Source organism: Alteromonas sp. KUL106, from assembly GCF_009811415.1.
Lineage (GTDB): Bacteria > Pseudomonadota > Gammaproteobacteria > Enterobacterales > Alteromonadaceae > Alteromonas.
In genome coordinates this window covers 1-57,671 of sequence record NZ_BLIG01000047.1, presented here as the reverse complement: position 1 = coordinate 57,671, position 57,671 = coordinate 1, and the positions used below count along the sequence as shown (strand labels likewise).

Annotated in this window: 57 protein-coding genes (1 of these 57 running past the window's edge); 19 read left to right on the top strand and 38 right to left on the bottom strand. The window is 43.9% G+C overall.

The genetic code is table 11. The features are described 5' to 3' along the window. From GVO63_RS16245 to rpmH, 24 genes are all read right to left on the bottom strand, one after another. Window positions 1-356, bottom strand: partial view of a glutathione S-transferase family protein gene (locus GVO63_RS16245; protein ID WP_159581294.1) — the 5' portion only. 244 nt of this gene lie to the left of the window's left edge; only the first 356 of its 600 coding nucleotides appear in the window; the start codon lies at window positions 354-356; the stop codon falls past the left edge of the window. Window positions 357-449: 93 nt separating this feature from the next. Further along, the gene (locus GVO63_RS16240) at window positions 450-1,436 is read right to left on the bottom strand and encodes a hypothetical protein (protein ID WP_159581292.1); all 987 of its coding nucleotides are present in this window, start codon (window positions 1,434-1,436) and stop codon (window positions 450-452) included. Window positions 1,437-1,630: 194 nt separating this feature from the next. Next, window positions 1,631-2,044, bottom strand: a complete 414-nt coding sequence (locus GVO63_RS16235; RefSeq protein ID WP_159491834.1) for a F0F1 ATP synthase subunit epsilon — start codon at window positions 2,042-2,044, stop codon at window positions 1,631-1,633. Window positions 2,045-2,104: 60 nt separating this feature from the next. After that, window positions 2,105-3,490, bottom strand: a complete 1,386-nt coding sequence (atpD, locus tag GVO63_RS16230) for a F0F1 ATP synthase subunit beta (RefSeq protein ID WP_159581290.1) — start codon at window positions 3,488-3,490, stop codon at window positions 2,105-2,107. 33 nt (window positions 3,491-3,523) lie between these two features. Further along, window positions 3,524-4,384 carry a F0F1 ATP synthase subunit gamma gene (gene atpG / locus GVO63_RS16225; RefSeq protein WP_012520217.1) on the bottom strand — a complete coding sequence of 287 codons (861 nt, stop codon included), beginning with the start codon at window positions 4,382-4,384 and terminating at the stop codon, window positions 3,524-3,526. Between the two features lie 58 nt (window positions 4,385-4,442). Beyond that, window positions 4,443-5,984, bottom strand: coding sequence for a F0F1 ATP synthase subunit alpha (gene atpA, locus GVO63_RS16220; RefSeq protein WP_159491838.1), 1,542 nt, complete (start codon window positions 5,982-5,984; stop codon window positions 4,443-4,445). 13 nt (window positions 5,985-5,997) lie between these two features. Further along, entirely contained in the window at window positions 5,998-6,531 is a 534-nt protein-coding gene (gene atpH / locus GVO63_RS16215) for a F0F1 ATP synthase subunit delta (RefSeq protein WP_159581288.1), read from the bottom strand. Between the two features lie 14 nt (window positions 6,532-6,545). After that, on the bottom strand, window positions 6,546-7,016 hold the full coding sequence (atpF, locus tag GVO63_RS16210) for a F0F1 ATP synthase subunit B (RefSeq protein ID WP_159491842.1): 471 nt from the start codon (window positions 7,014-7,016) through the stop codon (window positions 6,546-6,548). A gap of 45 nt (window positions 7,017-7,061) precedes the next feature. Then, entirely contained in the window at window positions 7,062-7,283 is a 222-nt protein-coding gene (gene atpE, locus GVO63_RS16205; RefSeq protein ID WP_012520222.1) for a F0F1 ATP synthase subunit C, read from the bottom strand. 100 nt (window positions 7,284-7,383) lie between these two features. Then, window positions 7,384-8,217, bottom strand: coding sequence for a F0F1 ATP synthase subunit A (atpB, locus tag GVO63_RS16200; protein ID WP_159491844.1), 834 nt, complete (start codon window positions 8,215-8,217; stop codon window positions 7,384-7,386). Between the two features lie 100 nt (window positions 8,218-8,317). Then, entirely contained in the window at window positions 8,318-8,704 is a 387-nt protein-coding gene (locus GVO63_RS16195; RefSeq protein WP_159491846.1) for an ATP synthase subunit I, read from the bottom strand. 206 nt (window positions 8,705-8,910) lie between these two features. Further along, complete coding sequence (locus GVO63_RS16190) at window positions 8,911-9,789, bottom strand: ParB/RepB/Spo0J family partition protein (RefSeq protein ID WP_159491848.1); 879 nt, start codon at window positions 9,787-9,789, stop codon at window positions 8,911-8,913. Between the two features lie 45 nt (window positions 9,790-9,834). Further along, complete coding sequence (locus tag GVO63_RS16185) at window positions 9,835-10,629, bottom strand: ParA family protein (protein ID WP_159491850.1); 795 nt, start codon at window positions 10,627-10,629, stop codon at window positions 9,835-9,837. 35 nt (window positions 10,630-10,664) lie between these two features. Continuing rightward, on the bottom strand, window positions 10,665-11,300 hold the full coding sequence (gene rsmG, locus GVO63_RS16180) for a 16S rRNA (guanine(527)-N(7))-methyltransferase RsmG (protein WP_159581286.1): 636 nt from the start codon (window positions 11,298-11,300) through the stop codon (window positions 10,665-10,667). A gap of 285 nt (window positions 11,301-11,585) precedes the next feature. Further along, a complete protein-coding gene (gene mnmG, locus GVO63_RS16175; RefSeq protein ID WP_159581284.1) occupies window positions 11,586-13,487 on the bottom strand; it encodes a tRNA uridine-5-carboxymethylaminomethyl(34) synthesis enzyme MnmG in 1,902 nt (633 codons plus the stop codon). A gap of 929 nt (window positions 13,488-14,416) precedes the next feature. Continuing rightward, window positions 14,417-15,244 (bottom strand): ATP-binding protein, encoded by an 828-nt coding sequence (locus GVO63_RS16170; RefSeq protein WP_159491856.1) that lies wholly within the window; start codon window positions 15,242-15,244, stop codon window positions 14,417-14,419. A 6-nt stretch (window positions 15,245-15,250) separates the two neighbouring features. Next, window positions 15,251-15,919, bottom strand: a complete 669-nt coding sequence (locus GVO63_RS16165; protein ID WP_159491858.1) for a DnaT-like ssDNA-binding domain-containing protein — start codon at window positions 15,917-15,919, stop codon at window positions 15,251-15,253. 27 nt (window positions 15,920-15,946) lie between these two features. Further along, on the bottom strand, window positions 15,947-16,384 hold the full coding sequence (gene mioC, locus GVO63_RS16160) for an FMN-binding protein MioC (protein WP_159581282.1): 438 nt from the start codon (window positions 16,382-16,384) through the stop codon (window positions 15,947-15,949). A gap of 54 nt (window positions 16,385-16,438) precedes the next feature. Beyond that, window positions 16,439-17,827 carry a tRNA uridine-5-carboxymethylaminomethyl(34) synthesis GTPase MnmE gene (gene mnmE, locus GVO63_RS16155; RefSeq protein ID WP_159491861.1) on the bottom strand — a complete coding sequence of 463 codons (1,389 nt, stop codon included), beginning with the start codon at window positions 17,825-17,827 and terminating at the stop codon, window positions 16,439-16,441. Window positions 17,828-17,829: 2 nt separating this feature from the next. Then, the gene (locus GVO63_RS16150; protein WP_159491863.1) at window positions 17,830-18,312 is read right to left on the bottom strand and encodes a YajQ family cyclic di-GMP-binding protein; all 483 of its coding nucleotides are present in this window, start codon (window positions 18,310-18,312) and stop codon (window positions 17,830-17,832) included. 64 nt (window positions 18,313-18,376) lie between these two features. Beyond that, entirely contained in the window at window positions 18,377-20,035 is a 1,659-nt protein-coding gene (yidC, locus tag GVO63_RS16145) for a membrane protein insertase YidC (protein WP_159491865.1), read from the bottom strand. Window positions 20,036-20,045: 10 nt separating this feature from the next. Continuing rightward, entirely contained in the window at window positions 20,046-20,294 is a 249-nt protein-coding gene (yidD, locus tag GVO63_RS16140) for a membrane protein insertion efficiency factor YidD (protein ID WP_159491903.1), read from the bottom strand. Then, window positions 20,279-20,638 carry a ribonuclease P protein component gene (gene rnpA / locus GVO63_RS16135; protein WP_159581280.1) on the bottom strand — a complete coding sequence of 120 codons (360 nt, stop codon included), beginning with the start codon at window positions 20,636-20,638 and terminating at the stop codon, window positions 20,279-20,281. Before rnpA ends, yidD begins: the two co-directional genes overlap by 16 nt. A gap of 15 nt (window positions 20,639-20,653) precedes the next feature. Further along, window positions 20,654-20,788 (bottom strand): 50S ribosomal protein L34, encoded by a 135-nt coding sequence (rpmH, locus tag GVO63_RS16130; protein ID WP_014290886.1) that lies wholly within the window; start codon window positions 20,786-20,788, stop codon window positions 20,654-20,656. A 616-nt stretch (window positions 20,789-21,404) separates the two neighbouring features. Between rpmH and dnaA the strand changes: the two genes are divergently transcribed. The 6 genes from dnaA (at window position 21,405) to GVO63_RS16100 (ending at window position 30,065) form a co-directional block, all read left to right on the top strand. Continuing rightward, the gene (dnaA, locus tag GVO63_RS16125) at window positions 21,405-23,063 is read left to right on the top strand and encodes a chromosomal replication initiator protein DnaA (protein WP_159581278.1); all 1,659 of its coding nucleotides are present in this window, start codon (window positions 21,405-21,407) and stop codon (window positions 23,061-23,063) included. Between the two features lie 32 nt (window positions 23,064-23,095). After that, window positions 23,096-24,196, top strand: a complete 1,101-nt coding sequence (dnaN, locus tag GVO63_RS16120; protein WP_159491871.1) for a DNA polymerase III subunit beta — start codon at window positions 23,096-23,098, stop codon at window positions 24,194-24,196. A 119-nt stretch (window positions 24,197-24,315) separates the two neighbouring features. After that, complete coding sequence (recF, locus tag GVO63_RS16115) at window positions 24,316-25,404, top strand: DNA replication/repair protein RecF (protein WP_159491873.1); 1,089 nt, start codon at window positions 24,316-24,318, stop codon at window positions 25,402-25,404. Between the two features lie 8 nt (window positions 25,405-25,412). Then, window positions 25,413-27,833: a DNA topoisomerase (ATP-hydrolyzing) subunit B gene (gene gyrB / locus GVO63_RS16110; RefSeq protein ID WP_159581276.1), complete on the top strand. Its 2,421-nt coding sequence runs from the start codon at window positions 25,413-25,415 to the stop codon at window positions 27,831-27,833. Window positions 27,834-28,251: 418 nt separating this feature from the next. Continuing rightward, entirely contained in the window at window positions 28,252-28,911 is a 660-nt protein-coding gene (locus GVO63_RS16105; RefSeq protein WP_159581274.1) for a hypothetical protein, read from the top strand. A gap of 14 nt (window positions 28,912-28,925) precedes the next feature. Next, window positions 28,926-30,065 carry a hypothetical protein gene (locus GVO63_RS16100; RefSeq protein ID WP_159581272.1) on the top strand — a complete coding sequence of 380 codons (1,140 nt, stop codon included), beginning with the start codon at window positions 28,926-28,928 and terminating at the stop codon, window positions 30,063-30,065. 114 nt (window positions 30,066-30,179) lie between these two features. Here the strand turns inward: GVO63_RS16100 and GVO63_RS16095 are convergent, their stop codons facing one another. From GVO63_RS16095 to glyQ, 3 genes are all read right to left on the bottom strand, one after another. Next, window positions 30,180-30,623 (bottom strand): hypothetical protein, encoded by a 444-nt coding sequence (locus tag GVO63_RS16095; RefSeq protein WP_159491909.1) that lies wholly within the window; start codon window positions 30,621-30,623, stop codon window positions 30,180-30,182. 86 nt (window positions 30,624-30,709) lie between these two features. Next, a complete protein-coding gene (glyS, locus tag GVO63_RS16090; protein ID WP_159581270.1) occupies window positions 30,710-32,788 on the bottom strand; it encodes a glycine--tRNA ligase subunit beta in 2,079 nt (692 codons plus the stop codon). 2 nt (window positions 32,789-32,790) lie between these two features. Further along, window positions 32,791-33,696 (bottom strand): glycine--tRNA ligase subunit alpha, encoded by a 906-nt coding sequence (glyQ, locus tag GVO63_RS16085; protein WP_071816534.1) that lies wholly within the window; start codon window positions 33,694-33,696, stop codon window positions 32,791-32,793. A gap of 146 nt (window positions 33,697-33,842) precedes the next feature. Between glyQ and GVO63_RS16080 the strand changes: the two genes are divergently transcribed. Further along, window positions 33,843-34,451 carry a DNA-3-methyladenine glycosylase I gene (locus GVO63_RS16080; protein ID WP_159581268.1) on the top strand — a complete coding sequence of 203 codons (609 nt, stop codon included), beginning with the start codon at window positions 33,843-33,845 and terminating at the stop codon, window positions 34,449-34,451. 102 nt (window positions 34,452-34,553) lie between these two features. Here GVO63_RS16080 and GVO63_RS16075 read toward each other — a convergent pair whose 3' ends face one another. The 4 genes from GVO63_RS16075 to GVO63_RS16060 form a co-directional block, all read right to left on the bottom strand. Continuing rightward, the gene (locus GVO63_RS16075; protein WP_159491915.1) at window positions 34,554-35,015 is read right to left on the bottom strand and encodes a DUF2489 domain-containing protein; all 462 of its coding nucleotides are present in this window, start codon (window positions 35,013-35,015) and stop codon (window positions 34,554-34,556) included. Window positions 35,016-35,033: 18 nt separating this feature from the next. After that, on the bottom strand, window positions 35,034-35,537 hold the full coding sequence (gene yihI / locus GVO63_RS16070) for a Der GTPase-activating protein YihI (protein ID WP_159491917.1): 504 nt from the start codon (window positions 35,535-35,537) through the stop codon (window positions 35,034-35,036). Between the two features lie 127 nt (window positions 35,538-35,664). Beyond that, on the bottom strand, window positions 35,665-36,189 hold the full coding sequence (locus tag GVO63_RS16065) for a class I SAM-dependent methyltransferase (RefSeq protein ID WP_236552182.1): 525 nt from the start codon (window positions 36,187-36,189) through the stop codon (window positions 35,665-35,667). Between the two features lie 477 nt (window positions 36,190-36,666). Continuing rightward, window positions 36,667-37,290 (bottom strand): cytochrome c, encoded by a 624-nt coding sequence (locus GVO63_RS16060; protein ID WP_159581266.1) that lies wholly within the window; start codon window positions 37,288-37,290, stop codon window positions 36,667-36,669. 174 nt (window positions 37,291-37,464) lie between these two features. Here GVO63_RS16060 and yihA point away from each other — a divergent pair, with 174 nt between their 5' ends. Then, window positions 37,465-38,100, top strand: a complete 636-nt coding sequence (gene yihA, locus GVO63_RS16055; protein WP_159491923.1) for a ribosome biogenesis GTP-binding protein YihA/YsxC — start codon at window positions 37,465-37,467, stop codon at window positions 38,098-38,100. A gap of 386 nt (window positions 38,101-38,486) precedes the next feature. Here the strand turns inward: yihA and polA are convergent, their stop codons facing one another. Next, window positions 38,487-41,279: a DNA polymerase I gene (polA, locus tag GVO63_RS16050; RefSeq protein WP_159581264.1), complete on the bottom strand. Its 2,793-nt coding sequence runs from the start codon at window positions 41,277-41,279 to the stop codon at window positions 38,487-38,489. Window positions 41,280-41,700: 421 nt separating this feature from the next. Between polA and elbB the strand changes: the two genes are divergently transcribed. Then, complete coding sequence (elbB, locus tag GVO63_RS16045) at window positions 41,701-42,354, top strand: isoprenoid biosynthesis glyoxalase ElbB (RefSeq protein WP_159491927.1); 654 nt, start codon at window positions 41,701-41,703, stop codon at window positions 42,352-42,354. A gap of 298 nt (window positions 42,355-42,652) precedes the next feature. Then, entirely contained in the window at window positions 42,653-44,104 is a 1,452-nt protein-coding gene (locus GVO63_RS16040; RefSeq protein ID WP_159491929.1) for a TrkH family potassium uptake protein, read from the top strand. 146 nt (window positions 44,105-44,250) lie between these two features. Here the strand turns inward: GVO63_RS16040 and trkA are convergent, their stop codons facing one another. The 4 genes from trkA to def all read right to left on the bottom strand — a co-directional run bounded on the left by trkA (window position 44,251) and on the right by def (window position 48,487). After that, window positions 44,251-45,630, bottom strand: coding sequence for a Trk system potassium transporter TrkA (trkA, locus tag GVO63_RS16035; protein WP_159491931.1), 1,380 nt, complete (start codon window positions 45,628-45,630; stop codon window positions 44,251-44,253). 66 nt (window positions 45,631-45,696) lie between these two features. Beyond that, window positions 45,697-47,016: a 16S rRNA (cytosine(967)-C(5))-methyltransferase RsmB gene (rsmB, locus tag GVO63_RS16030; protein ID WP_159581262.1), complete on the bottom strand. Its 1,320-nt coding sequence runs from the start codon at window positions 47,014-47,016 to the stop codon at window positions 45,697-45,699. A 2-nt stretch (window positions 47,017-47,018) separates the two neighbouring features. Then, window positions 47,019-47,969 (bottom strand): methionyl-tRNA formyltransferase, encoded by a 951-nt coding sequence (fmt, locus tag GVO63_RS16025; RefSeq protein ID WP_159491935.1) that lies wholly within the window; start codon window positions 47,967-47,969, stop codon window positions 47,019-47,021. A gap of 8 nt (window positions 47,970-47,977) precedes the next feature. Beyond that, window positions 47,978-48,487: a peptide deformylase gene (gene def, locus GVO63_RS16020; protein WP_159491937.1), complete on the bottom strand. Its 510-nt coding sequence runs from the start codon at window positions 48,485-48,487 to the stop codon at window positions 47,978-47,980. A 215-nt stretch (window positions 48,488-48,702) separates the two neighbouring features. On the opposite strand from def, the gene GVO63_RS16015 reads away from it, so the two are divergent. The 7 genes from GVO63_RS16015 (at window position 48,703) to GVO63_RS15985 (ending at window position 54,485) form a co-directional block, all read left to right on the top strand. After that, window positions 48,703-49,776 carry a LysM peptidoglycan-binding domain-containing protein gene (locus GVO63_RS16015; protein WP_159491939.1) on the top strand — a complete coding sequence of 358 codons (1,074 nt, stop codon included), beginning with the start codon at window positions 48,703-48,705 and terminating at the stop codon, window positions 49,774-49,776. Between the two features lie 39 nt (window positions 49,777-49,815). Continuing rightward, window positions 49,816-50,925, top strand: a complete 1,110-nt coding sequence (dprA, locus tag GVO63_RS16010; RefSeq protein WP_159581260.1) for a DNA-processing protein DprA — start codon at window positions 49,816-49,818, stop codon at window positions 50,923-50,925. A 1-nt stretch (window position 50,926) separates the two neighbouring features. Beyond that, window positions 50,927-51,403 (top strand): DUF494 family protein, encoded by a 477-nt coding sequence (locus tag GVO63_RS16005; protein ID WP_025257120.1) that lies wholly within the window; start codon window positions 50,927-50,929, stop codon window positions 51,401-51,403. Window positions 51,404-51,482: 79 nt separating this feature from the next. Then, on the top strand, window positions 51,483-52,028 hold the full coding sequence (locus GVO63_RS16000; RefSeq protein ID WP_159581258.1) for a type I DNA topoisomerase: 546 nt from the start codon (window positions 51,483-51,485) through the stop codon (window positions 52,026-52,028). An 18-nt stretch (window positions 52,029-52,046) separates the two neighbouring features. Next, window positions 52,047-52,652 carry a Sua5/YciO/YrdC/YwlC family protein gene (locus GVO63_RS15995; protein WP_159581256.1) on the top strand — a complete coding sequence of 202 codons (606 nt, stop codon included), beginning with the start codon at window positions 52,047-52,049 and terminating at the stop codon, window positions 52,650-52,652. Continuing rightward, on the top strand, window positions 52,649-53,581 hold the full coding sequence (gene hemF / locus GVO63_RS15990; protein ID WP_159581254.1) for an oxygen-dependent coproporphyrinogen oxidase: 933 nt from the start codon (window positions 52,649-52,651) through the stop codon (window positions 53,579-53,581). Before GVO63_RS15995 ends, hemF begins: the two co-directional genes overlap by 4 nt. A 229-nt stretch (window positions 53,582-53,810) precedes the next feature. After that, on the top strand, window positions 53,811-54,485 hold the full coding sequence (locus GVO63_RS15985; protein WP_159581252.1) for an OmpW family outer membrane protein: 675 nt from the start codon (window positions 53,811-53,813) through the stop codon (window positions 54,483-54,485). 131 nt (window positions 54,486-54,616) lie between these two features. On the opposite strand, the gene GVO63_RS15980 is transcribed toward GVO63_RS15985, so the two are convergent. After that, window positions 54,617-55,048, bottom strand: a complete 432-nt coding sequence (locus GVO63_RS15980) for a group II truncated hemoglobin (protein ID WP_159491951.1) — start codon at window positions 55,046-55,048, stop codon at window positions 54,617-54,619. Between GVO63_RS15980 and aroE the strand changes: the two genes are divergently transcribed. Beyond that, a complete protein-coding gene (gene aroE, locus GVO63_RS15975; RefSeq protein ID WP_159581250.1) occupies window positions 55,047-55,886 on the top strand; it encodes a shikimate dehydrogenase in 840 nt (279 codons plus the stop codon). The genes GVO63_RS15980 and aroE overlap by 2 nt on opposite strands. On the opposite strand, the gene GVO63_RS15970 is transcribed toward aroE, so the two are convergent. Beyond that, a complete protein-coding gene (locus tag GVO63_RS15970) occupies window positions 55,883-56,425 on the bottom strand; it encodes a gamma carbonic anhydrase family protein (protein ID WP_159491955.1) in 543 nt (180 codons plus the stop codon). The genes aroE and GVO63_RS15970 overlap by 4 nt on opposite strands. 172 nt (window positions 56,426-56,597) lie before the next feature. On the opposite strand from GVO63_RS15970, the gene GVO63_RS15965 reads away from it, so the two are divergent. Continuing rightward, window positions 56,598-57,638 carry a UDP-N-acetylglucosamine 2-epimerase gene (locus GVO63_RS15965; RefSeq protein ID WP_159581248.1) on the top strand — a complete coding sequence of 347 codons (1,041 nt, stop codon included), beginning with the start codon at window positions 56,598-56,600 and terminating at the stop codon, window positions 57,636-57,638. Window positions 57,639-57,671: the final 33 nt, after the last annotated feature.

The following is a 57,671-nucleotide window of genomic DNA, read 5'->3' as shown; positions in this document are numbered from 1 at the left end:
TCAGGAAGCCCTAAGTAGACATTGATATAACGCGCTACAGCGATATAGGGCTCATGGCTATATTGCTCGAAGAACTGCCATTGTAATAGCTGTGCAAACTGATAAGGCGATGAGGGTATAAACGGGGTATTTGAAGCAATGTAATGCATAATTGCATTTGACTCTGATAGCACTCTGCCATCATCTAATTCAAGCAAGGGAATTTTGCCATTAGGCGTTTTCTCGAGAAAGGAAGGTGATCTTGTTTCCCCTTTCATGATATCCACGTTAACCCACTCACAGGTCTTACCTAATAAAGATAAAAGCAACTGCAGCTTATAGCAGTTCCCAGAACGCGTATCACCGTATATTCGCACAAAGTCATTCCTGTCAGCTTAGGTACATTTAACATAGCAATGCCGGCTGCTAGTGACAATCATTATTGAGGCTTCTTTGTCTTAAGTACAACATCAACGATAGTGTGGTAGTCGCGTTATCCACTCTACGATAAAGAGCAATACCCACGAAAAAGGAACCAGCGCAATACAAGCGAAGACTCTTGCCTTGTCTCTTGGTGCAAAAATGCGCGACCCCATTTTGTTTACACGTTCTTTTTCACTTTCCAAGTCTTCTATGGAAACCGCCGTAGCGGGTAACTGACCCGTGGCACAGCGCTTGATGCCTTTCTCTATCTCTCTATCAAGCTCTATAAGCACTGCTTTTTGCTCTTTTCCTAGCATATTTATGAGCTTAATGACTGGCCAAAATAGATAAAACGCCACTACGCCAGTAAAAAAAGTTACGCCCATGACATCGATAGAAGGAATATCTTTTTTCAGCCAGAATATGGGAAATATAGCGAGCGCGCCCATTGCAAATATACTGTTAGCCGTACCTAACTTTAAAACGATTATTATTGATTTGAGTCGGTCTATATGGTCATTAGCTTGAGGTAATACATTGTTTATAAGGTATTTTATGTTTGAAGATATTTGAAATAGAAACAGTATTGCTAAGAACCAAAAAGGCACTGCCGTAGCAGTAAGAAATAAAACGTGAATTTCCTGCTTAACGGTTATGAGCCCTTCAAAAATGCAATATAAGACTGTGATCATGATAGATATAATTATTGCATTGAATAAATGAAGTTTAAATTCGGCGGCTAATTCTCTTCTATGAGCTGAGAATTGGCTTAATTGATTGGTTTTCACCAGCAAGGATATAAGCGTGCTGGCTACATTCTGATGCATAAGACGCAGAGCAAACCAAAAATATCCTGTAATAAACGACATACCAATTGCAGAATTGAAATCTCGCTGCGCCCGGACATTTCCAGCTTCAGGCCAGTCTAAAGCTCCAGTGAAGTAATGCACTGATAGTAAAATCAATGTCGTGAGAAGAGGAAAAAAGCCAATAGATGCACCTTTGTACATATTGGTGTAGGGGTTGAGTTTCATTTACTTTATTCAGTGCTTACATAGAGAGAAATTTTTAATCGTAATACGTTTTATTTTCACTGGGCCAGCAAAGTAACGATAAGCTTTGTGTGGTGTGATAGCAATAGAAATAAACGTAAGAGAATGTGAACGTCTACTTTTCGTTCCGCAATAAAAAACCCGCCATTTGGCGGGTTTTTTCAAAGCTGTGCTTTTTACTTGCGTAACTTCTGAATAAGGCGAAGTTGTGCAATTGCTTCTGCAAGCTGATTGGCTGCTTCTGCATAATTAAAGTCAGCGCCTGGATTGGCGATGTGCTCTTCTGCACGTCGTTTGGCTTCTTGTGCCGCCTGCTCGTCAAGATCTTCAGCTCGAACTGCAGTGTCAGCAAGTACGGTGACGTTGCCGGGCTGTACTTCTAGTACACCACCAGCAACATAAATTACTTCTTCTTCACCGTGCTGTTTAACCAAACGCACCATACCAGGTTTAATAGCAGAGATAAGTGGCGCGTGACCTGGGTGGATACCCAACTCACCTTCGCTACCTGTCACCTGAATCGTTTCCACGCGTCCTGAGAAAATCGCTTTCTCTGCGCTTACTACGTCCAAATGTACTGTCATTGCCATGTGAACCTCCTGATTAGGTACGCGAGCATGATGCTTGGCCAGCCTAAGCTAGCCTAACACTTATGCTTTCTTGGCTTTCTCTAACGCTTCGTCAATAGAGCCAACCATGTAGAAGGCCTGCTCTGGAAGGTGATCGTACTCACCATCTAGAATGCCTTTAAAGCCACTGATTGTATCTTTAAGTGCAACGTATTTGCCTGGCGCACCAGTAAATACTTCTGCAACGAAGAACGGCTGAGAAAGGAAACGCTGAATCTTACGAGCACGTGATACCACTTGCTTGTCTTCTTCAGATAGTTCGTCCATACCTAAGATCGCGATGATATCTTTCAGCTCTTTATAGCGCTGAAGAACAGTCTGTACGCCACGTGCTACGTCGTAGTGCTCTTGACCGATTACTAGTGGGTCTAACTGACGAGACGTTGAATCTAGTGGGTCTACCGCAGGGTAGATACCAAGAGACGCGATATCACGAGAAAGTACTACCGTTGCGTCTAAGTGAGCAAAGGTTGTCGCTGGCGATGGGTCAGTCAAGTCATCCGCAGGTACGTATACCGCTTGGATTGACGTGATTGAACCTGTCTTCGTTGACGTAATACGTTCCTGAAGTACACCCATCTCTTCCGCTAGAGTAGGCTGGTAACCTACCGCAGATGGCATACGACCTAGAAGTGCTGATACTTCAGTACCTGCTAGGGTATAACGATAGATGTTATCTACGAAGAATAGAACGTCACGGCCTTCGTCACGGAACTTCTCAGCCATTGTTAGACCGGTAAGTGCAACACGCAGACGGTTACCCGGTGGCTCGTTCATCTGACCGTATACAAGCGATACTTTATCAAGTACGTTTGAATCGTTCATTTCGTGATAGAAGTCGTTACCCTCACGCGTACGCTCACCAACACCAGCGAATACTGAGAAACCACTGTGCTCGATTGCGATGTTACGGATAAGTTCCATCATGTTTACGGTTTTACCTACACCCGCACCACCGAATAGACCAACTTTACCACCCTTAGCGAATGGGCAAACCAAGTCGATTACCTTGATACCAGTTTCTAGTAGTTCTACCGAGCTAGACTGTTCTTCGTAGCTAGGCGCTTCACGGTGAATAGACATACGCTCTTCTTCACCAATTGGACCTGCTTCGTCGATTGGGTTACCCAATACGTCCATGATACGACCTAGTGTCTTCGTACCCACTGGAACCATGATTGGGTTGCCGGTATTTGCTACTGCTAGACCACGTTTTAGTCCGTCAGTAGTACCTAGTGCGATGCCACGAACAACACCGCCACCTAATTGCTGTTGCACTTCCAGGGTTAGACCTGACAAGTCACCTTCGGTAACTTGTAGTGCGTCATAAACTCTTGGTACCGCATCTTGTGGAAATTCAATATCCACAACGGCGCCAATGATTTGGACGACCTTACCTTGACTCATAATTTGTCCTCGTTATCTCTTTTAAACCTTTGCCTACACCGCTGCGGCACCGCTCACAATCTCACTGATTTCTTGTGTGATTGCAGCCTGACGCGCTTTGTTATATACCAGTTGTAACTCATCAATGAGGTTACCGGCGTTGTCGGTTGCTGCCTTCATGGCAACCATTCGCGCAGCTTGTTCTGACGCCGCGTTTTCTACAACACCCTGATACACCTGAGACTCAATGTAGCGAACCATTAGTGCTTCCAAAATCTCTTTTGGATCTGGCTCGTAGATGTAGTCCCAACGATGTTGATATTCTTCGTCTTCTGACTTTGGCAAAGGCAATAACTGATTGATCACAGGTTTCTGTGTCATGGTGTTAACGAAGTCATTGAATACCAAGAATACTCGGTCAATTTGTCCTTCGTCGTACGCTTTAAGCATAACGCGTACAACACCCACTACATCGCTCACCGACGGCTTGTCACCTAAACCAGATTCAGCAGCAAGCAACTTGCCACCAAAACGGTTGAAGAAACTGCACGCTTTAGAACCTAATGCAGCGAAATCCACTTCTACACCCTGTTCACGCCATTTTTTGACGTCTTGAGTGACGAGCTTAAATTCATTGGTGTTCAAGCCACCACATAAGCCTCGGTCAGTGGAAATCACAATGTAACCGACGCGCTTGACTTCACGCTCTTCCAAATAAGGATGGCGATATTCAAGGTTACCGTTTGCAATGTGACCAATCACTTTAAGCATATTTTGTGCATATGGACGGCCAGAAGCCATGCGTTCCTGCGCCTTTTTCATTTTAGACGCAGCAACCATTTCCATCGCACTGGTAATCTTCTGAGTATTTTTAATACTCCCAATCTTACCTTTTATTTCTTTACCGCTGGCCATGACTATCTCTCCGATTACTCAACGTATTGCGCTGGTGGTTAAACACCAGCACCATTGATTACCAAGTTTGTGTCGCTTTAAAGTTTGTTAAAGCGTCGTTCAACTTAGAGGCAATCTCGTCGTTGTAGTTACCTGATTCGTTGATAGTCTTCATAAGGTCAGCGTGTTCGCTGTTCATGTAAGAATGAAGAGCAGATTCAAAATCTAGGATTTTGTTAAGCTCGATACCCTTAAGGAAACCTTTTTCTACCGCGAACAGAGATACACCCATATCAGCAATTGAAAGTGGTGCGTACTGCTTCTGCTTCATTAGCTCAGTTACGCGCTCACCGTGCTCAAGTTGCTCACGAGTTGCGTCATCAAGGTCAGATGCAAACTGCGAGAACGCCGCAAGTTCACGATACTGTGCTAGGGCTAGACGGATACCGCCACCCAATTTCTTGATGATTTTAGTCTGTGCAGCACCACCAACACGAGATACCGAGATACCAGCGTTAACCGCTGGACGGATACCTGCGTTAAACAAGTCAGTTTCTAGGAAGATCTGACCGTCGGTAATTGAGATTACGTTAGTTGGTACGAATGCAGATACGTCACCAGCTTGCGTTTCGATAATTGGAAGCGCAGTCAATGAACCTGTCTTACCTTTCACTTCGCCGTTTGTGTAACGCTCAACGTATTGCTCGTTTACACGTGCAGCACGTTCTAGTAGACGTGAGTGAAGGTAGAATACGTCACCTGGGTATGCTTCACGGCCTGGTGGACGCTTAAGTAGTAGTGAGATTTGACGGTAAGCAACAGCTTGCTTAGACAAATCATCATATACGATTAGCGCGTCTTCACCGCGGTCGCGGAAGAATTCACCCATAGTACAACCAGAGTAAGGCGCTAGGTATTGAAGCGCTGCAGACTCAGATGCAGATGCGGCAACCACGATAGTGTGGTCTAGGGCACCGTGCTCTTCTAGTTTACGTACTACGTTAGCGATAGTAGACGCTTTCTGACCAACCGCTACGTACACACACTTAATGCCTGTGCCTTTTTGGTTGATGATAGCGTCAACAGCCATTGCTGTTTTACCACACTGACGGTCACCGATGATAAGCTCACGCTGACCACGACCAACTGGGATCATAGCATCAACTGACTTATAACCAGTTTGTACTGGCTGGTCTACCGATTGACGTTCGATTACGCCAGGTGCAATTTTTTCAACAGGCTCGAAACCCGCTGCGTCGATTGCGCCTTTACCATCGATAGGCTCACCAAGTGTGTTTACAACACGACCTAGTAGTGCATTACCTACTGGTACTTCAAGAATACGGCCAGTAGATTGTACTTTATCGCCTTCTTTCAGGTCCGCATAAGGACCCATTACAACTGCACCTACAGAGTCTCGCTCAAGGTTTAGTGCAATTGCGTAACGGCTTCCAGGAAGCTCAATCATTTCACCTTGCATTACATCTGCAAGGCCATGAATGCGGATAATACCGTCAGTTACTGCGACGATAGTACCTTCATTACGTGCTTCACTGCTTACATTGAACTGTTCAATTCTTTTCTTGATCAGTTCAGCAATTTCAGTGGAATTAAGTTGCATGCTCTTATCCCCGTTATGCTTGCAACGCGTCTGCTAGACGGTTCAATTTCGACTTTACGGAACCATCAATAACTGTATCACCGGCATTTATTACCATTCCAGCGATCAGGGCAGGGTCCACGTTACAATTAAGCTTCACTTTACGTGCCAAACGTTTTTCCAAAGATGCAATCAACTCATTAAGTTGTGCATCGGTCAGCGTAGATGCTGAGGTTACGTCCACTTCTATTTCTTTGTCATAGTCAGCTTTAAATGCGTCAAACAAAGCAGAAATTTCAGGCAACGCGGCTAAACGTTTATTCTCAGCCAAAACCTTAACTAGGTTTTGGCCGTGTTCGTCGAGTTGCTCACCACAAACATTGTTAAAAATGTCGGCTAGCGTGTCTGCTGACACCGCACCAGTCAATAACTGATGCATATCTTCGTTGTCAGCAACTGCGCTAGCGAAAGCGAGCATTTCTTGCCATTTAACAACGGCATCTTTCTCGACTGCAAAATCGAAAGCAGCTTTAGCATAAGGACGAGCAACGGTTGTCAATTCAGACATGGCTCATCTCCCTCTTAAAGCTCAGCGACAAGTTTTTCAACAATGTCGTTTTGTGCGTTAGCATCGATTTCACGTTGTAAGATTTGCTGTGCGCCAGCCACTGCAAGAGCAGCAACCTGCTTACGCAAATCTTCTTTGGCACGATTGCGTTCAGCTTCAATCTCGGCATAACCAGAAGCGATAATTTTCTCGCGTTCCGCATGGCCTTTTTGCGTTTCTTCGTCAACCAATTGGTTGGCACGCTTTTTAGCCTGCTCGATAATTTCAGCTGCTTGCGCTTTCGCATCTTTCAATTGCTCAGTAGCTTTCGCTTGAGCAAGCTCTAGGTCTTTCTCTGCACGTTCAGAAGCTTCAAGCCCATCGGCGATTTTCTTCTGACGTTCTTCAATCGCTGCCATCAGTGGAGGCCATACATATTTCATGCAGAACACCACGAACACAGCGAAGGCGATTAATTGACCGATAAAAGTGGCGTTAAAATTCACAATCGCCCCTCCTCTTAAAGTTCGCTAAAAAAGTGTTTAGTAATATTAGGCACCAACAGCGAACAATAGGTATAGAGCGATACCAACACCGATCATCGCGATGGCGTCGATAAGACCCGCTACGATGAACATCTTAACTTGTAGTTGAGGTGCTAGTTCTGGTTGACGAGCAGCAGATTCAAGGAATTTACCACCTAGTAGACCGAAACCAATAGCGGTACCAAGGGCGCCAAGACCAATCAGTAGTGCAACAGCGATGTATAACATTTACGTCTCCGATTTAAGTTAAATTTAAAGTTAATGTTTAAAAGTCAAACTCTGTAAAAAACGGTGCCGGATTTTCCAGGTGACCGACACCCGTTAATGCTTAGTGTTCTTCACACGCCAGGCTTAAGTACACAATGGTTAACATCATGAATATAAACGCCTGAAGTGGTAGTACAAGAATATGGAATACAGCCCACATAAAGTGCAGTGGAAGCTGGAAGTAACCAATTGTAGCAATCAAAATGAAGATTAGCTCACTGGCGTACAAGTTACCGAACAAACGCAATGCGAGTGAAAGCGGGCGAGCAAGCAGTGTAACCGTCTCAAGAATGAAGTTCACCGGAATAAAGATAGGGTGACCGAAAGGCTGCATCGTGAGCTCTTTCGCAAAACCGCCAATGCCTTTCATTTTGATTGAATAGAAAAGAATTAGAATGAATACGCCTGAAGCCAGTGCAAACGTTAAGTTAAGGTCAGTAGTCGGTACTGCCTTGTTGTAAACGTCGTGCGGATCCATACCAAAAGCCGCCTGACCAATCAGACCAGAAACCCATGGAATTAAATCAACCGGCACCAAGTCCATAAGGTTCATTAACAAGACCCATACAAAGATAGTCAGTGCTAATGGTGCAATAAGCGCACTCTTACCATGGAACGTGCTCTTCACGTTATCGTCAACAAACTCAACGACAAGCTCAACAAACGCCTGCATTTTGCCAGGTACGCCTGTTGTTGCTTTTGAAGCAACGCTTCTAAAAATAATTAAGAAAAGAAGACCAAGACCGATTGACCATGCCAGTGTATCAACATGCCATGCCCAAAAACCAGCTTCAGAACACGCTTTGTTGAACGCGATTCCGTTGTCAGTTGAGCACATGGTGGCATTGGTCAAGTGGTGCTTGATGTATTCTGAGGTAGTGTATTCAGATGCCATTGTTTAACCCAAGTTGTAAAGTGTAAAAATTTGGTGACTGGTTCTTGTGTTTCAGTCGGTCGAATAAGGCATTTTCGTTATCGCAACGCACAGGTTGTCTTTATTCTTTCGTACCGTAATGAAACATGGCAAGCCCGTGGCTCGCCGTTGTAATCACAAATGCCATGAAAATTTCCAATGGCGCGGCGTTTAAGCCTCTAAATGCAATTACAAATAAAATGATTGTCAGTGCCAGCTTCAATTTTGAACCTTGGCTAAAACTCCGTGCTACAAGCTCGTTTTTACTTGCGCCTACATAGCGAAACGCGAAGACAGCAAACACGATATTTGGCAAGATACTTATCGAAGCACCTGCCGCTACCGAGATGGCGGAATGACTTCCCCCAGCAGCGCTTGCTAAAACGACAATGAATAAGGCTGTGATTGCCTGAAAAAGTAGCCCTTTCTTGGCGAGGTCTAACCCGCGTTTTGCTAACTTGTTCGTCACTTTTTCTCGCAGCTTGTTCACGTCTTACAAAAAGCGTCAGAAGTATACTGTTTTACCGACAATTTTCAACAGTACATCGCTTTTTGAAAGTTATTCTGAAAATATTCTATTGCTATAACCGGAAAGGAGAGTGTCCGTTGCTTGTATCAGACAGCGTATCGATTGCGGGTAGGCAAGGGTAGTTATCTCTTTTTTATAATTATAAATTATTGAATTTTAGATATAATTCCATCTAATTGTTCAAGATCACTAAAACTAATCGTCAGTTTACCTTTGCCTTTCGCATTATGGTCAATGCTCACGGGCGTGCCCAAATTTTCTGAAAGTCGGGTCATAAGGTTTTGCACATCTGGATCAATTTTCTTCTCAGGCTTAGGTTGAGCGGGTTCTAAAAGCTTTTTAACGAGTTTTTCGGTGTCGCGAACTGTAAGACCTTTGCCCGAAACCACTTGTGCCGTTTCAGATTGGGTTTCACCTTCTAGCGCTAATAGCGCACGCGCATGCCCCATCTCAATATCACCGTGCTCAACTAATAACTTTACGTCGTCATTCAAGTTGTTAAGGCGAAGCAAATTTGTCACTGTGGTACGTGATTTACCCACCGCTTCAGCCACTTCTTGGTGAGTAAGCGCGAATTCGTTCATTAGACGATCAAGGGCTTGTGCCTCTTCCATCGCGTTTAAGTCTTCACGCTGTATGTTTTCAATAAGTGCAATGGCAACGGCGGCCTCATCCGGCACATTTTTGACGATACATGGTATTTCATCTAACTGAGCGAGTTGTGCTGCTCGCCAGCGACGCTCACCCGCGATAATTTCATAACGATGATCGTCGACTCTTCTCACAACGATAGGCTGAATAATACCTTGGGCGCGGATTGAAGATGCTAACTCTTCTAAAGCCTCTGGTGACATGTCTTTACGAGGCTGATATTTCCCCGGCACTAAATATTCAATAGGGAGCTTTTTTAACTCACCATTTGTTGAACTGACCTCGGCTGCATCCTGTTCTCTTTGAGAAGATGATTGGCTGGTTGCGAGTAATGCATCTAAACCGCGGCCAAGGCCTCTTTTACGTGCTGACATAGTATCCTCTATGACATGTGCTGATCATATTCAGCGTATTGTCGTTTAACTTGCTTTTGCCTGGGTAGGCGATGTTTTATCCCTACGGCGCAGTATTTCACCCGCCAATGCCAAATAAGCTTTTGCACCCGTCGATGACTTATCATAGTACATCGCAGGTGTCCCGAAACTTGGCGCTTCGGCAAGACGAACATTGCGTGGTATCACTGTGCGATAAACCTGCTCACCAAAGTGGCGCTTAAGCTGTTCTGAAACATCGTTAGCTAGGCGGTTTCGCGGGTCGTACATAGTACGCAATACGCCTTCAATCTTCAATTCAGGATTTACCACTGACGCTAATTTTTGAATGGTGTCCATCAACGCTGTCAACCCTTCTAGCGCGTAGTATTCACACTGCATAGGTACCATGACAGAATCGGCCGCAGCAAGGGCATTTACCGTAAGCTGATTGAGAGATGGAGGGCAGTCAATAAATATAAAATCGTAATAATCCATCACTGGCTTCAGAGCATTGCGAAGCCGTACTTCACGGGCAAACATTTCCATCAGTTTAATTTCAGCCGCAGTAACGTCACCATTGGCTGCAATCAAATCGTACTTTCCTGCTGTGCTTTTCACTACAACGTCGTTAATAGGCTTTTCTTCAATCAACAATTCAAATGCCGTGGATTCAACGTCGTACTTATCAACGCCGCTTCCCATGGTGGCATTACCCTGTGGGTCGAGATCGATAAGCAATACTTTGCGTTTAGTTGCAGCCATTGAGGCCGCCACATTCACCGCGGTAGTTGTTTTACCAACACCACCTTTTTGATTCGCGATCGCGATTACCTTAGCCACGTTTGATCCTGTTATCGTCTATTTCTATTTTTTAGCTATTTCTTTTTTAGCCAAACCAGATGTCGTTCGCCTACCAAATTTGGCACAGTGAGATTTTCCGTTCTGCTCACATGAAAGTGATCACTCACTTCGTCTATCTCATCTTGTGGAAACTGACCTTTCAGCGCCAAAAATTGACCTTCTGAATCTACCAGATGTTGACACCAGTGCAACATATCTTTTAGCGAAGCGAAAGCGCGACTTAACACAATATCATAAGGAAATTCACCATTGTGCTCTTCCACGCGACTCTGAACGGGGGTTGCGTTGGTCAAGCCAAGTGTATGTACAGATTGCTTCATAAAGCGTACACGCTTGCCTAAAGAATCGAGCAACGTAAACGACTTTTCTGGGAAAGCTATCGCTAGCGGCATTCCTGGAAGCCCCGGACCTGTTCCCACATCAATGATATTGTCGCCTTCGAGAAACGGCACGATTGCTAACGAGTCTAAGATATGTTTGACCATCATCTGCTTCGGGTCGCGTACAGAAGTGAGGTTATAGGCCTTATTCCATTTGTCCATCAGCAACACATAATCAACGAGTTGTTGCTGTTGCTTATCACTTAAACGTAATGAAAGAGCGTCGAGCCCAGAAACCAAAATGGTGTGCAATTCTTGCTGTATAGTCATCGAAAAGTCTGTTTATTCGCGTTGAAATATTGTGCTTTACGCAGTTCCACATTGCTAAACACGTCATGTGTTAATCGTTACTGCATTATGTCCAGTCACGCTTATTTTCAATCCTTTCGCGTTTTTGAGCAAACGCGATATCAAAAGGTGTGACCACTGCAGTCGGAACGGGCAATAGGTTTGTGTGAAAAGCGCCGAGTTATACTTTCTCTTATTTTCACCATGATACGCGAATACGTGAGAAAAACTAAGCGCTACGAGTTGTATTATGAATGAAAGCGCGATTTACGCGCTCATCTTTTCGTGCTTGCGCAACATACCGTGTTTTTTTAGGTAAACCAGCAAAAGAGAAATTGCCGCTGGTGTAATACCAGAGATACGCGACGCTTTACCTATTGTTTCCGGTCTCGCTTCAGTGAGTTTCGCAACAACTTCATTTGATAAGCCTGAAATCTTACTGAAGTCCATATCAACAGGCAGTAACGTGTTTTCGTGGCGCTGTGTCTTTGCTATCTCATCCATTTGACGGGCGATGTAACCCGCATATTTAATTTGAATTTCCACTTGCTCTGATGCAATAGGATCGTCAAGGCCAGGACCAACGCTCTCAATTTCCATTAGCTGGCTGTAGGTCATTTCAGGTCGTCGGATCAACTCTTCAAGGGAATGCTCACGACTTACCGGGTTTTTAAGCATCGTATTCAACTGAGGCGCTGCTGCGTGTTCAGGATGGATCCACTGTCCTCTTAAACGCTGTAACTCACGTTCTACCGCTTCCATTTTCTGATTGAACTTCGCCCAACGCGCTTCATCAACAAGACCAATCTCTCGTCCCATGGCCGTTAAACGACTGTCAGCATTGTCTTCACGAAGAAGCAAACGATACTCAGCACGACTAGTAAACATGCGATAGGGTTCTTTCGTTCCCATCGTTGCCAAGTCATCGATCAATACGCCCATGTAAGCTTGGTCTCTGCGTAACACGAGTGGATCTTTTTGCTGCACTTGTAACGCTGCGTTCGCACCAGCCACTAACCCTTGTGCTCCTGCTTCTTCGTAACCCGTTGTGCCGTTTATTTGACCAGCAAAGAACAAACCGTTAATAAACTTAGTCTCAAGTGTTTGTTTTAAATCACGAGGATCAAAGAAATCATATTCGATGGCGTAGCCTGGACGAACAATATGCGCGTTCTCGAAGCCTTTGATAGAGCGCACAAGGTTCATCTGTACGTCGAAGGGCAAACTGGTCGAAATACCATTGGGGTACACTTCTATGCTGTTTAGCCCTTCAGGCTCTACGAAAATTTGGTGTGACGATTTGTCAGCAAATCGCGTAATTTTATCCTCGATACTTGGGCAATAACGCGGTCCAATACCTTCGATAACGCCGGTGAACATAGGCGAGCGATCCAATCCACCACGAATAATCTCGTGAGTTTTCTCGTTAGTGTGCGTGATATAACACGGGATCTGCGTTGGATGCAGAGTTCTGTCACCCATGAATGAAAATACCGGCGTTGGATCATCGCCTGGTTGAGGCTGCATCACAGAAAAGTCCAATGAGCGGGCATCGAGTCGCGCCGGTGTCCCCGTTTTAAGGCGATCTACGCGAAACGGAAGGGCACGTAATCTGTCAGCAAGCGCGATAGAAGGGGGATCGCCTGCACGTCCACCGCGGTAATTTTCAAGACCAATATGAATCGTTCCACCGAGAAACGTACCCACGGTCAAAACCACTGTTTTGGCTTTAAATTTCAAGCCCATTTGAGTGACAACACCACATACGCGATCATTTTCGACGATAAGATCGTCTACGCTTTGTTGAAACAGCGTAAGGTTTTTCTGATTTTCAACGATATCTCGAATGGCATTTTTGTAAAGCGTTCTATCAGCTTGCGCACGTGTAGCGCGAACCGCTGGGCCTTTTGAAGAATTGAGTGTTCTAAACTGAATACCACCTTTGTCGATAGCTAATGCCATTGCGCCGCCTAACGCATCGATCTCTTTTACAAGGTGGCCTTTTCCGATCCCGCCTATTGCAGGGTTACATGACATCTGACCGATCGTTTCGATATTGTGAGTAAGCAAAAGCGTGTTTGCACCCATGCGAGCTGCTGCTAGTGCAGCCTCAGTACCCGCATGTCCACCACCAACAACGATGACATCAAATGCTTCAGCATAAAACATGGTTAAACCTCACTATTCACGGACGATAAGCCTAATAAAAACAATTTTTTCAAACAGAGATTGCTGAAAAAAGGGCGCGTATTTTATCTGACTTATTGGATAAAGAAAATGATTAAATTTTCCTCAAAACCTTTTTGAATAAAAGGTGTGATCGATTAATAAGATCTTAAGATCTCTTTTAGATCTGTTTATTTTTACTTTTATTAGGATCGTGCATTTCTGTGGGTAACCGATCAAAGCATCTAAAGATCATCAAGTTACGCGATCAATAACATTGGGAAACACCGATCCATAACCCTATCTGAATCTTGTGTATAAAGTGCCTTTTTATCCACATGCCGTTTTGTTTGAAAAGTTATTCTTTTTTCGATCAGAGCTTATACACAGTGCGTTGTAGGATCCTATCCACAGGGGTGATCAAGATGTGATCCAGCTGGGGATAAAATGTTTGCTAATTATGTATCGCGATCAGAAGATCGTGTAGTTACGTGCCTTATAGCGTGATCTCATTGTGGAGGAGATCTTTATTGAATCCTGTGATTAGATCGGTCGATCTTATTTTTAAAACACACCACAATGAATGATTGGTTTCAGTCACAGCCTAAAATAATCAGTAAAATATCTCGTTTTTTACTCAACATGTATCCTTGTGCACCACAATAAATGTGTTCACGTAGATAACGTGCGTATTTAGGTAACGTCTTATTGAGTCGATCAAGACGATTTGTCGGTCATCTATGACGAAAAAGTGTCTCTTTCACAGTCTGCCTTTGAACTAAACACCTTATACCAGTGCGCAATTAGCTATGCAGATTGATTTTAACGTTGAAAAAACAGGTTTTTAAATAGCACGGAGTGCTTTGTACAAACGGTGAGAATAGATAAGGTCAATAGATAGTGAAATGAGACGGTGAGTACACCAGGTGCTATTAGCGCACCTGGTTTGGTTGATAGCGTGGTTGAGCAACAGAACCTTGCATGTCTTCTTGCTCAATGGTTAAACCCTCACGTCGACTAGGCCCTTGGAACCTGACTTTGTAAGTGTCGTACTCTTTAATGGATTCAAAACAGTAATTGCCCAGCGCATTCTCAAGCTCGGCTAAATTATGATTAGTGATCAAAATACAGTTTTTCTTGTTCACTAATCGCTGCCTTAATAGATTTCCGAACCAGCTTTGTGCATTCTTTTTTAGCGCAGACTCATTGACACAAACCTCATCCAATATCAGCAAATCGACATCGAGAAGTTCTTGGTTTATCTCTCTGTAACGTTGGCTTGCATTATCAGTTGCAGAAAAGTCGAAAGAAAAATTACGCATTTCAAGCAGGGTAGAAAGCTGACGATAAAGCACAGAAATCTCATATTGCTCAATAAGCTGATGAGCTATTGCTCCGGCAATATGCGATTTACCGCGTCCGTAGTCGCCGTAAAAAATCATCATGTGGGAGCCACTTTGTCGCCATGCTGGATCGTCGTGTGCTGCAATGAAAGACTGTGCGATAGAGACAGCTTCAATGACATCGTCGCTATCTTCCACTAAATTAGCAAAGGTCCACTTCGGATTTAGGTCTGAACGGCCATGAATAGCTTCTATGCGCGCTTTCTTGCTACGCTGCTGTAGTTGCGCTATTTCTTCGTTAGCTTTTGCTTCGTATTGCTTACGTAACGTTTTGTAGTCGATATATTCACTATTGGGATCGACGTCTTTTTTCAGTGCTCTGGCTAAATTAGCAATTTTGTCAGTTATACGATCCATATCGATTTATCTCTTCTTAGTTGCGGCGTATTTTTCCACCAGCTTTTTCGCATTATCATCTGCTTCTATACCGGCTGCAACTTTCACTTGTTGTGTACCCACAACTTTTGTAGGCGCATAGCCTGAAGCAAGACGCTTGCGCTTGATATTGTTCGCAAATTTCTGTGTCCACTGAAACTCACTAAACACAGAACTAGGCCTACCCAACCAGTAAGCAATGAATTCTCCTACTTCATTTTCATCAAATGTTTTATCAATGATACCCAGCAGTGAGGCCATTTCTTCAAACAGCGCCTTATTTGGCGTCCAATTAGCGGTCATGGCACTATGACGACTATGGAGCTGCTCAAAATCTGACTGTGGTTCACTCAAAAGGGGGAGAAGTAGGGTTTTACCATTAATGGTATGCTCAAGATCTAATTCAAGGGGCAGGGCAACTAAGCCTACTTGTTCAAGCTGTTTGATTAAGCTATTAATTTGGCGACCCCGTTGATAGGTATCGTCTTTATTGTCGCCATTTAGCAGAGCTAAAAGTTGCTTATAATCAAGCGGCGCTGAAGATGTGGTGGCTTGATTGGCCCCTAAGCGAAGCCCAAGTAAATATAGCACCCTGCAATCGTTAGAGAGCGGCGACTGCAGCGCAGCAAGTTCTGCTTGGGTTAAGCTAGTGGTCATTACATTGGGTCCTTGGTGAAGCGTCTTTTAGGCGTTCGCTAACTTTTCGTCAAACCATTCTACCGCAGCATCTTCAGGAATAGGGTGTTCAAGTACATCGATGTAAAGGGCGTCGGTAATGAGCTTCCCACCCCCATTTATAATGTGCTTTTCCATTTCTTTGGCACCGAAACAAAATGTGTCGTAACTGGTGTCACCCAGCCCAATAACGTATGCTTTGACCGCGCTTAAATCTGCGCCCTCTAGCTGTTTGGCAAACGGCTGGATATTGTCAGGGAGTTCGCCCGCACCATGGGTAGACGTGCATACTATCCAAGTCGAGTCTGTTTTAATCGTTTCCAAATCTGGTTCGGCGTGAATTGTGTGGGTATGTCCATGCGCTTCAAGCTTTTCAGCAATAGCGTCTGCCACATATTCTGCGGCGCCCAGCATGGTGCCGACAATAATTTCAAAATGCTTACTCATGAATGTACTATTTCTTTAATTAAGGTTGTAGATTTAGCGCAATTTATGTCTAATTTACTTGCCAATACAGAACGACGAAAAAATCTTACCAAGCAAATCGTCAGAGGTGAATTCACCGGTTATTTCACACAGTGCCTGATGGGCGAAACGAAGTTCTTCAGCCAGTAATTCACCTGCCATAGCATCGTGCAGCTGCTGTTCGCCTGTGCTTACATAGCCATAGGCTTGATCAAGTGCATCTATATGGCGTCTGCGAGCAATAAATTGACCCTCTGTCGTCGTGTCAAACCCCATGGTTTTAGCCAAATGCGCCTTTAACGTATCGACGCCGCTACCCTCTTTGGCAGATAAGTTAATGACCGAGATATCACCTTGCTTTGTTGCAACCGTGCTTTGACCAATATTTAAAGTACTAAGATCGGCTTTGTTGCGGACAACAGTAACCGGGATCCCTTGTGGCAAACGAGCCATAAATTCCGGCCAAATTTCATAAGGGTCGATAACGGCGGTCGCAGTAGAGTCCACGACAAAGAGTACATGATCTGCGTCATTTATTGCTTGCCAAGCTCGCTCAATGCCGATTTGTTCCACTTTATCTGGGCTTTCTCTCAGTCCTGCTGTATCAATAATGTGTACCGGCATGCCGTCAATATGAATATGCTCTTTAAGCACATCTCTTGTGGTTCCTGCAATGTCAGTAACAATGGCGCTATCGCGGCCTGCCAACGCATTTAATAGACTTGATTTACCCGCATTAGGACGACCAGCAATCACTACCTGCATGCCTTCACGTAACAACGTCCCTTGTTTGGCTTGATTGCGCAGCTTAGTAAGACTTTCCATGATGGCCCGTAAATCACCTGACACTTTACCGTCAGATAAGAAGTCAATTTCTTCTTCAGGAAAATCGATGGCCGCCTCTACGTACATACGAAGATGAACGATTTGGTCTGACAGTGTTTGAATGTGGGTTGAAAACTCACCCTGTAGAGAACGCAGTGCACTTTTAGCCGCTTGCTTAGAACTTGCGTCAATTAAGTCAGCAATGGCTTCTGCTTGAGCAAGGTCTAACTTGTCATTCAAGAAGGCCTGTTCACTAAATTCTCCAGGTTTCGCCAACCTTGCATGTCCTGTCGCAAGAACCGCGTCAATCAGCATGTCCATAACGACTTGACCACCGTGGCCTTGTAGTTCTAAAACATCTTCGCCAGTAAACGAATTTGGGCCTTTAAAAAATAACGCTATGCCCTGGTCAATGATATTGTTGCTTATGTCAACAAATGGCGTATAGGTGGCAAGACGCGGTGTAAGCCTGCATGGCACGAGAGCTTCGGCAACATGTTTTGCCTTCGGACCTGATACGCGGACAATACCGACACCGCCACGTCCTGGCGCTGTGGCTTGCGCGATAATGGTATCAGTTGAAAGGGTGAGTGATTCCATAATTAATCGCGGAAGTTTTTAAATTGGAATGGTTGGCCTAAGTCTGATTCTTTGATCAACGCAATTGCTTGTTGAAGGTCATCGCGCTTTTTACCCGTAACACGCAGCTCTTCACCTTGGATAGCAGTTTGCACTTTAATTTTAGCGTCTTTAATCAGCTTAACGATTTTCTTTGCCATAGGCTGTTCAATACCTTCTTTGAAGGTAATGGTTTGACGATAGGTTCTACCGTGAGCATCGTAGGGTTTTACATCCATTGACGACGTATCAACATTGCGCTTTGACATAGCCGTTCTGAACATACTCTCCATCTGCTGAAGTTGGAACTCTGCTTCAGCTTTCATTACCACAGTTTTGTCTTTGTACTCAAAGCTCGCATCGATACCGCGGAAGTCAAATCGTGTCGTTAGCTCACGGCTAGCGTTTTCAGTGGCGTTACGCACTTCTTCCATATTGATTTCTGAAACAATATCAAATGATGGCACAGTTTAATCCTCTTAATACAAAACAGCCCGCGTAGGCGGGCTGTATAACTAAATGCTCAACAGTTTATTTACTGCTGATGCCCCGCTTCTCCATTGAAGCATAAATCATTTTGGCTTGAACCAAGGTAATCACGTTACTGATTAACCAGTATAGTACCAGACCTGCAGGGAACCACAGGAAGAATACACTCATTGCAACTGGCATCCATTGCATGATTTTTTGCTGCATGGGGTCAGTAATGGTGGTTGGTTGAAGCTTTTGCAATAGGTACATACTTGCACCCGTTAAAATAGGTAGTACAAAGTATGGGTCTTTCGTTGAAAGGTCAGTGATCCAAAGTACGAAGTCTGCATGACGTAACTCAACGCTCTCCATAAGCACCCAATAAAGCGCAAGGAAGATCGGCATTTGCAGAAGAAGAGGTAAACAACCACCCATAGGGTTTACTTTCTCTTTGCGGTAAAGCTCCATCATAGCTTGCGACATTTTCTGTCTGTCATCACCAAAGCGGTCTTTTAGCTGCTGCATCTTAGGTGCTAAGTTGCGCATACGTGCCATTGACTCGTATTGCTTCTTGGTAAGCCAGTACATCGCGCCTTTCACTACAATAGTGATAAGAATAATTGCCACACCCCAGTTATTAACCAGGCTATGAAGGAAGGTTAGAAGAGCGAACAGGGGTTGAGAAATCCAAAAAAGTATACCGTAGTCTACGGTGAGGTCTAAGCCACGGGCAATTTTAGCAAGTTTCTCTTGGTCTTTCGGACCCATATAAAGGGTAGACGCAAGGGTTTTGGTTTCACCTGGCGCTAAAGTTTCAGATGGCGACAGCACACCAATAACCGCGTATTGATTATTTAAGTTACGTGAATACAGCGTATTAGTTTGCTCTTGTGAGGGCACCCACGCTGAAACGAAATAGTGTTCAAGCATGCCAACCCAACCCGCTTTCGTTGTTTCGCGTAGCTTTTCATCTTCTATTTCATCAAACGAATATTTCTGATAACGGTCATCTTCTGTCGAATAAGCAGCACCACGATAAGTCGGCATGAACATGTTGCTGTCGTCTTCAAATTCCATGACTTGCTTTAACTGCGCATAAGGCTGGACTGTTGCAGCGCTGTCTGTATTGTTTTCCACGCTGTAGCTAACGTTAACGTCATATTTATCTTTGCTAAACGTAAAGGTTTTGGTAATCGCTAACCCTTGATTGTTTTTCCATGTAAGTGGGATAACTAGCGTATCGCCAGTCATTTCATAGAATTCACTTTGCGCTGTATATACCGGGCGACCACTGCTGCTGGCGTCTGGTCCTTGCGCACCAATAAGACCACTTTGCGCCACGTAAAGTCCGTTACCCGAGCGAAGTAAGCTATAAGGAATGTCTGAACCTTGCTCAACAGGAAATTTAAGTAAGTCTGCTGACACAACGTCTCCGCCAAGTAAATCGATGCGTACATCTAGCGTATCGGTTCTGACTTCGATAATGCGGTTGCTGTTTTGTGATGTTGAGATTGGCTGTGCAGCCGGAACGCTATCACTACTTGGTACATCTTCACTGCCATTATCAACAAAAGACGGCACGCCTTGTGATGATTCTTGCGTTTGTTGTTGCTCAACAGGCACAACTGGCTGTGGGCCATAATCTTTTTGCCATGACTGCCAAAGCAAAAAGCTAACGAGCGCAAGGCCAATTATCAGAAAACTACGTTGCGATTCCATAGAGGTCTCTTTATTTTGAGTGTTTATCTTGTTGTTTTTCCGGCACTGGATCGTATCCGCCGGCATGCAAAGGGTGGCATTTTAATATGCGTTTAATAGATAACCAACCGCCTTTTATCAATCCGTGCGTTTTAAATGCGTCAATAGCATACCAAGAACAAGAAGGATGGAAACGACATCGTTGCCCTAATAGTGGTGATATGAACCATTGATAGCATTTTATCAATGTCAAAGGTACCGCTATTAAGAGTTGTTGCAACGCTTGTTTAATTTTTTCCATAGCCTATCCAGTGTTGAAAATACTTCTTGGTTGCTAAGGTTGTCGGCGCCAGACTTGCCAATAACGATAATATCAACATTGGGAAGATAGTGTTGCTTGTGCCTGAAACTTTCTCTGACCAATCGCTTCAAGCGATTTCTATCATGGGCTTTACGTATGCGCTTTTTAGCTAACGTAATACCTAAGCGAGGGGTTGAGAGCGTATTTTTTCTAGCTAGGATGGTAAAAGAGGGAGATACAGCTGGGGTTGCGTTATCAAACACATAAGTAAAGTGGGTGGGAGTTAACAGACGTAACTCCCTAGAAAACGTATTCTCGCCCACTTTAGCGTCTTTCAATTAAGCTGAAAGACGAGCGCGGCCTTTTGCACGGCGAGCTGCTAGTACTTTACGACCATTTTTAGTCGCCATACGAGCACGAAAACCGTGAGAACGCTTGCGCTTCAAATTGCTCGGTTGAAATGTTCTTTTCATGACCAAAGTCTCACTTATATTTAGTTAAACATAGGCGTTTTTGGTAACACATTACTCAGCTATTAGAATAATGTGGTGTTTTCACCAGAAAAGCCCATCGAAAAAGGACGCTGAATTCTAGAGATCTCGCGACCTCGTGTCAATGCATATTCACGCTTTTCGGCCGAATAAGTGAACAATTTTTGTTATCTTTTGAACAATAAAGCAGTTTTTCATACAAACGTGTTGTGAATAACGTGTAAAAGTCGTTTAGGTTATCCACAATAGATTGTTCATAATATAGGTGATCACCCAAATAGCATGGGGATCTTGTGGATTTTTAGTTCCTATTTAGAATGAATTTTTATCGTAATAGTTTTATTTGATCTAAGTTGAAATTATTTATAAAACAATAATATATGTTTTAGATCGGAAAGATCGTCTGGGATCATCATTTACTTTTTGTTGATAACGTAAGATAATCCACAGCGAATAAAACAATAACTTAATTTCTCGCTGTTACCCAACACTTCCAACGCTATTTCACTATGATGGCGCTTTTTGGTGCCTATCCTTCTATACATGGCATTTTCGTTGTTGGCTTTTCTTTGCGAGTAACCGGAGCTAACTACGTACCATGTCTTTGTGGAACCAATGCCTTGAAAGATTGCGTCAGGAATTACCAACGCAGCAATTTAGTATGTGGATTCGCCCGCTTGTTTGCGAGGAAGAGGGCAATATGGTTTCTCTATATGCCCCAAATCGTTTTGTTCTTGATTGGGTGAGGGATAAGTACCTTAACAATATCACGGCGTTACTGAGAGAGTTTGCTGGCAACGATGCACCTCAGTTGCGTTTAGAAGTAATGAGCCGCCATTCTATTAGCCGTTCACAGCCCTCAGTGGGCAATGGACCTACCACTGCTGGAAATAGTGTCAATTCAGTAAGTCATGGTCAAAGTAGTGGAGCGGGTAGTCAAAGCAGCGGTAATACGTATGTTCCCAATCAGCATGTCAGGACTAATCCTAATTATTCTTCGTCATCGTATCCGTCAGCACCAGCATCTGCAGGCGGCGCTCCATCAGGCTCATACAACAATGAACAAGAGTCTGGCAATAGGTTGACGCAACCTTCAACGGTTAGCCGACAATATGCAGATAACAATGATCATGGTTCTCAAAATCAAGATCGCTACGATCCGAACCAATATGGTAATCGCACGTCACGCCCGTCGATGCAGCCAAAGGTGATCCCGATCCCTGAGGCAATGAAACATAAAAGTAATATTAATCCAACGTATCAATTCGACAACTTTGTCGAGGGTAAGTCTAATCAGCTTGCTCGAGCTGCAGCTACTCAAGTTGCGAATAACCCTGGAGGGTCGTATAACCCTCTGTTTATATACGGTGGTACCGGTTTAGGTAAAACTCACTTATTGCACGCTGTCGGTAACGGCATTGTGGCCAATAACGGCGACGCAAAAATTGTGTATATGCATTCCGAGCGTTTTGTTCAAGACATGGTCAAAGCACTCCAGAATAATGCTATTGAAGACTTCAAGCGTTTTTATCGCAGTGTTGATGCACTATTGATAGATGACATTCAGTTTTTTGCGAATAAAGAACGATCGCAAGAGGAGTTCTTTCATACCTTTAATGCGCTCTTAGAAGGCAATCAGCAAATTATCCTTACATCTGACAGATATCCTAAAGAGATAGATGGCGTGGAGGATAGATTAAAATCACGGTTCGGTTGGGGTTTGACGATAGCGATTGAGCCACCTGAGTTGGAAACGCGTGTGGCTATCTTAATGCGCAAAGCGGCGGAAAACCGTATCCACTTACCGAATGAGGTGGCGTTTTTTATTGCCAAACGACTTCGTTCAAATGTTCGTGAGCTAGAAGGCGCATTGAACCGTGTTATTGCTAACGCAAACTTTACTGGTCGTCCTATTACTATCGATTTTGTTCGAGAAGCGCTACGCGATCTTTTAGCGCTACAGGAAAAATTAGTTACGGTTGATAATATTCAGAAAACTGTTGCAGATTATTATAAGATAAAAGTTGCTGATATTTTGTCTAAACGACGCAGCCGCAGCGTAGCGCGTCCTCGCCAGGTTGCTATGGCGCTTGCAAAAGAACTGACTAACCACAGTCTTCCTGAGCTTGGGAATGCGTTTGGTGGGCGAGACCATACCACGGTTTTACATGCATGTAGAAAAATACAGCAGCTTAGAGAAGAAAGTCATGATATAAAAGAAGACTATAAAAACCTCATTAGGACTTTGTCTTCCTAACAACACGACCTTAGAGGCGAGATAGCACTGCGATGAAATTTACTATAAGCCGTGAACAATTTTTACAGCCCCTTCAATTAGTCTCTGGTGCTGTAGAGCGTAGACACACGCTGCCAATTCTTTCGAATGTCCTTATCAAAGTAAGTGAAGACGCACTTTGGCTTACGGGCACAGATTTAGAGGTTGAACTTATTTCTAGCGTAAAGTTAGAGGGTGAGTTTACCGAAGGGGAAATCACAGTCCCTGCGAAAAAATTATTCGATATTATTCGTGGTATTTCCGAAGGAACTGATATTCATTTCTCGTTAGATGGAAGCAAAGCGCTGATTCGTGCAGGGCGAGGCAGATATACGCTTTCCACGCTATCCGCTAACGATTACCCAAATTTAGAAGACTGGGAAGGCGAAGTAGAATTCGAACTATCGTGCAGTGATCTAAAGCGTCTTATCGATGCAACAAGCTTTTCAATGGCGCAACAAGATGTGCGTTATTATTTGAACGGTATGTCTCTTGAAACTGAAGAAAATACTATTCGAACTGTTGCAACAGACGGCCACCGTCTTGCACTTTGCCGTTTGAATTATGAAACAGCGTTACCGTCTAGACAGGTGATTATTCCTCGCAAGGGCGTGTTGGAGATTTCACGTCTTATAAGCGAAGACGACAAATCACTCAAAGTTCAAATAGGCGCTAATCACCTACGTATTTTCTCAAATGATTTCATATTTACCTCAAAGCTCGTCGACGGCAGATTTCCTGATTATCGTCGTGTTTTACCGCAAAATGGCGATAAAGAAATTATTGCAAGTAAAGCGGTGTTGAAAGATGCGTTTTCAAGAGCTGCAATTCTGTCGAATGAGAAGTTTAGGGGCGTGCGTTTAAACCTTTCTTCCGGTGAATTAAAAATCACGGCGAATAATCCAGAGCAGGAAGAAGCCGAGGAAATCGTTGACGTTCAGTATCAAGGTGATGATTTAGAAATTGGTTTTAATGTCGCCTATCTTATTGATGTGCTCAATGCGTTGGGAAGTGATGGCGTAAAAGTAAGTCTATCAGATTCAAATGCAAGTGCACTCATTGAAGACGACGCTGATGATGCGGCTTTATACGTTATTATGCCGATGAGATTGTAAGGGCTATCTTACGTTATTTATTGCAAAGGTTAGTAAAGTCTTATATTGATTTATGTCTCACTTCAGGAAGCGATTAACACTGGTTGTTCTTCGCTTCTTTTTATTTTCAGCGTGACCTCATGAAACTGGACCGTGTCCAGATTACACAATTTCGTAATCTATCTTCTGTCAATTTTTCTCCATCTCCACTTTTAACTATTGTGAAAGGGGCAAATGGAAGTGGTAAGTCTTCATTAATTGAAGCACTTTATTATCTTGGGTTTGGCCGCTCTTTCAGAACCAACAAGCACGGGTCTGTTATTCAAAACGATAAAGATAGCTTTAGCGTTTTCGCATCTTGTAAGACTGAGGAAGGAGAACTATTTAGGCTAGGTCTTCAACGCAGTCGCACCGATTCCTTTACGTGCAGTGTCAATGGTGAACATTCGAACAAGTTATCTGATCTCGTCAGCTTAGTTCCTATACAGCTTTTTACGCCTCAAAGCACCGACTTGATTATAGGTTCACCTTCGGAGCGTCGGCGTTTTTTAGATTGGGGATTGTTCCACGTGGAACATGATTTCCAGTTATTGGCTAATCAGTATTCGAAATTCCTAAAGCATAGGAACGCACTGTTAAAGCAAATGGCTAATTTACTTGCGCCAGAGAATCAATATTGGGAATCACAGTTTGTAGCGCTCGGTGAATCTTTAACAGAAAAAAGACGCCAATACGTAGATAGGTTGACGCCAATTTTTAAAAACTACGCCCATGAATTTCTTCCAAACTTCGATGTCGAATTAAGTTACTATAGAGGGTGGGAAAAAGATGTATGTTTATCTGAAAGCTTAGTTAAAAAACGTGAGTATGATGGTAAAATAGGGCACACCTCTTCTGGGCCTCACAAAGCCGATTTAAGGCTAAAAGTGAATGGTGTTAATGCCCAAGAGCTTTTATCTAGAGGGCAGCTTAGAATGGCCGTAGCAGCGCTACAAATGTCACAAACTAAGCTATTTAATTCTTCGACTGACCGAAAAAGTATCTTTTTACTTGACGATGTTGGTGCTGAATTAGATGCCGATAAAAGAGAGCAATTTATTGATGGGCTGCTTGAAATGGATACGCAGGTTTTCGTTACTGCAATAGAATCCTCGCAGCTCGCTTTTATACAAAAATATAACGAAAAGAAATTGTTTCACGTGGAACATGGAAGCGTGAAAGAGGAGTAAAAGCTAGTATGTCAGCAGAGAACAACTACGACTCGTCCAGTATTAAAGTACTTAAAGGATTGGATGCCGTAAGAAAACGCCCGGGTATGTACATCGGTGATACGGATGATGGCACCGGGTTACACCACATGGTTTTCGAGGTGGTCGATAACTCTATCGATGAAGCACTGGCTGGACACTGTTCTGAAATCACTGTGCTCATTCACAGTGACGGTTCAGTATCTGTGTCTGACGACGGTCGCGGTATACCTACAGAACTTCACCCTGAAGAAGGTGTATCTGCGGCAGAAGTTATTATGACTGTACTTCACGCTGGCGGTAAATTCGACGACAATTCTTATAAGGTGTCGGGTGGTCTACATGGCGTGGGTGTTTCAGTTGTAAACGCACTTTCTAGCCGATTGAAACTACGTATTCGTCGTGGTGGAAAAGCTCACGAACAAGAGTATGCACATGGGGTGCCTCAGGCGCCACTTGCTGTTACGGGCGACAGTGATAAAACAGGAACAATGATTCGCTTTTGGCCAAGTTCCGATACTTTTACTGATACGCTGTATCACTACGATATTTTGGCTAAGCGTCTTCGTGAATTGTCATTTCTAAACTCCGGTGTGTCTATCCGGTTAAAAGATGAGAGAGACGGTAAAGAAGACCACTTCATGTATGAAGGTGGTATCAAAGCATTCGTTGAGTACTTGAATGAGAAAAAGACCCCCGTTCATCAGAAAGTTTTTCACTTCAGTAGCGAACAGGAAGATGGCATCTCTGTAGAAGTTGCTATGCAATGGAATGATAGCTTCCAAGAAAATGTATTCTGCTTCACGAACAATATTCCTCAGCGCGATGGTGGTACTCACCTTGCTGGCTTCCGTGGTGCTTTAACTCGCACGTTAAACAACTACATGGAAAAAGAAGGGCTGAACAAAAAAGCGAAGACGAACGCCAGTGGTGACGATGCGCGTGAAGGTTTAACTGCGGTGGTTTCTGTAAAGGTACCAGATCCAAAATTCAGCTCACAGACCAAGGACAAACTGGTGTCTTCTGAGGTGCGTCCAGCGGTTGAGTCAGCAATGAATGAAAAGCTAGCAGAGTTTTTATTAGAAAATCCTGCTGAAAGTAAAATTATAGCGGGTAAAATCATTGATGCAGCGCGTGCTCGTGAGGCTGCACGTAAAGCACGTGAAATGACGCGCCGTAAAGGAGCGTTGGACTTGGCAGGCCTGCCAGGCAAGTTAGCCGATTGTCAGGAGAAAGATCCTGCGCTAAGCGAACTATACATAGTGGAGGGTGACTCTGCGGGCGGTTCTGCAAAACAAGGGCGTAACCGTAAGAACCAAGCTATTTTGCCACTGAAAGGTAAAATTCTTAACGTAGAAAAAGCGCGTTTCGATAAAATGCTTTCATCACAAGAGGTCGCGACGCTAATCACTGCGTTAGGCTGTGGTATTGGTCGTGACGAATATAATCCTGAAAAATTGCGTTATCACAGCATCATCATCATGACAGATGCCGACGTAGATGGGTCTCACATTCGTACGCTTCTACTGACTTTCTTCTACCGCCAGATGCCAGAAATTATTGAGCGTGGTTACGTTTATATTGCACAGCCACCGCTATATAAAGTAAAGAAAGGGAAGCAAGAGCAATATCTGAAAGATGACGATGCGTTAACGAACTACCTCACCTCAATCGCAATCGATGGTGCTTCCTTGCACACAAGTGATGACGATCCGGGTATAAGCGGTGTAGGCTTAGAAAACCTTGTTAAGCAATATCAGTCTGTTGAAAAAATGATTACGCGTATGAAGCGTTTAATGCCTTCCTCTATACTTTACAGAATGCTTTATACCCCAACGCTGAACTTAGAAGATCTTAAAGATCAGAGCGCGCTTGAACATGTAGCTAAGCACTTTGTTGAGCAGCTTACAGAGCGTGAAAACGACGGTGCTACGTATCGTTATGAAATTCGCAATGACGCAGAACTAAGCGAATATTTCATTACGATCATCATGCGTATGCACGGTATTGATTACGAGTATGTCATTGATCATGAGTTCATTGAGTCATCAGAATATCAGCGCCTGAAAGAGTTGAATCTCGCTATCAACGATATGATGGGTAAAGATGCCTATATTCAGCGTGGTGAGCGCAAACAGCCTGTAGAATCGTTTAAAGAAGCGCTTGATTGGTTGATGAACGAAGCAAAACGAGGCCAGTATATTCAGCGCTATAAAGGGTTAGGCGAGATGAACCCTGAGCAGCTGTGGGAAACCACCATGGACCCTGAAGGTCGCCGAATGCTGCAAGTGACCATTGAAGATGCTATCGGCTGTGACCAATTGTTCACAACATTGATGGGTGACCAAGTTGAGCCACGCAGAGAATTCATCGAAGCTAATGCGCTTAAAGTAGAAAACTTAGATGTTTAAATAAGCGTTTGTCAACGTGAACGAACTGAGCAAAAGCGGCCAATTTTAGGTCGCTTTTTTTTTGTAATTGACGAGAAGTATGCAATGATGAATTAAATACCAATCCCCATAGATAATTGTCCAATCAGAAAGCGCTGGCAAGTTTCCTAACGAAGCGTGGGAATGCAGGAATGGCTGCTCCCTTTCAATTTAACCAGAATGAAGCGAGGAAGCTTGCCAGACCTTCCCGAAGGGCGAGTTTAAAATGTTTGTACTCTTTGTTGTGTCACGTTGACGTAGAGCCACTATGCCTGCGGTAACATGCCGTGATTAAGAACATTTTAAGTCTCGCTGAGTGAGTGTGTAATTATCTAAGCGGACTGGTACGAGATGCGTTTTTAAAACGTCATTACTAGTCGTATAAAGGAAAAGACGTTGTATGCGCTTACTTATCACAATTCTATTTTTATCAGCTGTAGCCGGGTGTTCAAAGCGTAACGATATTACCGATTCTCAAATTCGATATACCACAGCAATTAATGAACATAATAGTATTGTGTCGAAGGCGAATAACTACTTAGATAAGAATCTAGTTGGCGATTTACGGCTCGATATTGCCCACCTCATATATGCAAAGGAACTTGTTCACCATGCAGAAAAAGTACTTGAGCATGCCAAAATAACCGGTGTTAAATCAGAAAAACTAAAAGCCCTTACCTCACGGCTAAGTCAATACGATAAAGATGCACAGGTCCTTGCTATTGAATTACTTAACGCCTCATTCAAAAAAACGCTTGAGTTTAAACAGACGGTAAACGACATGCCCTTAGCACCTGTGGGCGGCGCTTCACTTCACAGCAAGTCGATGATTGATTACTTAGGGGAAGAGTACAACAACTCACTGGATAAATGTTGTTTAACACCGCTGAAGGATATTGAGATTTTACTGAGAGGGGTGAATGATGAGACTGCATGGGCGATAAAGAAGAAAATAGTAAACGTTGAAAACCAGCTTTCGCATGTTTTAACGAATAGCGAATACCAAAAAGATTACGCTATACAGCTTATGGCCTTAAACGACGCGTTAGCAGTTAACTAATAAAAGGATTTACTATGAAGAAACTTCATCTAAGTATTATGCTTGCAGCGAGCATATCTCAAGCAACCTTTGCACAATCTACGCTTACTAAAGCGGAGGTGACGTATGAAAAAAATTGGCGCACTCTCGAGCATAAAATAATTTTGACCCAGGAATTTAAAACAAGAATCAAGACGAAATCAATGCAGTTTGATTTCTCTAATTGGGGTACAAATGGAAACAAACTGCCCGAACAGCCTGAAATAGCGTCTTATAATATTTCTCTAAAAGAAGGCGTATTTGGCGTTAAAGCTGGGATGAAAACTATAGACGCATTTAAGATACTTGGTGTGCCAACATCGGAAGTGGCGTTAAATGATAGTGATGTGCTCTACTCGTTTGGAAGAAACCTTTGGCTTGTTGCAAAAAATGACAAAGTACATATCGTCACCAATAAAAACAATTGGATATCGAGCACGTTAAAAAGCTTAATTGCTTTTGATGAACGCAACCTAAACAGCTGGAAAATAGACGGGCATATTGAGAAGCGTGCGACGAAACAACAAGTATTAGAGTCCTTAGATGGAGAATTTATCGATGATGCGAAGTTCCGACTCAATGCAGATTCAAATGATATAGGTCTCGAAATAGAATTTGTGAAAGACAGCTTTTCAAAAGGTGCTATGTTGATTGTGAATGAATTTCGTTATGGAAACCTGACCGATAATGTCTCGATGGACGCGAACTACATCAACGACAATACTCAGGGGCGTTACGATACGATTGACGATATGATTCGTAAAAATACAAAAAATAAAGAGCCAACGTTAATTTCTGACTTACCCTATTATCCAATTTTTACAGCATATGGGGCGGATAAACAGAAAATCTATGCTTACGATAATCATTTAATTTTGATAGCCGATGATGAAGAAATAAAAAAAATCTATATCGCAGAAACGCTTTTTCATAACACAAATTCGCATGCTACGTGGAAACTTGGAAATATTTATGCCCACCAAGCGAGTGATGAAATAGCCGATAAATTCGAAGGTGAGGTGTTTGGCGTGGATGATTATTGGGAAGTGTATACGGACGCTTTTAAATATGATTTTTACTTTAAGAAGGACAATGAAACACTAGTATTAGACGAATTAGCCATAGAGATATATTAAGCGATATCTCCTAGCTCTCTAGTCACTGGGAACTTAGACTGCAGGGTAGCACTAGGCAATGCCTTATAAAGCTAAAGACATTGAACTTGAGACAATAGTGTTACCCTAAGCAGATTATAACTTACTAACAACCAGGGCGACTTCCCCTGCACTTGCTGGTGTTGCAGTGAAGCGATAGGTTCCCGTGGAAGAGGGGGTGAATTGCAGGTTCTCAGAGCCCTGTTCACAGACTAAAAAGACCGTAGAGCCTAACATCACAGGCTGACCCTTATATTTGCCCCCACAGCTTTGTGAGGGCGTCCATTTTGCGTCAGACAACCTAAAATCGTAGGGCTGGCCATCAGCAATAAGTTCAACGTCTACCGTCCACCCCGTGTTTGAGCGTTTAAACTTGTAGCTTGGGTCGGCTTCCCACCAGTTAAACACCCCTCTAAGGAACATGTTTTCAAATTGAATACGAGGCACGTCTGGTGCAATCTCTGGGATCTTAAAGCTTCCACTGCTTGAGCATGCTGAGAGGGCAAAGCACATAGAAGCAATAGTCAGTAACTTTTTCACAACGTCTCCCTTTATAAAAAAGCCCAACGGCGTGGCTGGGCTTTTTGTCACGTGCGGTTAAATAACCGCGTTTAACTTTAACTAGCCTACGACTTCGCGAGAATTGATATATCTGCGGTAGTAAGGAAAAGTTGCCTTAAAAGCGACAGCAAAGCAAGTCGGTTATTTTTAACTGCTTCGTCATCTGCCATAACCATTACGTTGTCAAAGAAGTTATCGATTACATTACGTAGGGTTGCAAGTGCGGTCAAAATACGCGTGTAATCCTGTAAAGGAACGGCAATATCTACTTCCTTTTGCGCGGCTTTCAAAGCAACATAAAGCGCTTTTTCTGCGTCTTCAGCTAATAGAGATTCATCAATATTAACAGTATCTATTACTTCTACGTTCTGCTTCGCTAAGATGTTTGCTACACGCTTGTTAGCGGCCGCCAATGCTTCGGCTTCCTCTAATGCTCTAAACTTATCTACCGCGTGAACACGGGCTAAGTAGTCGGCTGGCTTGGTTGGACGACGCGCAGCGACGGCCTGAATAACGTCAATGGTAATGGCTTGATCTTGTAGAAGCGCAGTAAATCGACCTAGTACGAAATCAACAACCTGTGATTGCGTGTCAGCATTCGTTAACTTTTCGCCATATACATCAATAGCCTTACAAACTAGCGTTTCAAGGTCCAGCGGGAGTGATAGCTCTGTGACAATTCGTAAAACACCGATAGCAGCACGTCGAAGTGCAAACGGGTCTTTATCACCTTTTGGCAGCTGGCCAATACCGAAGATACCCACTAGGGTATCTAGTTTGTCGGCAAGAGCGACCGATGCACTCACGCCTGAACCAGGAAGTGCGTCACCGGCAAAACGAGGCATATATTGTTCATAAAGTGCCTCTGCAACGGGTGCATCTTCACCGTCATTAAGGGCATAGTATTTACCCATGACGCCCTGAACATCAGGGAACTCCATGACCATATTCGACATTAAGTCAGTTTTAGCGAGAAGACCTGCTCGCGCGGCTTGTGTTTCGTTCGCATCAATTTGCGATGCGATAAATGCTGACAATGCAGAAATGCGCTCTGATTTTTCTTTAAGTGTGCCGAGCTGTTTTTGGAACAACACCGTTTCTAAGCTTTCAAGGCGGCTTTCTAATGTTGTCTTTTTATCGCTGTTAAAGAAGAACTCGGCGTCTGCCAGGCGAGGGCGGATAACTTTTTCGTTACCTGAAATAACTTGAGACGGGTCGCGACTTTCAATATTCGTTACGAACAAGAAGGTGTTAGAAAGTGCACCATCGCTATCTAAAAGCGGTACATATTTTTGGTCGTCTTTCATAGTATAGATAAGGGCTTCTTTTGGTACTTCTAAGAAGGCCTTATCAAACCCAGCCTGAAGCACAACAGGCCATTCCACAAGAGATGCGATCTCTTCAAGCAAGTCTTCATTATAATCTGGCTTAAGCGATAAGCGCTTTGCTGCGTCTTCAAGTTGCTGACGCACTTTATCCTTACGTGCCTCAAAATCGGCGAGTACGTATTGTTGCTCAAGTGCAGAGGCGTAATTATCAGCATGATCAAGCTCAAAGCGACCTTCACCATGGAAGCGGTGACCTTGGACAACACGGTCACTGGTTAAGCCCAATACTGAAACGTTAACCACTTCGCTACCGTAAAGCACGCAGAGGGTGTGAACAGGGCGAATAAACTGGGTGCTGTAGTTACCCCAACGCATTGGCTTTGGAATAGGTAGTTTACTTACCGCTTGGTTAATCAACCCTTCTAGCAGCTCAACAACTGATTGACCGGGGAGGTGAGCTTTGTGAAGTAACCATTCACCTTTGTCTGTCACAAGGCGCTCTGCGTCAGAAACGTCAATACCGTTACCGCGTGCCCAACCTTGTGCTGCTTTAGTGGGGTTACCGTCAGCGTCAAATGCTGCCGACACTGCAGGGCCGCGTTTTTCTACCACTTTGTCAGCCTGACCTTCAGCTAGACCTGAAACATAAACGGCCAAGCGGCGAGGGGCGGCAAACCAGCTAACAGAGTCAAAGCTTAAATCAGCTTGCGTTAGTGCAGCTTCAAACTGTGTGGCAAAGGCTTCACCTAAAGACTTAAGCGCTTTTGGTGGCAGTTCTTCAGTGCCTAATTCAACTAAACAATTTTCTGTACGCACGCTTATGCCTCCTTGTTACATAGTGGGAAGCCTAGTGCTTCACGTGCTTGGTAATAGCTTTCTGCACATGCTTTCGCTAGCGTTCGTACGCGAAGAATATAGCGCTGGCGTTCTGTTACAGAAATAGCATGACGTGCATCAAGCAAGTTAAATGCATGTGAGGCCTTCATAACCTGCTCATAGGCTGGAAGTGGAAGATTGTTGTCGATAAGCTTTTTGCTTTCTGCTTCACACTCGTCGAAGGTTCTAAACAAGGCTTCTACGTTGGCGTGTTCGAAGTTATACGTCGATTGTTCCACTTCGTTTTGATGGAAAACATCACCATAGGTGACTTTACCCATAGGGCCGTCAGTCCAAACCAAGTCGTAGATACTGTCTACACCTTGAACGTACATGGCGAGTCGCTCAAGACCGTAAGTAATCTCACCGGTAACAGGCTTACACTCAAGGCCGCCTACTTGCTGGAAATACGTAAACTGTGTGACTTCCATGCCGTTCAACCATACTTCCCAGCCCAGACCCCAAGCGCCCAACGTTGGCGACTCCCAGTTGTCTTCTACAAAGCGAATGTCATGAACCAGCGGATCGAAGCCTAGCTCTTTCAGAGATCCCAAATACAACTCCTGAATATTGTCAGGTGAAGGCTTTAGCATTACTTGGAATTGATAGTAATGTTGTAAGCGGTTTGGGTTCTCACCGTAACGACCATCGGTGGGTCTACGGCACGGTTGAACATAGGCGCTACTCATTGGCTCTGGACCTAAAGAACGTAGGAACGTCATCGGGTGAAAAGTACCGGCACCCACTTCCATATCCAGAGGCTGAATAATAACGCAGCCCTGACGCGCCCAATAATCTTGAAGCGCAAGGATCAACCCTTGAAAGGTCTTAATATCGTATTTCTGCATACATCCGCTGCTTATTAGTTATCTGACTTAAAATAAAGGTGGGATAGTATACAATTTGTGAGGCATAGTATGTAGGTGTAAAGGGTGAAAAAACGTTACGAATAAAGCCAATATGCTACTTCTCGACAAGGATTTAATGATTAATCATGCCCAATCAAATAAAAACACAACAAAATAAAGCTGTGCACCGCTGTGGTTGGGTGAGCAATGACCCAATTTATTTAGCGTATCACGACAACGAGTGGGGTGTACCCGTAGTAGAGAGTCGCGCGCTGTTCGCCAAATTATGCCTAGACGGGCAGCAGGCGGGGTTGTCATGGCTGACTATTTTGAAAAAGCAGCATAACTTCGAACACGCATTTCACCAATTTGACCCCGAAAAAATAGCAGCAATGGGTCCGCCTGACGTCGACAGGCTCATGCAGGACAGCGGTATTATCAGAAATAAGCTCAAGATTGAGTCGGTGATTAAAAACGCTAGAGGTTTTCTTGCCATCGAAGAAACGCAACCCTTTAGTGAGTTTATTTGGCAATTTACAGAGGGGCGCACAGTCGTAAACGCATGGGAAGATTTTAGGCAAGCGCCTACTTCTACTGACGCGTCAAAAGCTATGTCAAAAGCACTTAAAAAGCATGGATTTAATTTTGTTGGTGAGACAATTTGCTACGCGTTTATGCAAGCGGTGGGCATGGTTAACGACCACGAAGTAGGGTGCCACTGTTATCAGCATACCTGTGAATTGGCTGTTAAGTGAAACGAGTGGAAAGAATTACACGAACACCGGTCCGCAAAAAATTGGCCGACTCAACGTCTTTATCGGCCAAAGTGTTAATGCTAAGAGAAATGTTCAACGGTGTTATTTAGCGGATATAAGCGTTTGGCAATAGGACAGCAGCGGCGGTAACTCTGCTAGCACTTTTGATTCGTACTCAGACTCGATTTGTTCGCGGGCTACATCCTGCTTTTTCCGCTCGCTTTTAGGCAGCTTTTGCCTTTCTTCTAGAATAGCGAACCCACTGACTTCAGTGAAAAGCGAATAAATTTGAGGGTATTGCGCTTTAAAGTCTGGTGGTGTCCTAATGGGTAGGGCATTCAACAAATTGACGATGCGAATAACCCCTTCAGATAAATCGCACTGCTGCTGGTCCATCGCTTTGGCAATAACAATGATACTGTCAGTGATATTTTCAATGCGAGACTGTCGTGCTGCTTCCTGACGCACTTTTTGCTGTTTTAATAGAAACAGCAGTTTACCTGCATAGAAACCCAATCCAACAATAACTAGTAGCGCGATGCCTGAAAGTACTGCCCAAAGCATGACCCATTCCCGTATTTATTAATGCTTGTAATCGTCAATGTTAATAGCGTCTAAATCATCAAACGGATCCATGTCGTCGTCTTCATCGTCATCTTCGACGATACCGAGAAGATCGCAAAGGATGCGGTGACGCGCCATTTTTTCGTCTACGTAAGCCTGTTGCTCACGAGTCAACGGTTTGTCGTCATCAAGTTTATCGAGTAAATCAGATAGGCGTTGGTCGGCCTCAAGCGCAGCCAACTCTTGTGCAGGTGTCGCGTACTTTTTCTTCTGAACCGGAGTTGGAGTAACCGATTTAACGAGCTGAATCGGTTTCTTACTGCCATGACGAGGATCTTTATTTTCTGCACTCTTTTTACCCGTCACTTTTTTCTGTTCAACATTGTGGCGATTACCAGCAGGCTTGCCTTTATGCTTCTTTGGGCGCGGCGTATCTGATTTGCGATTTTCGCTAGGTTTAAAGTCAGGATCTTTACGAACGCCGATTAAGCCGACTTTACGAGATTTCTTTGAACGTGCCATAATTTCCAAATAACAAAAAGAGTAAAAAAACAGCGCTATTATAGCGCGGATTAGAGCCTACGTATTGATCTTTGGGTCAGAGGTCTAAAATCAATGCGTATTAATTTAAAAATTGTGATGTTTTGTTTTAGCGCTTTCTCATTAATACGACATCGCTTGCTGGAAATGTCACCTCAAACCCATCTCTTTGCGCTAAAAATTCAAACGTTGCTTCGCTAAAAAAGCTGACGTGGGTAATGTCGTTTTTATAATGCCAATTGGCAAAACGCGCTTTATCAATAACCCGCTTTGTCATGATGGCAACCAAACCTCGTGGCGCTAAAAGTTCATTAAGTAATGTCCATTCCCTATGAGGCGTGTGAAAGTGCTCAATAGCTTCTGTGCAAGTAATGATGTCGTATTTTTGCTTGAGCACCTCGGGAGTTTTTGCATAGAAGGGATCGTAAGTTTGCATGTGAACTCCTTTCAGTTCTAGCATACTTGCCAAAACAGGGGCAGGGCCACAGCCAAAATCTAATCCTCGAAGCTCTTTATCCCTTGATGCATTTAAAAAAGGTGTAAGTGGCGTTAAAACCTTTCCTAGAAACTTTCTGTAACCCTCGTCTTCAAAGTCATTTTCGTGAAGGTCATACTCTTGTTTTTCTTGTTCCATTGAAGGCAATTGGTCAGGGGCGACATAAACTAGGCTACACGCGTCACAACGAAAATAATCACGTTTTTTATCGCTGTGATAATGTGAGGGAGTTACAGAGCTTAAACATAAAGGGCAAGACATAAATACGTCGGTGAATCATAGCGTGCTAGAAAAAGAAAAAGGTGATGGCTTTCACCATCACCTTACATTGTATGAGTGTCAATGACACCTCTCCCGTTATACACATCTATGTGTATCTGGCTTCCCTAGCTGTGCTCCCCTTATTTTTTTTGTTAGCAGAGCGATATTGTTGTTTTTGGCCCTCGTGGCACTTTATCCCGTCTTCCATGCTGCATTTTTATTATTATTCTTGTTATTTAGCTTGTAGGTTTTCAAAGGCCCCTACAAACTACGCCGTTAGATTACACGAATAATTTCAAAATACAACTTTTTAGGTAACAAATTTTTAACAACAATAGGTATAAACGGTGATGTTTAGTGTAAGCCCGCGATATAGTTAGATAAAATTTCGATATCTTCGTCGGTTAATTTCATCGCAATATCTCTCATCATACCGTTCATATCGTTATGACGCTGTCCCGAGCGGAATGCTTTTAACTGAGAAGCCGTGTACGTTGCATGCTGACCACTGATGTCGGGGAAGCCGGCTAAACCCATTCCATTACCTTTAGGACCATGACAAGCGATACATGCAGTCACGCCTCTTGACTCGTCACCACCTTGGTATAGCGCACGTCCAGCTTCAACGTACTGCTCAGGCGTTTCGCCTGCTTTTGGCTCTTGGCTTGAGAAATAAGCGGCTAAATCTTTCATATCTTGTTCAGACAATGGGGCAGCCATGCCGTTCATCACAGCATTATTACGACCTTCTTCACCACCCGTTTGAGAGGCAAGTTTAAATTCGCTTAATTGCTTAACAATGTACTTCTCATGCTGGCCAGCAAGTTTTGGGTTCATGTCAATCATGCTGTTGCCATCAGGGCCATGACAGGCTGCACATACTGCAGACTTCGCTTTACCTGCCTCGGCGTCGCCTTCTGCCATCGCAGTTGCGCTTAAACCTAAAGACATACATACCAACAAACACAGTTTTTTCATAATAAATCTCTTAAATGGATCCAACGGCTCGCGTGATATACGTGATATCATGCGTATTTTACACATTTAACGCGTCAGAAAAACCTATTCCATGATAAAACTATGGTTTTTAGCTGGTTTATTCATTAAATAACTGTAAACCAAAGGTTGTGACGCATGTTGAGGTTATTCTAGATGTCGTACTACACCAAAGCAAAATTCTTTACGAGTGCACCTGACATTCGTCATTTAAAAAATGACACGGGTATTGAAGTAGCGTTTGCTGGCCGTTCAAATGCGGGTAAATCAAGTGCACTTAATACGCTAACGCGTCAAAGGAACCTAGCTCGAACCAGTAAAACACCAGGTCGGACTCAATTAATCAACGTATTTGAGTTAGAAGAAGACCTGCGTTTGGTTGACCTACCAGGATATGGCTTTGCAAAAGTCCCGGTTGCTATGAAGAAGAAGTGGCAAGCATCGCTAGGCGAGTACCTGCAAAAGCGTAAATCTCTTAAGGGGTTGGTCGTTTTAATGGATATTCGTCATCCTTTTAAAGATTTAGACCAAGACCTTATTCACTGGGCCGTAGCCTCAAATATTCCCGTACTTGCACTTCTAACTAAAGCTGACAAATTGAAGAGCGGCAAGCGTAAAGCGCAGCTACTTATGGCCCGCGAGGCGGCCATGGCTTTTATGGGAGATGTGACAGTGCAAACCTTCTCTTCATTAAATAAACATGGTTTACCAGAGCTAGAACATATTCTGAATACCTGGTTCGGATTGGATAAAAAAGATAATGAAGACGGGACGGATAGCGAGGCCCTGTGATAGTTTTTGCTATCTTGCTGCAAAGATCAAACGTTAGAAAAAAGAACGCCCCGCTTAGTGCGAGGCGTAAACTGAGAGAAAACACATAAAAACCGTAGATATAGAGTCGCCAGAATCAGATAAGTTCAGCAAAAAGTATAAAAAATCATTTTAAATTTTTAAGTTTTTGATTTTTATTGTTAATTTATTTTTTTAGGCATAAAAAAACCCCGACAAAACTGTCGGGGTTAAAGCAAAGGTTTGAAAACAGCTTTCTCACCTCTGTACCCTACACGCGTAATATTACAACAAAGTACAAAAAAGGCAAGGGTGTTATGTAATTAAATTACCAAATTTAATGATCATAACGCGCAATTTAGCGTCAAAACTGTAATCTAATTACTGAATCAATGCGCCTCATCCCAATTTTCACCCACGCCCGCTTCTACAACAAGGGGGACATTGAGGGTTGCAGCGCTTTCCATTAGCGTAGTAATGGTTGAGACATAAGTATCGACCTTGTCTTCTTTTATTTCGAAAACCAGCTCATCGTGCACTTGCATCATCATGGTTACGTCGTCAGACGCATTTTTCCTAATCCAGTCATCAACTTTAATCATTGCCATCTTGATGATATCTGCAGCCGTGCCCTGCATGGGAGCGTTAATCGCAGCGCGTTCCGCGCCTTTTCTTCGCGCTCCGTTGCTTGCTTTAATATCGGGCAAATAGAGTCTGCGGCCAAATACGGTTTCTACGTAACCTTTTTCTTTCGCACTTTCACGGGTTGAATCCATGTATTCAAGTACACCCGGATAGCGTTCAAAATAGAGGTCCATGTATTTTTGTGCTTCGTTACGCGGAATATTAAGTTGTTTTGATAAACCAAACGCACTCATACCGTAAATAAGACCAAAGTTAATCGCTTTAGCACTGCGGCGCTGGTCTGTTGTGACCTCGTCTAATGGCACGCCAAATACTTCTGCTGCCGTGGCTTTGTGAATATCCTTACCGTGCGCAAAGGCATCTAATAAACCTTTATCGCCAGACAAATGCGCCATGATACGCAATTCAATTTGTGAGTAGTCCGCAGCAACAAATTTATTTCCCTCTCTGGGTACAAATGCCTGACGCACCCGTCGACCTTCTTCGTTACGAATCGGAATATTCTGTAAGTTAGGATCGGTAGAAGATAGCCTACCTGTTGCAGTTACAGCTTGATGATAAGACGTATGAACACGACCGGTTCGATGATTAATCATCTTCGGCAGTTTATCGGTATAAGTATTCTTCAGCTTCGTTAAGCCGCGGTACTCCATAATCTTTTTGGGAAGCGGATATTCAAGCGCAAGTTCCTGCAGCACATCTTCAGACGTTGATGGCGCACCTTTAGGCGTTTTTTTGATTACAGGTAGCGACATTTTCTCAAATAAGATCTGCTGAAGCTGTTTGGTTGACCCTAAATTAAACGGTTCGCCCGCTTCTTCATGTACTTCACTTTCAAGCTCAGTAATACGTTTAGCGAGATCTTGGCTTTGCTGACGAAGTTTTTGACTGTCAATCAATACGCCTTCTTGTTCCATACGAGAAAGCACGCAGGCAAGTGGGACCTCTACATCTATCAATAAGTTTTTGAGCTCAGGGATCTCTTTTAACTTACTCCAGATAACATTGTGCAAACGAAGAGTAATGTCTGCATCTTCAGCGGCATAGGGGCCGGCTTCTTCAAGTTGAATTTGATTAAACGTAAGCTGTTTAGCACCCTTGCCCGCGATTTCTTCAAAATGAATGGTCTTATGACCGAGATAAGCTAACGCAAGAGAATCCATGTCATGACGTTGTGCTGTGCTATTTAACACATAGCTTTCAAGCATAGTGTCAAAGCCGATGCCATTTAGGGTGATGTCGTAGTTAGCTAATACGTTTTTGTCGTATTTGATGTGTTGACCCACTTTGATCACTTGGTCTGATTCTAAAATAGGTTTTAAGGCATCTAATACGAACGCGCGTGACAACTGTGCTGGTGCATCTGGATAATCATGCGCAACAGGTACGTAGGCGGCTTCGCCTTCTTCTATACAAAATGACACGCCAACTATTTCAGCATCCATATAGTTTAGGCTGGTAGTTTCGGTATCAAATGCAATTAACTTCGCCTTGCCCAATTTATCGACCCATGCATTAAAGCGGTCTTCGTCAAGTATGGTTTCGTATTTTGACTTGTCGATCTCGACAACAGACGAAGAGCTACTTTCTTCTGCACTACTGTTACTTTCGTCAGCATCTGTATTTGGGGCGTTTGATCCATCGTCACCTGCAAGTAATGCGCTTACTTCAGCATGCCAGCGTTTAAACTCGTATTCTGCAAATAATTCACGAAGCTGCTCATTGTCTGCCTGACTCGGCATGAGTGCTTCCACATCATAATCAAGGTCTAGATCAATACTAATAGTGGCAAGAGTATAGGAAAGGCGTGCCTGCTCCTCATATTCTTCCATTTTAGCCGCCATTGATTTACTTCCTCTAAAAGATAAATCGGCAATTTTGTCTAAATTCTTATAAATGTCGTCTATACCACCAATACCGTTTAGCAAAGCCTGCGCACTTTTATCGCCAACGCCGGGCACGCCTGGAATGTTGTCAACTTTATCGCCTTTGAGTGCCAAAAAGTCGATCACGAGTTCTGGTGGAATACCGAACTTCGTAATCACACCCTCAACATCCATAATTTGGTTAGTCATGGTGTTGATCAGCGTAACGTGTTCATTGACCAGCTGCGCCATATCTTTATCGCCAGTACTAATGAGTGTATCAATACCTTTCTCTGTAGCGTGTTTTGCTAGGGTACCAATAACATCATCCGCTTCTACTCCCGATTCAACAATTACCGGCAGACCCATCGCTTTGATGATGGCATGCAATGGCTCGATCTGGCTTCGGAGTTCATCCGGCATAGGTGGACGGTTCGCTTTATATTCTTCGTAAATGTCGTCGCGAAACGTTTTTCCTTTAGCGTCAAAAATGACAGCCATATGCGTGGGATTGTATTGTTTGATCAAGCTCTTGAGCATGTTTACAACGCCATAAATAGCACCGGTGTCTTGACCTTTTGAGTTCGTGAGTGGCGGAAGACCGTGAAAGGCGCGAAAGAGATATGACGATCCATCGACAAGAATAAAAGGGGGCTTTTTAGAGTCAGGCATAGATGACGTTTTTCCAAGATACATTATGAGCGCAAGGATGCCACAGCCTTGATGAGATCGCCATATAATGAAGGAACATTAAGGTGAAGCGTGGATCGCAATTGGCCTGTGGATAACATTGTGATCTAAAGCGCAAGGCACGACGATCCAGATGATCTTTTTTGAATTAAAGATCACCTTTAAAATCAAGAAAAATAAGGGAATGAGACTAAGGTGTAAAAACAGCATACCTGCTACTTAACATTCCATTTTATGTGGATAACTTGGTGAACGTTTATTTTTGGTTTAACCAAGTTGGGCAAGTAATGTAGCATAACCATTAACATTGTATATACGTATTATTAAGAACTTTTTTTGAGCAATTGTGCGTTTAATGGCCAATTTTTTTATAAGTAGATGGCATATCGCCTAGGAGAATAATATGAAACAAGTCGCCGTTATTTTAAGTGGAAGTGGTGTATTTGACGGAGCAGAGTTACATGAAGCTGTACTCACCCTCTTAGCAATAGAACAAGAAGGCGCATCCTATCAATGCTTCGCACCCGACGTAGCGCAATTACACGTCGTGAATCATTTAACGGGGGAAGTGTCTGAAGGTGAAGCGCGAAATGTTCTTGTAGAGTCCGCGCGCATTGCGCGAGGAGATATTAAATCGGTGACAGAATGTGACGTTAATGCATTCGATACGTTAATTTTGCCCGGTGGTTTTGGGGCAGCAAAGAACCTATGTACTTTTGCAGTAGACGGTGCAAATTGTACGTTCAATGAAGACGTGCTTAAAATCTGTGAGGCCTTCGCACGAGCGAAGAAGCCCGCTGCTTACGCATGCATTGCGCCAGCTTTAGCGGCGAAAGTATATGGTAATCAAACAAAGATGACTATTGGCAATGATAAGGATACTGCCAATGGCCTAAACGCATTCGGTGCTTGCCATGTGGATTGCGCAGTAGATGAAGTCGTTGTCGATAACGACGCAAAACTGGTTACTACGCCCGCTTATATGATGGCGAAGAGTATTAGTGAAGCTCATGCAAGCATTAGTAAAATGGTGAGCACGGTTCTCGCAATGAAATGATATCCCAACCATTAATATTCGCCTGGAGAGGGCGAATGTGGGGAGACAAAGGTTTCCCCTTATAGATAATCACCCTATAATCAAAAATCTAGACACCTAGACAATGCCTACGCCACCAGTAAAGGGCGACAAACGATTAAAATCTGGGTTATTAAAGAGTTATCCAACCCAATCTGCATAATGCGCCATAAATGTACAGTAACGATGCATAGGCCTTGGGTTGACATGCTTTAGGGTATCGACTCAAAAAGCACACTGAGAAAACTGCGCCATTATAAGAACAAAGGCTTAATTAAAAATGCACTACCGTGCCATTATACGAATACTTGGATTATTGATAGCGCTATTTAGCGTGACCATGATCCCACCCGCTATCGTGTCGTTAGTTTATCAAGATGGCAGCGGTTTACCTTTCACACTCGCATTTATATTTTGTGTTATTGGCGGTATGGCGCTGTGGTATCCCAATCGCCAGCAAAAAAATGATTTAAGAGCGCGAGAAGGATTCCTCATCGTAGCACTTTTCTGGACAGTACTGGCAAGCGTAGGGGCAGTGCCTCTTATTCTATTAGAACAACCCAGTATGACGGTAACCGATGCTTTTTTTGAGTCTTTTTCAGGGCTAACGACTACCGGCGCGACGGTCATTGAGGGAATAGACTTCCTACCGCACTCAGTCCAATTTTATCGCCAGCAGCTTCAATGGCTTGGTGGTATGGGTATCATTGTACTTGCAGTTGCAATTCTGCCTATCTTGGGAGTGGGGGGCATGCAGCTTTACCGTGCCGAGACACCCGGCCCCGTAAAAGACAACAAAATGACCCCGCGTATCGCTGATACGGCAAAGCATTTGTGGTACATCTACCTATCAATCACCATTGCATGTGCAGGGGCTTACTGGTTAGCGGGAATGAGTGTTTTTGACTCAATTTGCCACGCGTTCTCTACAGTTGCTATCGGCGGATTTTCAAATCATGACGCAAGTTTGGGGTATTTTAATAGCCCTATGGTCAATGTGGTCTGTACGGTCTTTTTGCTTATTGCAGCGCTTAACTTCTCGCTGCATTACGCTGCGGTGAGTTCTCGCTCGGTGAGAGGTTACTTCAAAGATCCTGAATTTAAAGCGTTCTTTATTATTCAGGCGTCGCTCATTGGTATCTGCTTTTTGGTCCTTACGCTTACAGGCTACTACAGTTCAGCTGAGCAAGCTCTCGATCAAGCAATGATTCAAGCGGTATCCATCAGTACAACAGCAGGCTTTGCAACAACGGATTTTTCTGTGTGGCCAACGTTTCTGCCCATCATGCTTATCTTCTCTAGCTTTATTGGAGGGTGTGCTAGTTCTACAGGCGGTGGTTTGAAAGTGGTGAGGGTGTGCTTGCTGTTTTTACAGGGGAAACGAGAAGTTGATAGGTTGATTCATCCCAAAGCCGTTTACAGCGTAAAGCTCGGTGATCGAGCTATGCCTGACAGAGTGGTAGAGGCGGTGTGGGGCTTTTTCTCAGCTTATGCCGTGGTGTTTGTTATTATAATGATTGGCTTAATTGCCACCGGTCTTGACAATTTAAGTGCTTTTACCGCAACCGCCGCTATGTTGAACAACCTCGGCCCGGGACTTGGCAGTGTGGCAGCAAATTATGCTGACGTAAGCGATGCTGGAAAGTGGATCCTCGTAACGGCCATGGTATTTGGACGGCTGGAAGTATTCTCGTTACTGGTGTTGTTCTCACCAACATTCTGGCGCAGTTGATTTATATGCGTACCCTGTGCTTGAGATAGCGTAAGGAGCGGTTAACTTCGCTCCTTTAAGATATCCCTAAAATCTGTCTAAACGTGACCAATAACATCGTTATTAGTCATCCCCGCTGGAAGATATTTACTGGCAAAAGTGGAGCATCAACCAAAGAAGAATGCGCTGGGCTGGAACAGTTTTTCTACGTCGCCGATATACTTTTTGTCAACAAGAAACAGTATAATGTGGTCATTGGCCTCTATCTTCGTATCGCTGTGCGCAATTATAACTTGTTCGTCGCGTACTATTGCACCAATCGTGGTACCTGGCGGTAACTTGATATCGCCTATTTGTTTTCCAACGACCTTAGACGTATTTTCATCACCGTGAGCAATGGCTTCTATTGCCTCCGCAGCACCCCTTCTGAGCGAGTAAACGTTAACAATGTCGCCGCGACGGACATGGGTTAATAGCGCAGAGATCGTGGCTTGCTGTGGTGAAAATGCAATGTCTATTTCACCGCCCTGTACCAAATCTACATAGGCGCTTCGCTGAATGAGCACCATGGCTTTTTGTGCACCCATGCGCTTAGCCAGCATAGCAGACATAATATTCGCTTCATCATCGTTAGTGACGGCAATAAAGGCGTCTACCTGCTCAATGTTCTCTTCACTGAGCAGTTCAGGGTCTGATGCATCACCACTGAAGACAATGGTTTTATCTAAGTTGGCAGAGAGATACTTAGCCCGCTCAGGGCTATATTCAATAAGCTTAACGTTGTGATTATGCTCCAGCTTTTTGGCTAAACCCGCTCCAATTAAACCACCACCTGCAATCATAATTCGCTTATAGCTTGATTCTAGCTTCTGGAGTTCGCTCATCACGGCGCGAATATGCTTAGTTGCTGCAATAAAGAAAACTTCGTCATCTGCTTCAATTACGGTTGTACCCAATGGACGAATAGGGCGGCCCCGGCGGTAAATTGCAGCAACACGGGTTTCAACATTAGGCATGTGATCTTTGAGTGCAGATAGCGCGTGTCCGACCAATAAACCGCCGTAATAGGCTTTTACTGCAACCAAACTCGCTTTGCCTTCAGCAAACTCTACGACCTGAAGTGCGCCTGGATAATCGATGAGACGTTTAATGGCTTTTGTGACTAATTGTTCTGGCGCAATGATATGATCGACAGGGATGTCTTGCTGTTTATACAGCTGCTCTTGGTAAATAATGTATTGTTCAGAACGGACGCGGGCAATTTTAGTGGGAGTCTTAAATAGGCTGTAAGCAACTTGGCAGGCGAGCATATTACTCTCATCACTGTTGGTCACAGCAATCAACATATCGGCGTCTTCTGCGCCAGCTTTGCGCAGTACATCAGGGTGTGAGCCAACACCTGTCACTACTTGGAGGTCAAGTCGATCTTGAAGTCCGCGCAGTATGGTTGGGTCTGAATCTATAACGGTAATTTCGTTATTCTCACCGACTAGGTTTTCAGCAAGCGTTCCACCTACTTGGCCTGCCCCTAAAATGATGATTTTCATTGTTATTATTTTGCCTTCGTATTCGTGCTGGTCTTATGTGAGTGACATTGCACAACTATTAAGCTTTCATTCTGCTGACTTTACCAGTCTCGCATAATAGAAACCATCCATTTGTTGTTCACCCGGTCTAATTTGGCGTCCTGGCTTTTCAACGGTTTCTGTTTTCGTTATCGGTGATAACTTGGCATCAGGGGTGTCTGCTAAAAACTGTGCTATTTGCGTCACGTTTTCTTTTGGCAAAATAGAGCAGGTAGCATAAAGCAGCGTACCGCCTGGCTTTAACAGGTTCCACAATGTATCCAAAATACGGCGCTGTAGCTGCGCGAGATTGTCTATATCGTTAGCTTTACGTAACCAGCGAATATCAGGATGACGACGAATAACCCCCGTTGCAGAGCATGGAGCATCCAGTAAGATTCTATCGAATAGCTTACCGTCCCACCAAGAAGAGGGGTCAGTGGCATCTCCTTGTTTAATATCTACCTTGTGCTTAAGCCGTGTCATATTTTCTTCTACACGTTTAAGACGACCGGCATCTGCGTCTAGCGCTAGTACATATTCAGTGCTTGAAGCGCGCTCTACAATATGACCTGTTTTTCCTCCGGGGGCCGCGCAGCAATCTAAAATACGCTCATTAGCCTGAGGACTTAAATAGTGTGCAGCTAATTGCGCTGCTCCATCTTGTACCGCGAAATGGCCTTTTTCAAAGCCAGGCAAAGCGGTAATATCCTCTCTGTGGGTAAGTATGACCGCATCTGAGTGATGATCGCTAAGGGTGTATTCAACGCCAGCATTACTCAGCGCTTCAGTAAAGGCTGCTAAGGAGGTTTGTAGCGTATTAACGCGAAGCCAAATAGGGGCCATTGCGTTAGTCTCACACCGTACATCTTCTGCATCAGAACCATAGGCGTGTTCTATTGCTTTAAATAGCCATTTAGGCAGCCCACTGTTAATGATGGCATCATCGACAGGTTTGCTGGCAAGCTCTTCGCGCTGAAAATTACGTAACACCGCATTTACTAAGCCTTTAAGTCCTGCCGCATTTAGATACGACGCGGCGGCCACAGTTTCTCCCACCGCTGCATGTTTACTCACTCGAGAAAAGTTAAGCTGGTAGAGACCAAGAAGAATTAAATGCTCAACAACTTTTTTGTTACCTTTCAGGGGTCTATCGAGCAACGTCCTGAGCCAGTGCTGCAAAATAGGGAGGCGACGCATAACCCCAAGCGACATTTCCTGTAACCATGCGTTATCCCGTGCATTGTGTCTGCGCTGAACGCGTTCTAAACACTCACGAGATGATTTGCCTTGCTCTAGAATCTGGTAGATAACCCACGCACAATCTGCACGCAAGTTTTTTTGTTTTGGTAAAGGAAGTGGTTTCACGACTAATCCGATTTTGCCAGACAACGGCCCACTTCAAACCAGTCTTTGCGTGCATTGACCACGTCTGAGGCTGGAAGCGCTTTTTTGCCGGGTATCTGAAGTGATGTAATACGAAGGGCATCGCGTCCGGTGGCAATGGTAATGCCGTCCTTGTTTGCACTAATAATAGTGCCTGGAGAAGCCTTATTTTCGAGCGCAACTACGCTGGCAGCCCATACTTTTACATTCTGGTTTTCAACCTGCATCCAAGCCACAGGCCAAGGGTTAAAGGCTCGAATATTGCGTTCAATTTGCTCGGCATCGTCATACCAATTGATCAAGGCTTCCTCTTTAGATAGCTTTTTCGCATACGTGGCCTGCGTGTCATCTTGTTTTAGAGCAGAATAACTTTCGAAGTCATTAACCACGTCGATCAACGCGCTGGGTCCAAGCGCAGCGAGTTTGTCGTACATGCTCGCGCTGGTATCGTCAGCGGCGATGGGCAATGTTGCAATGTGTAGCATATCCCCGGTGTCTAAGCCTTCGTCCATTTGCATTATGGTTACGCCTGTCTCTGGGTCTCCTGCCCATATAGCTCGCTGGATTGGCGCTGCACCACGCCACTTAGGTAAAATCGAACCATGAACATTTATACAACCAAGTCTCGGTGCGTTAAGCACCGCTGTAGGAAGTAGCAAACCATATGCAACGACAACCATGAGATCAGCGTTAAGTGCAATAAGCGCTTGCTGTGCATCTTCTGTTTTTAGTGATTGGGGCTGATAAACCGGAACAGCGTGCGCTTCTGCAAGCACTTTAACCGGACTTGCTGTGAGTTTTTTACCTCGTCCTGCCGGTCTATCTGGCTGGGTGTAAACCGCAATGACTTCGTGATCACTATCAAGCAGCGCCGACAAGTGTTTAGCTGCGAAATCCGGCGTACCGGCAAAAATAACTTTCAATGGCGTTGTCACATTATCCCTTACGCTTTGGCAGCAAGACGTGCTTCTTTCTCAAGCTTTTTACGAATACGTTGGCGCTTGAGCGGAGACAGATAATCTATAAACAATTTACCCTTTAAATGGTCAAGTTCGTGCTGAATACAAATCGCCAATAAACCATCTGCATCTAGCTCAAACGAGTCGCCATTTTTGTCCAAAGCTTTAACGGTAATCGCTTCTGCACGCTCTACTTTGGCGTAGTTACCAGGAACAGACAAACAGCCTTCTTCGCTAATTGTTGTACCCTCTTTACGAATTATTTCAGGGTTGATAAATACGCGTGGCTCGCTTTGATCTTCCGATACGTCCATTACAACAACTTGAACATGACGGTTTACTTGCGTCGCAGCAAGACCGATTCCATTCTCGTCTTTCATGGTTTCGAACATGTCCGATACCAATTGTCTAATTTCATCATTGACCTCTTCGACCGGCTTAGCCACCGTACGAAGACGCTCATCAGGAAAACTTAATACGTCTAAAATAGCCATTTCTCGCTTACTTCACCTTTTCGCTGTATAAAATCATATACGATCTAATTGCCAGCACGCTTTACAGTGCTTATTAAGTTACTATTCTAACGTATATCGGTTACTTTCGTGCAGTTTTTTGCCGAAAGCCTGTAAGAATAACAACTTTTGCCGATATAGTGTTATTGTCCGAAAAAGCAACAAAAGTGATAGTGAATAATTTGCAGGTGGTTAATTTGAAAAAACGATTAATGAATGTTCGTCGCGGGGCAATATTATTTATTTGTGCATTGTTGTCGTTACCTGTACTCGCACTTCAACTAAAAGATACGGCCCCGAAAACCTATACGGTGAAGCGCGGCGATACGCTTTGGGCTATTGCAAACATATTTTTAAATGAACCTTGGCTTTGGCCTGAATTGTGGCGCACCAATACGCAAATAGATAACCCGCATTTAATTTATCCAGGTGATGTAATTGTGGTGGGTTACGTTGATGGAGAGCCGGTATTAACGGTAAAACGAGACAAACCCACTTACAAACTCTCCCCGTCTACTGACAAGCGTTTAAAGCCGACGCCGGTTGATGTTCTTTCGTGGACAACGATTTCTCCGTTTATCAGACATCATATGCTCCTTGACGAAGGGACGTATGAAGCGTTGCCTAAACTGTTGGGTAATCAAGATGGAAACGTAAGGTTTGCGTCTGATGATTTTGTTTTAAGCCAACAACAATTCAGTACCGACGATCAGTTTAGGGTAGTGAGAAAGCACGCTATTATCAAAAATCTAGACGGAGAAACACTGGGCATTCAAGTCACACACGTCTCTTCGGCTTCGCTGGTAGAAAAAGATCAGGCAGACGACACAATGCTGCTGTTTATCGATGATGCAGACCAAGAAGCAAAGCGTGGTGATAAGTTAATGGCAGGTGGATTTGAACACCCGGATAGCTTTGAATTGGTTCCAGCCGTATCTCAAAGAGGGGCTGTGGTAGGTGACTTACACGAGCATGATTTACTTGGTAAATACGATGTCGTTATCCTTGATCTGGGTTCAGCAGATGTGTCTCCAGGTACCGTTTTAGGTATTTATGCTCAGGGGCCGGCCATTATCGATGAAGAAAGTCCGCGCTATGTAAATGAACCAGGAGCCAAAAATGGCGGTGAATGGTTTATCGACACAGTATCACAGCCTGCTTTAAAAGTTGGCGAGGTCGTCGTATTTAAAACGTTTGATGCGGCAAGTTATGGGTTAATAACGCGAGCGAATAAAGGAATTAAGCGCGGTTTTATCGTAGCAAAGCCTTAATAATATTTTACATTCATTGTCGCTCACAAAGGAGCGATAATGCACTTACAATCATCACATTCAAATAACGCGGTATTATCCTGGGTTAAGCTTGCTTCTGCACAGCGTGTTTCACCAAAAGTTTGGCTGGACACGCTAGCGCATTATCACCTCACTCCTCACGAGCTTTTGAGCAAGAACTCTGCGCTTTGTGAAAAAACAAGAACGCTGATTAGTCAAGTATCGCAAAAGTATATAGATGTAGCGTTTAAATGGCAGGAAGCGGGGGAAAATAGGCATATCATCACCTTAGACTCTTCTTTCTACCCAGAGTTACTCAAACAACTAGACAGCCCACCGCTCGTGTTATTTGCAACCGGAAATCTACAGCTGTTGCAAAAAAAGCAAATCGCTGTTGTTGGCAGTCGCCGAGCAACGCTGCAAGGTAAACGCATCGCTAATGACTTCTCACTGGACCTATCTAACAAGGGAATTGTCATAACTAGCGGTCTTGCTATGGGAATAGACAGCGCAGCACATGAAGGCGCGATGGCGGGAAGTGCGGGAACCATTGCTGTAATGGGGACGGGGCCAGATAAAATATATCCGCCAAAGAATACGACGCTTCTCTCAAAAATTAATAACAATGGCGGTGTGAGTATTACTGAATATTTCCCCGGACAGGGACCGAAGCCTTGGCACTTTCCTCGTCGAAATCGGATCATAGCTGCATTGTCGCTTGGAACCCTGGTTGTAGAAGCAAAAATTAAGAGTGGGACCTTGATAACGGCAAATTTGGCCGCAGATATGGGGCGAGATGTATTCGCGGTGCCAGGAAATATTTTCCACGCCTATTGTGAAGGTTGTCACTGGTTAATCCAGCAAGGCGCAAAACTAGTCACTAACAGCAACGATATTCTCAGTGAATTGGGCGTTCATCCCGAGCAGTTCAGCTTAGGCATTGACGAACTAAATGAAAAAAGTGAAGCGAATAGCTTGGCAACCGATAAATTATTAGCTAGTGTGGATTATGACATCACCGCTATTGATGTTATAGCCCAGCGCAATGCCTTATCTGTTTCGCAAGTAATGGCATCATTATTAGAATATGAGTTGCGTGGTTTAGTAACCGCTGTCCCGGGTGGTTACGTTAAATTGAGGGGAAAATAATATGTTCGATATCCTCATGTATCTGTTTGAAAACTTCATTCACAGTGAAACGGAAATTCGTGTTGATCAAGACGAGTTGACGGAAGAGCTTGTGCGCGCCGGTTTCCATCACGATGAGATTTATAAAGCCCTCGCATGGTTAGAAAAATTAGCAGCACTACAAGAAACGGATATCAAGCCATATTTTTGCAAGGGCATAAGCACTAGCTTAAGTCGCATTTACACGCATGAAGAACAAATGCGTTTAGATGTAGAATGCCGTGGTTTCTTGATGTTCTTAGAACAGGTCAACGTGCTCGATGCATCTACACGTGAAATGGTGATCGATCGCGTTATGGAAATAGATTCCAGCGAATTCTGTCTAGAAGACTTAAAGTGGGTAGTGCTCATGGTGCTGTTTAATGTTCCAGGGAAAGAAAAAGCCTACGCGCAAATGGAAGATCTTTTATTCGAAGAGCCTGACGGCGTTCTGCATTAGTGCAGTCGCATCCGCTGGCTATCTCTCAACTAAATGCGCTGCTATGCAGCAGCGCGTTTGAGGCTTTTACATCCACGACATGTCTAAAATAGACCCCTCTCTTTTTTCAGCCCACGAACATGCCCTTGAGGATGACTTCGGTCATTGTCCAGAGTGCGGTAACGCTCTTCATATAAAGAACAGTAAATCAGGCCCTTTTATCGGATGTACAGGCTATCCTAAGTGCAACTTTAGTAAGCCACTTCATGATAAACAGACCACCGTGCTTAAAACGTTAGAGGGGATGGCGTGCCCAGCATGCGCATCAGATCTGGCCATTAAGAAGGGGCGATTTGGCATGTTTATAGGCTGTACCAATTTTCCCTCATGTCACCATATAGAGCCCATCAAAGAAAAAGAAGATACGCTGGTTGACTGCCCTAAGTGTCAGAAAGGACATTTGATTTCTCGCACCAACAAATATGGAAAACAGTTTTTTGCGTGTAACCATTATCCGAAATGTCGTTATGTGCTAAATTTCACGCCAGTAAATGAAACCTGCCCAGACTGCGGTTGGGGAGTGTTGATAGACAAAAAAGGGCAGATTCAGTGTCCACAGCCAACTTGTGGCTTTAAAAAGCAATAAAACGTAGAGATCAAAATCATGTCTGATATCCAAAATGGGAACGTAAACACGTTTAACCCCGTTGAGGCTAATGCATCTGAAATAGACCCTGTTGTCGCAGCCTTCGAAGCGGGCAGTTTGATAGTTTACCCAACGGAAGCGGTAATGGGCATTGGGTGTGACCCAGACAACGAATCTGCAGTAAATGCACTGTTAGAGATAAAACAGCGTTCCGTGGAAAAAGGCGTAATTTTGATAGCTGCAAATTATAGCCAGCTACTGCCTTATGTTAACGACAATGCGATTCGCCTTGATAGGCGCACTGAGATTTTTTCAAGTTGGCCCGGCCCTAACACCTGGTTGTTACCTAAGTCGGCGTCGGCACCTGCATGGTTAACGGGAAAGCACAGCAAAATAGCGGTGCGCGTAACTAACCACCCTGTGGTAGTGGCGTTGTGCAATAAGCTTGGAAAACCTTTAGTGTCGACAAGCGCTAACTTAACCGGTCAATCGCCAGCTATCACTACAGAAGACGCAAGAGCCGTATTCGCCGATTCCGTTTTCTACGTTGAAGGTGAAGTAGGTGGAGCGACCAAACCCAGTACCATTCGCGATGGTGACACAGCAGAGGTAATAAGAGCATGACATCAGCAGAACAGCTGGACGGTAAAAACGCTGCCGAAGTCATTGAGCAGGTAAAAAGCTATCTTTTAGGGTTGCAAGATAGTATTTGCCAAACCCTGGAGCTTGCCGACGGTAAAGGCCAGTTTGTCGAAGACAGCTGGCAGCGAGAAGAAGGCGGCGGTGGTCGCTCTAGAGTACTTAAAAATGGTACCGTGATAGAACAAGGCGGCGTTAACTTTTCTCATGTGTTTGGCAGCCAAATGCCGGCATCGGCAACGGCTAATCGCCCTGAACTTGCAGGAAGAAACTTTCAGGCTATGGGGGTTTCGCTCGTGATTCACCCACATAATCCGTATATCCCAACCTCCCACGCTAACGTTCGTTTTTTTATCGCTGAGAAAGAGGGTGAGGCTCCTATTTGGTGGTTTGGCGGAGGCTTTGACTTAACGCCGTTTTATCCATTCAAAGATGATGTTGTGCATTGGCACGATACGGCTAAAAAATTATGTAAGCCGTTTGGTGAAGATGTATATCCGAAGTATAAAAAGTGGTGCGACGACTACTTTTACTTGAAGCATCGTAACGAAACCCGCGGAGTAGGTGGGCTGTTTTTTGATGATCTCAATGAATGGGGTTTTGAACAGTCATTTGCTTTCATGAAGGCGGTTGGCAATGGCTTCATCGATGCTTATGTTCCTATTGTTGAACGTCGCAAGCAAACTGATTTCGGTGACAGAGAGCGCGATTTCCAGCTTTATCGCCGAGGCCGTTACGTAGAATTTAACCTTGTATTTGACCGGGGCACTTTATTTGGATTGCAAACCGGCGGGCGTACCGAATCTATTTTAATGTCAATGCCGCCGCTAGCCCGTTGGGAGTATTGCTATACACCTGCACCAGGTAGCGCTGAAGCGAAGTTATCAGACTGGTTAAAGCCTACTGACTGGTGACTATCTGATAAGTAACACATGCTTCCACTTGGATAGTGAGTTCCAACAGCAATAATAAAGTATGAATAAACGCCGCATAAAACGTTATCGCGGCGTTTTTTTTGATCTATATCAAGGCCAAATACCATCGGTGATTCAGCAAGTTACCAATCTTGCGCTGGATCAATGTTTCTCTCAAGCGAGCGCGTAAAGTAGCGCCATCTTAGTTAAACACATAAAGAGACACATCATGCGCAAACACACTTTATCTGCACTTTGCCTTACACTTGCTGCACTCTCACCTTTAGCTAGCGCTCATCAACAGGGCGACTGGATTGTTCGAGGCGGTCTTACGACGGTAGCACCGGATGAATCAACGTCTAACATCGTGGCTGGCGGTTCGGATCTTGGCGTTGCACTTAACATTGGCAACGATACTCAATTAGGTTTAAATGTTGCGTACTTTATCACTGACAATATTAATATTGAGCTACTCGCTGCAACCCCGTTTAAGCACGACGTTGACTTCTCTGTTGCCGATCCGTTAGGTACGGGGAACCAGCTTGGTGAAGTGACGCACCTTCCTCCTACATTAACAGCGAACTATTACTTCAATGATGCAAGCTCAGCGTTCCAGCCATATATTGGCGCAGGTATTAACTATACTTTTATCTTTGATGAGGCGTTTACCGGCGCGAATGAGAGTGCAGGATTAAGTGATTTATCGCTCGATAACTCGTTTGGTTTATCTGCGCAAGTGGGTATGGATTACCAAATCGATAAAAAGTGGCATGTAAACGCGTCGGTTCGCTATATAGATATTGATACAGAAGCCACGTTTAAAGTGGGCGATGCGGCTGGAAAGGTTAGCGATATTGAAATAGACCCTTGGGTATACACGTTATCGGTAGGCTATACCTTCTAAGGCCTAAAACCTAACAATTGAGACTTTCATAATTACACTACTCTATGCGGATTGGTATTATACGCCAACAAGAGCGTAGACAGTAGCAGGGGACTTGCGCGTTAAGAGGTTAACCCTTTCAACGCGCTTTTTTACTTTGTATTCACCATGTGATTAGCAAGTTGATCGAGTGCGTCTATTAACTGTTGAGCTAGAGTTATATCTTCTACCGTTTTAAACATGGCTTTTCGCATACAATACATCCACTGCGCTTTTAACTCTGGTGATACGGTAAAAGGAAGGTGGCGTGCGCGAAGACGTGGGTGGCCATACTGTTGCTGATAATCATCAGGTCCACCTAGCCATAAACTTAAATAGAGAAAGAACACGTGGCGAATTCTGTCTAATGGCTGGGGATGAATAGCAAGCAGTTCATTTGCTATCGGGTCAGTTTCCATGATGTCGTAAAACGTATTTGCTAATTCCCTTACTTTCTCCTCTCCACCTATACGGTCATATGGTGTACTCTGCGAAGCACGATTATCGCTTTTCTTCTTTATATTAAATAAGTCTCGTATTCCCATGAAAAAATTCGCTGTATTCGGAAATCCTATTGCACAGAGTTTATCACCAACTATACATCAAATGTTTGCTGAACAAGTGGGGGAAACCATTTCTTATGAAAAGATACTTGCGCCAGTAGACGGTTTTGTAGATGCCGCCAACGCGTTTTTAGCTCAGGAAGGCGCGGTAGGTTGTAACGTCACCATGCCTTTTAAGCTTGATGCATTCAATTTGGCAACGGTAGATGACCAAGCAGCTAAAGATGCACACGCTGTTAATACATTAATGAATGGCGATAGAGGTGAAGTGTTGGGATACAACACAGATGGTGTTGGACTGGTAAATGACCTGCTTAACAACGGGGTGGAAATTAAAGGAAAGCGCGTGTTGCTTATCGGTGCTGGCGGTGCAGCCCGTGGCGTAATCTCCCCCTTATTAAACGCAGGGGCTGCTTCTTTAACTATTGCGAACAGAACGAAAGCAAAAGCAGAGGAAGTAGCAAACGCCGCATCAAACGCTAAAGTGCAGGTGGTCGCGCTTGAAAATATCGAAGCTATTGCGCCGCATATTATTATTAATTCAACAGCCGCCAGTTTAAGCAATGAGTTGCCATGCAGTTTAAATGACGGTGTTTTACAAAACTGTGAAGTGGTGTACGACATGGTTTATAAAAACTCCCCCACGCGATTTATGAGAGAGGCAGCCGTGCTCGGTGTTAAAACACAAATAGATGGGCTAGGGATGCTGGTCGAGCAAGCGGCCGAGGCGTTCTACATCTGGACGAAGAAACGCCCTGATACGTCAGACATCGTTAGGCGCGTTCGTGATATCGTTGACCAAAATGAGAAGCGAAACTAGTTCGCTTCTTCTAAATATTCATTTTTTAACACAACGTAGTTAACGGCGGATTGTTTAAGAAATGCCATTTCTGTATCGTTGAGCGGTCTTTTCTTTTGCATAGGGTTCCCGACATAAAGATATCCGCTTTCTAATCTTTTATTCGGTGGAACCAAAGTACCTGCACCAATAAACACATCATCTTCAACGACAACGCCATCCATTACAATAGCACCCATGCCGACTAAAATCCGATTGCCTAGTTGGCAACCATGCAGCATACATTTATGCCCAACGGTAACGTCTTCTCCAATAATAAGTGGAAATCCATCTGGGTTTTTTTCAGATTTACGAGTGACGTGCAAGACACTGCCATCTTGAATATTGGAACGCGCGCCGATACGAATTTTGTTCACATCGCCGCGAGCCGCAACTAGAGGCCAAATACTCGCATCATCTTCTAACACGACATCGCCGACGATTCTTGCAGAGGCATCAATGTAAACATCCTTTCCTATAATAGGGGAGACACCTTTAAAACTATCAATCGATTTATGCATTGCACTCTCTTAGAAATATAGCTGAAACTTAATACCATAAACTTTATCAGCAATAGAGATATGTTGATACCGGATGACGATGGTAATCCGTCTTCACAGTCCGCCCAGCCTAGGGCATGTTGAAGAGAAAAATGATAAAGTAGCGTGTTACCAGACATAACGAGAAGAAGAAATGCCCAAACGCTATGTGTTTTTTACTGCGCTTGCTTATGCGTATCCTATATACAGACCCCTACAAAAGGCTATTAGAGCGAGAGGGGACGAGGTTGCATGGTATTTAGAGGATGGGTGTCCTGACCTTTTAGAGGAAAACGAAGTAAGGCTTATCTCACTTGAGGACATTATTGAGTATGATCCTCTAGCAATTTTTGCGTGCGGGAATCTCATCTTTCATTTTTTACCCGGAATAAAAGTGTCAGTGTTCCATGGTTATCCAATTGGTAAACGTGGAGAGAAGAGTAATGAGAAAGATGATCACTTTTCTATTCGTGGATGGTTTGACATCTACTGTACGCAAGGACCTAGCAGCACCGAATATTTTAAGCAGCTTGAAGTAAAGCATCAATTCTTCAAAGTCTACCAAACGGGCTGGGCTAAAGTGGACAATTACTTTTCTTCTTATAAAAAAGAAAGTGATGTACCTACCATTCTCTACTCAACAACTTTTAGCAAAGGCATTACCTCTGCCCCTGTCCTGGTAGAAACAATAAGTAAGCTAGTAAAGGAAAAAACTTGGAACTGGCGTTTAACATTTCATCCTAAACTGAACGATCAAGCATTACTGAATAGATATCGCGCGCTGGCAGACGAACACAGCAAAGTGACCTTCGTCGATAATGTACGTCTTGAAGACTTTCAGCAGTCCGACGTCATGCTGTGTGACAGCAGTTCTATTATTTTAGAGTTCATGATGATGAACAAACCGGTTGTGACTTATCGGAATACCAATCCAGGTAAACATTTACTTAATGTTACTGAAGTAAGTGACGTAGAAAACGCCATTGAAACCGCTTTAACAAGACCTGAGCAATTAATGAAAGACGTAAATGACTTTGTTCGTTATCACGAAGCATATCGAGATGGGGGTAATTGCGAACGTATTTTGGATGCTGTGGATGACTTTAATACTCACTATAAAGGTAGGATAAAAGCTAAGCCGCTTAACCTTTGGCGCAAGTTTAGATTAAGGAATAAGCTGAAATACTGGAAATAGTTGGTATTTTGAGCGTTCAAAACGAATATGACA

Excerpts from the sequence above, each read along its gene's own strand:
- polA (WP_159581264.1), bottom strand. The coding sequence starts at position 41,279 with ATGCCTGACTCTAAAAAGCCCCCTTTTATTCTTGTCGATGGATCGTCA.
- GVO63_RS15995 (WP_159581256.1), top strand. The coding sequence starts at position 52,047 with ATGTCTGATATCCAAAATGGGAACGTAAACACGTTTAACCCCGTTGAG.
- yihA (WP_159491923.1), top strand. The coding sequence starts at position 37,465 with ATGTCGTACTACACCAAAGCAAAATTCTTTACGAGTGCACCTGACATT.
- dnaA (WP_159581278.1), top strand. The coding sequence starts at position 21,405 with ATGTCTTTGTGGAACCAATGCCTTGAAAGATTGCGTCAGGAATTACCA.
- GVO63_RS15970 (WP_159491955.1), bottom strand. The coding sequence starts at position 56,425 with ATGCATAAATCGATTGATAGTTTTAAAGGTGTCTCCCCTATTATAGGA.
- GVO63_RS16235 (WP_159491834.1), bottom strand. The coding sequence starts at position 2,044 with ATGGCAATGACAGTACATTTGGACGTAGTAAGCGCAGAGAAAGCGATT.
- trkA (WP_159491931.1), bottom strand. The coding sequence starts at position 45,630 with ATGAAAATCATCATTTTAGGGGCAGGCCAAGTAGGTGGAACGCTTGCT.
- mnmE (WP_159491861.1), bottom strand. The coding sequence starts at position 17,827 with ATGGAATCACTCACCCTTTCAACTGATACCATTATCGCGCAAGCCACA.
- GVO63_RS16170 (WP_159491856.1), bottom strand. The coding sequence starts at position 15,244 with ATGGATCGTATAACTGACAAAATTGCTAATTTAGCCAGAGCACTGAAA.
- atpB (WP_159491844.1), bottom strand. The coding sequence starts at position 8,217 with ATGGCATCTGAATACACTACCTCAGAATACATCAAGCACCACTTGACC.
- GVO63_RS16005 (WP_025257120.1), top strand. The coding sequence starts at position 50,927 with ATGTTCGATATCCTCATGTATCTGTTTGAAAACTTCATTCACAGTGAA.
- hemF (WP_159581254.1), top strand. The coding sequence starts at position 52,649 with ATGACATCAGCAGAACAGCTGGACGGTAAAAACGCTGCCGAAGTCATT.
- def (WP_159491937.1), bottom strand. The coding sequence starts at position 48,487 with ATGGCTATTTTAGACGTATTAAGTTTTCCTGATGAGCGTCTTCGTACG.
- rpmH (WP_014290886.1), bottom strand. The coding sequence starts at position 20,788 with ATGAAAAGAACATTTCAACCGAGCAATTTGAAGCGCAAGCGTTCTCAC.
- GVO63_RS15980 (WP_159491951.1), bottom strand. The coding sequence starts at position 55,048 with ATGGGAATACGAGACTTATTTAATATAAAGAAGAAAAGCGATAATCGT.
- GVO63_RS16190 (WP_159491848.1), bottom strand. The coding sequence starts at position 9,789 with ATGTCAGCACGTAAAAGAGGCCTTGGCCGCGGTTTAGATGCATTACTC.
- GVO63_RS16240 (WP_159581292.1), bottom strand. The coding sequence starts at position 1,436 with ATGAAACTCAACCCCTACACCAATATGTACAAAGGTGCATCTATTGGC.
- recF (WP_159491873.1), top strand. The coding sequence starts at position 24,316 with ATGAAACTGGACCGTGTCCAGATTACACAATTTCGTAATCTATCTTCT.
- GVO63_RS16060 (WP_159581266.1), bottom strand. The coding sequence starts at position 37,290 with ATGAAAAAACTGTGTTTGTTGGTATGTATGTCTTTAGGTTTAAGCGCA.
- yidC (WP_159491865.1), bottom strand. The coding sequence starts at position 20,035 with ATGGAATCGCAACGTAGTTTTCTGATAATTGGCCTTGCGCTCGTTAGC.
- GVO63_RS16000 (WP_159581258.1), top strand. The coding sequence starts at position 51,483 with ATGTCTAAAATAGACCCCTCTCTTTTTTCAGCCCACGAACATGCCCTT.
- atpD (WP_159581290.1), bottom strand. The coding sequence starts at position 3,490 with ATGAGTCAAGGTAAGGTCGTCCAAATCATTGGCGCCGTTGTGGATATT.
- GVO63_RS16105 (WP_159581274.1), top strand. The coding sequence starts at position 28,252 with ATGCGCTTACTTATCACAATTCTATTTTTATCAGCTGTAGCCGGGTGT.
- atpH (WP_159581288.1), bottom strand. The coding sequence starts at position 6,531 with ATGTCTGAATTGACAACCGTTGCTCGTCCTTATGCTAAAGCTGCTTTC.
- atpE (WP_012520222.1), bottom strand. The coding sequence starts at position 7,283 with ATGTTATACATCGCTGTTGCACTACTGATTGGTCTTGGCGCCCTTGGT.
- atpA (WP_159491838.1), bottom strand. The coding sequence starts at position 5,984 with ATGCAACTTAATTCCACTGAAATTGCTGAACTGATCAAGAAAAGAATT.
- rsmG (WP_159581286.1), bottom strand. The coding sequence starts at position 11,300 with ATGACTATACAGCAAGAATTGCACACCATTTTGGTTTCTGGGCTCGAC.
- aroE (WP_159581250.1), top strand. The coding sequence starts at position 55,047 with ATGAAAAAATTCGCTGTATTCGGAAATCCTATTGCACAGAGTTTATCA.
- dprA (WP_159581260.1), top strand. The coding sequence starts at position 49,816 with ATGCACTTACAATCATCACATTCAAATAACGCGGTATTATCCTGGGTT.
- GVO63_RS16080 (WP_159581268.1), top strand. The coding sequence starts at position 33,843 with ATGCCCAATCAAATAAAAACACAACAAAATAAAGCTGTGCACCGCTGT.
- GVO63_RS16040 (WP_159491929.1), top strand. The coding sequence starts at position 42,653 with ATGCACTACCGTGCCATTATACGAATACTTGGATTATTGATAGCGCTA.
- mnmG (WP_159581284.1), bottom strand. The coding sequence starts at position 13,487 with ATGTTTTATGCTGAAGCATTTGATGTCATCGTTGTTGGTGGTGGACAT.
- yihI (WP_159491917.1), bottom strand. The coding sequence starts at position 35,537 with ATGGCACGTTCAAAGAAATCTCGTAAAGTCGGCTTAATCGGCGTTCGT.
- GVO63_RS15965 (WP_159581248.1), top strand. The coding sequence starts at position 56,598 with ATGCCCAAACGCTATGTGTTTTTTACTGCGCTTGCTTATGCGTATCCT.
- GVO63_RS15985 (WP_159581252.1), top strand. The coding sequence starts at position 53,811 with ATGCGCAAACACACTTTATCTGCACTTTGCCTTACACTTGCTGCACTC.
- gyrB (WP_159581276.1), top strand. The coding sequence starts at position 25,413 with ATGTCAGCAGAGAACAACTACGACTCGTCCAGTATTAAAGTACTTAAA.
- dnaN (WP_159491871.1), top strand. The coding sequence starts at position 23,096 with ATGAAATTTACTATAAGCCGTGAACAATTTTTACAGCCCCTTCAATTA.
- GVO63_RS16065 (WP_236552182.1), bottom strand. The coding sequence starts at position 36,189 with ATGGAACAAGAAAAACAAGAGTATGACCTTCACGAAAATGACTTTGAA.
- mioC (WP_159581282.1), bottom strand. The coding sequence starts at position 16,384 with ATGAGTAAGCATTTTGAAATTATTGTCGGCACCATGCTGGGCGCCGCA.
- GVO63_RS16100 (WP_159581272.1), top strand. The coding sequence starts at position 28,926 with ATGAAGAAACTTCATCTAAGTATTATGCTTGCAGCGAGCATATCTCAA.
- atpG (WP_012520217.1), bottom strand. The coding sequence starts at position 4,384 with ATGGCCAGCGGTAAAGAAATAAAAGGTAAGATTGGGAGTATTAAAAAT.
- elbB (WP_159491927.1), top strand. The coding sequence starts at position 41,701 with ATGAAACAAGTCGCCGTTATTTTAAGTGGAAGTGGTGTATTTGACGGA.
- glyQ (WP_071816534.1), bottom strand. The coding sequence starts at position 33,696 with ATGCAGAAATACGATATTAAGACCTTTCAAGGGTTGATCCTTGCGCTT.
- GVO63_RS16165 (WP_159491858.1), bottom strand. The coding sequence starts at position 15,919 with ATGACCACTAGCTTAACCCAAGCAGAACTTGCTGCGCTGCAGTCGCCG.
- GVO63_RS16075 (WP_159491915.1), bottom strand. The coding sequence starts at position 35,015 with ATGCTTTGGGCAGTACTTTCAGGCATCGCGCTACTAGTTATTGTTGGA.